Raw genomic sequence first — 55,257 nt, forward strand, 5'->3', positions numbered from 1 at the left:
GGCCCTTGTGGTAGCCGGCGTCCTCGGCATGGATCACATGGTCGGCCGCATGGGCATGACCGTGGTCCTCACGATGATCGGCGACTTCCGTGGTGGGCTCGGTTTCGGGCATGGCGGATCCTTTCGCAGGGGGCGGAGAGGGAAGGGTGAGGGGGAGGGGGAGAGCGCTCGGGCTCAGAAGATGGACCAGCCGGTGCGCTCTGCCAGTTCCGCGAGCGCTGAGGCGCCCGCGAGGGAGTTGCCGTGGGCATCGAGGCGCGGACTCCACACGCAGATGGAGCAGATGCCGGGCACGACGGTGAGGATGCCGCCGCCCACGCCGCTCTTGCTCGGCAGCCCGACGCGGTAGGCGAACTCGCCGGCCGCGTCGTACATCCCGCACGTGAGCATGACGGCGCCGATCCGCTTGGCGGCCGAGGCGGAGACCACCCGCCCGGAGGGGCCCACCCCGTTGTTCGCCAGGAAGAGGCCCGCGCGGGCGACGTCGGCGCAGGACATCTCGATCGAGCACTGGCGGACATAGTGGCGGACGACCTCCGCGGGGGGATTGCGCAGATTGCCGAGGTCGGCGAGGAAGTGGGCGAGGGCGAAGTTGCGCTCGCTCCTGGCCAGCTCGGATTCGAAGGCCTCCACGTTGACGGCGCTGCGCCCGGTGGGGGAGGAGAGCAGTCCGAGCACCTCCTCGCTGGCGTTGCCGAAGGCATCGAGGAGGTGGTCGGTCACCACGAGCGCGCCCGCGTTGATGAACGGGTTGCGCGGGATGCCCCGCTCGGCCTCGAGCTGGACGAGGGAGTTGAACGCGGTGCCCGAGGGCTCGCGGAGGACCCTGGACCACAGGTCGGGGCCGTCCTCGCGGCCGAGGGCCAGCGCCAGGGAGAATACCTTCGAGATGCTCTGGATCAGGAACGGGTCCCCGGCGTCTCCTGCCGTGAAGACTTCCCCCGAGACCATGGCCACGGCGATCCCGAAGCTTGTGAAGTCGGCTGACGCGAGGTGCGGGATGTGGCCGGGGACGGAGCCCGCCATCCGTGCGGGGCGGAACTCGCGGACGAGGTCGTCGAGGAGCCCTCCGAGGGCGTCGCCCTCGAGCCCGACGCCGCGCTCGGCGCGCAGCAGGGCCGTGCCCCGCATCAGCGTCCGCTCCTGGCGCCGTCGAGGTCCCCGCGCTGCCACAGGCCGAGGTGGAGCTGCACGATGGTCGCGTGGGCAGGGCGCCCGAGGTCCAGCCCCGTGAGGCGCTCGGCCTTGCCGACGCGGTAGTACACGGTGTTCCGGTGGATCTGCATGGCGTGGGCGCACGCGGAGACGTCCATCGAGGCCCTGAAGTAGTTCTCGAGCGTCTCGGCGAGCTCAGGCTCGGTCAGCAGCAGCTCCGTCAGCGCGCGGTGCCTGAACCCGGAGGTGCCGAACCGGGCGATGGCCTCGTGGAGGAGGACATCGGCCTCGACGTCCTCGATCGTCGCGACCTGCGCGTCACCGTTGCGCACGAGGCAGTCCATCACGGCCGCTGCCTCCGCCTGCGAGCCGTGCAGCGCCGTCACGCCCGGCACGATCCTGCCGATGGCGACGAACGCCACGGCCCCCAGGTGCCTGCGCGCATCCGCGACGATCAGGCCCGCGAGCGAGCGCAGGGCCGCGGCGGCGGTGCGGGAGGCGAGGCTGGGTACCACCACGGCGGTGTGCCCCTCGTACTGCCCCACGATCGAGGATCCCTTGAACGCCGCGGCATGCAGCGCGACGAGGTCGGCGAGCTGCCCGTGGACGAGCTCGGCGTCCTCCGTGACGGCGTCCGCGCGGGAGACGCCGACCAGGAGCAGGCACGACGGCGCGTCGACCGCCACCCCGAGGGTCCTGGCGCACGCGGCGGCCTCTGCCGGTCCGGAGAGCAGGCGGCCGATCCGGTCCTCGTGCATGGTGACCGACTGCTGGTTCCGGTACCGGATCAGCTCCGACGCCGCACGCCGGGCCGCGCCCTTGAGGGCGTAGACCACATCGTCGCCGAAGCCGGAGCCGGTCTCCTGGAGCCAGATGTAGCCCATGATCCGGTCCCCGGCGAAGATGGCGATCGCCGCCCGCTCGCGCAGCTGCTGGTCGGGGCGCGCGGGCACGCGCACGACGCCGCGGGTGCGGTGCATCTCCCGGTACGCGCCGAGGTCCTTGAGCATGAGCTCGTACTCTCGGGGCCCCCGCCGCGTGAGGATGGAGGCCTTGCGGAGCTCGTCGATGTTGTTGGACAGCGTCGAGTACGCGAGGACCCGGTTGGCGGCATCCTCGATCACGACGTGGCTCGACGTGACCTTCGCCGTGGTCTGGGCGAGAGCGAAGAGGTCCTCCTCGAGCAGCGCCATCGCCGCAGGCTGCGGCTCGGCGTCGTCGAGGCGGGACGTGGCGACCGAGAGGAGCTGGTCCCACGGCGCGTCCGGGGCGATGAGCAGCAGGCCGACGCCGCCGGCCCTGCACAGCTCCTCGATCTCCGGGGCCTGCGCCCCCGAAGCCTTGACCGCGAGCGCCGTGGGCCCCGCGTCGACGAGGCGCCCCACGGCGGGCAGGGCGGCCCGGCCCCGGGCCCCGACGAGGCACACCAGGGCCCCGCCCACCTCGGGCTGCGCATCGGTGTCCTCCGCGTCCAGCATGAGGATGCGCCCGACGGCGGGATCGGTCCCCGCTGCTTCGAGCCTGAGTCGTGCCCATCCCGCTGGGAGTTCCGCGAGGATGTCGTTGATCGTTGCGCCCACTGCCTCTTCCTTGAAGCGTGCCCGGCCCCCGGCAGGGGCTTGATGACCCGCACCATGCTAGGCGCCCCGCCGGGGCCCCTTTGTGGATGGGGGCACAGGATTGCGTGCCGCATCTTGTGCGCGGCACCAAGGCCCGTGTCCGCGTCCGGCTGCGCGGGCGGTTCACAGCCAGCCGCCGACTCGGTAGTGTCGCGCCTGTGGACGAGAACTACGAAGTCATCGTGGTCGGCGGAGGGTTCGCGGGCGTCGCAGCCGCCCGGACGCTCGGGCGCAAGGGCGTCCGGGTCCTCCTGATCGACAAGAATCCCTACCACCAGTTCCAGCCGCTCCTGTACCAGGTGGCCACGGTGCAGCTGGGCGTCTCGGAGGTGGCGCGCTCCCTGCGCGACATCTTCCGCGGCCAGCCCAACGTGCGCGTGCTGGTCGCGGAGGTCACCTCCGTGGATCCGGCCGCCAAGCGGGTCACCACCTCGGACGGCAAGGTGTACGAGGGCCGGTTCCTCGTGCTCGCCTCCGGCGCCGAGGCGAACTTCTTCGACACCCCTGGGGCCGAGGAGCGCACCTTCCCGCTCTACTCGGTGGACGACGCCGTGAGCCTCGGCGGGGCCCTCTCGAACGCCCTGGAGGCGGCAGACCGGGCGGATGACGGCACGGAGCTGAACTTCGTGGTGATCGGCGGCGGACCCACCGGGGTCGAGACAGCGGGGGCGATGGCCGAGACGGTCAAGTACGTCCTCGGCGACTACTTCTCCCCGCGGCTCGCCAGCCGATGCCGGGTGCACCTGGTGGACATGATCCCGAATGTGCTCAACGCCTTCTCGGACCAGTCCAAGCAGTACGCGGCCCGCCGCCTGGAGGGGATGGGCGTCGAGCTCCACCTCGGGGTCCCGGTCAGCGAGATCGCGCCGGACAAGGTGGTCTTCAAGGACGGCAGCGAGATCCCGGCCACCCTCGTGGTGTGGGCCGGTGGGCTCAAGGCCGGTCCCGTGGTCGCGGGCTCGGGGCTGGCCCAGGGCCGCGGAGGCCGGATCGACGTCAACCCGGATCTGACGGCCCCCGGTGCGGAGGGCGTCTACGTCCTCGGCGATGCGGCGAACATGACCGATGACAAGGGCAACAAGCTCCCCCAGCTCGGCTCCTGCGCGCTGCAGGCCGGCGGGTGGGCGGCGAAGAACATCCTTGCCGACATCGAGGGCCGCCCCCGCGAGCCCTTCCACTACTCCGACAAGGGCTACATGGCGATGGTGGGGCGCGGATCGGCCGTGGCCGAGGTGGGGCCGGGCCCGAACCGCAAGCTGCTCTCGGGGCCGCTGGCCTTCCTCGCGTGGCTCGGCGTGCACGTGGTGCTGCTGTCCGGGAGCATGCAGAAGATCCGCGCGCTGGCCACCTGGCCCAGCGACTACATCAGCCACCGCCGCTCGTTCGTGGTCCTCAGCCGGCCGGACAGGGCGCACAGCTGAGTCGCCGCGCGTCGCCGGAGCACGACGTCGGCGGGCCGCCTCGGGCGAGGCGGCCCGCCGACGTCGTGCGTCGGGCCGGTGCCGCGCACGGTCGGGCCGGTGCCGCGGATCAGCCCCAGAGCACCGTCGTCGCGCCGCTGTGCCAGTCCCACAGGATGCTGCCGCCCTGGAAGTCCTGCCGCTTGCCCGTGCTGACGGTGTACTCGTTGGTGAGCGGGTAGCCGAGGCCGCCCCACGCCCAGTTGACCCTCTCGTAGGCGGCCTTGATGCCGCCCTTGACATAGTGCGTCCCGGACCCGGAGGACCACCAGTAGACGGCGTTCTGGAACCACTGGTAGCAGCCGCCGCGCGGCGCGGTGCACTGCTCGTCCTGCAGGGGCAGCCCGAGGTCCCAGCCGTCGGCGGTCCACGCCGAGCCGATGGCGCCGCGGACCATGTGGGCGCCGGTGGATGGGCTCCACCAGATGCTGCCGCCGGCGAAGGGCTCCCAGCAGGTGGTGCTGCCGGGGTAGCACTGCTCGTCGCCCGCGGGGTAGCCCAGCGGCCCCCACGCCCAGTTCAAGGCCGCGTACCTCGCGCCGATGCCGCCGTGCGGCCACGTGGCCGGGTCGCCGGCGGGATCCTTCCAGAGGATGCCGCCCTCGAAGCGCTGGTAGCAGCCGCCGCCCGGGGCCGAGCACTCGATGTCCCAGAGCGGGTAGCCCAGCGGCCCCCACGCCCAGTCCTCCAGCTCGTACCGGAAGCGGAAGCCATCGTTGCGCACCGTGTGGGCGCCGGTGGTGGAGGACCACCAGATGAGCCCCTCGGTGAACCACTGGTAGCAGCCGCCCCGGGGGCCGGTGCACACCTCGTTGCCGAGGGGCGTCCCGAGCGCGGAGGCCCCGCCGTCCGCGACGTACTTGGCCCCGATCGCGCCGCGCACCACGTACTCGGGCGCCGGCGGTGTCGTGTCCGTCGGCGCGGCGGTCGCGGTGTCGGTGGCCGTTGCAGTCGCGGTGGGGCTCGCAGTGGCCGTATCGGTCGCGGTGGCGAGGGCCGACGGCGTGGGGCTGGGCGTCGTCGTCGCACTCGCCGGGCCGCTCACCCCGCCCCACAGGAGTGCGCCCAGGGCGCAGGCAGACAGGATTCTGAGGGCGCTGCGGTGCCCCCTGACCGTGGTGACGCGCACGTCAGTTCCTCCCCGAGAAGGCCACCCCCGAAGTGGCACAGCCGAAGCGTATCCGGCCTGTTCCCTACGCGGAAGTCGCGGCGGAGCCGAGGTGGCGGCGCGAGGGGAGGCGCTAGCGCGGCGAGCCCGGCGCCGAGCCCTCGGTGGACTCGGCAAGGATCGCGTCGATCTGCCCCGAGGCCTGCTTCATGCCCTCTTCCATGCCCATCTCGGCCATCCGCTCGAGCTGTTCGAGGCTGCGGAAGCGGGAGACCGTGGTCATGCGCGTCCCGCCGTCCACGGCGTCGAGCGTGACGACGAAGCGCGTCGTGTCCTCCGGGTCCATCGGGGAGCCGTCCTCGTTGGCGAAGCCGTCCTCGATCTCGAGCCGGCGTGGCTCGTCGATGGCGACGAACCGCCACCAGCCGTGGGCCCTCTCGCCCCCCGGACCCGTCATGAAGTAGTGGCAGAGTCCCCCCGGCGTGAAGTCGTGCGTGGCGAACGTGGCCGGCCACGTGGGCGGCCCCCACCAGCGCTCGAGCTGGCGCGGGTCCTCCCAAACCTGCCACACGCGTGCCGGGGCGGCGGCGAACTCGGTCACGAGCGTGAGGGTGAGGCTGTCGGTGTCCTTGGTGCTGGAGACGAACGTCATGGGTGCGCGCTCCTTCGTGCGTTCCGCTGTGGTCAGTCGCCCTGGTCGGGCGCAGTGGGCTCGGACAGGATGTCTCCGATCCGGGCGATGCGGTCGCGCCACAGCTCCTCGTAGGCATCGAGGAGGCGCGCCGCCCTGCGGATCGCCGCGGGATTCGAGTGCACGATCTGCTCCCTCCCGCGGCGTTCCTTCGTGACGAGCAAGGCCCGCTCGAGCACCGCGACGTGCTTCTGCACGGCCGCGAAGCTCATGGTGTAGTTCCCGGCGAGCGCGGAGACCGACTGCTCGCCCACCATCGCCAGGCGCAGGATGTCCCTGCGCGTCGCGTCGGCGAGGGCGCCGAAGATCCGATCGATCTCGTCGTCAGTGAGTTCCCGTGCCTGCTGATCTACAACCATTTGGTTGTACGTTAGCCCCCGGGCGGCCTGAGGGCAAGGGGTCGCAGACGAGCGGGCTGCCTGCGGCGGGCGGCGACGTCACGCCGTCGTGCGCCGCCGCCGCGCCTCAGGCCCCGAGCAGGTGGTTCGGCAGGCGGCCGCCGGGGGCCTTGCCGCGGATCTCCAGCAGCTCGCGGGCGTGCTCCCACAGGCGCCGGTCCTCGTCCGAGACCGGCTCCCAGCGGGGCACGGGCACCGCGGTCCCGGTCTCGTCCCGGGCCACCATGACGGTGAGGCAGTACGTGGTGAGGTTCAGCTCGTGGCCGCGGGGCGAGCCCGAGCGGACGTGGACCGCGATGTGCATGCCCTTGGTCCCCGTGTAGACGAGCCGGGCCTCGACCTCGACCACGTCCCCGATGAGCAGCGGCCGGTAGAACCGCACCCCGCCGGAGAACACCGCCACGGCGTCCCGCCCGCAGTAGCGGGAGGCACACACGTACGCGGCCTCGTCGATCCACTTCATGACGGTGCCGCCGTGGACCTTCCCGCCCCAGTTCACATCCGTCGGGGCGGCGAGGAACCGCAGGACCACGCGCTCGGCCGTGCCGGCGTCCGTGTACTCCTGGCGCTTCATCGACGCGACGATCTCGTCCCGCACCGCGATGCGGGCCTTCGCGTGCGCCTCCGCCTCGCGCTCGCCCTCGGTCCGGGGGACCCAGGCCGGCACCTCGACCGGGCGCCCGTCCTCGCCGACGGCCACGAAGATGACGAGGCAGTCGCTGCGCATCGTGGGCGTGCCGCCCTTGGGGTCGCCCGAGGACACCACGGTGCGGATGTGCATCGAGCTGCGCCCGGTGTACACGATCGTGGCCGTGACCTCGACCATGTCCCCGACGTTGACCGGGTCGGCGAAGTGGATGTTGCCCACGTACGCCGTCACGCAGTACGTCTTCGCCCAGCCCACGGCCGCCGCGTACGCGGCCTTGTCGACCCACTCGAGGACCGTCCCGGCGTCGACCGAGCCCGAATGGCCCTTGTCCGTCGGGGCCGCGAGGAAGCGGAGGGTCACCTCATTGGACTGCTGGGCGCCCGCAACGGCCGGCGACCCGGCCGCGAAAGGCGGGCCGCCGGCGTCGTGCGCCACGCCCTAGGCCCAGAGCCGCTGGGTCGCGAGCCGGGCACCCTCGGAGAGCGCCTCGAGCTTCGCCCAGGCGATCTGCGGGTGGACGCGGCCGCCGAGCCCGCAGTCGGTCGAGGCGATGACGCGCTCCCGGCCCACGATCGACGCGAAGTTCTCGATGCGGTCCGCGACGAGCTCCGGGTGCTCCACCACGTTGGTCGCGTGCGAGACGACGCCCGGGGCGATGGTCTTCTCCTCGGGCAGGTCCAGCTCGCGCCAGACCTTCCACTCGTGCTCGTGGCGGACGTTGCCGGCCTCGAAGGAGTAGGAGCCGGCGTTGATCGAGAGCATCGTCTGGGCGATGTCCTTGAACGGGATGTCCGTGGTGTGCGGGCCGTGCCAGGAGCCCCAGCACAGGTGGAAGCGGATCTGCTCCTGCGGCAGCCCGCGGATGGCGTGGTTGAGGGCCTCGACGCGGACCTGCGTGAACTTCAGGTAGTCCTCGAGGCTGGGCTCCGGGTTGATCATGTCCCAGTTCTCGGCGATGGACGGATCGTCGATCTGGACCGTGAGGCCGGCGTCGATGATCGCCTTGTACTCCTCGCGCATGGCGTCGGCGCACGCGAAGACCAGCTCCTCCTCGTCCTGGTAGTACTCGTTGAGCAGGCGGCTCGCCGAGCCGGGAGAGAGGGCGGGGAGGAAGCCGGTCTCGTAGCCGTTGGCGGCGAGGGCGGCCTTGAGGTTCACGACGTCGCGCTGCACGGCCTCCTGCCCGATGTACGTGATGGGCCCGGTGACGGTGGGCTGGGCCACGGGCTTGCGGCCGGTGAGGATGAACGAGTTGGGGTCGTTGTAGGCCTCGTTGAACCGGACTCGGTCGCGCCGGTCCCGCATGGTGGTGAGGCGGATGTGGCCCGGCTCGGAGCGGATCTCCTCGGTCATCTGCCAGCGGTCCACGCCGCCTTGGGAGAGGCCGCCGAGGCGGGCGAAGGAGTAGTTCCACCATGCGCCGTAGTCCACCGAGTTGGACATGGTGTGGCCGTACTCGCCGTCGTTGGGGAGGGTGACGCCGGCCTCGCGCTGCTTCGCGACGATGTCCTTGACCGAGCCGGCGAGGAGGTCCTCGAACGCCGCCGTATCGCCCGGGTTCTCGGCCTGCGCGGCGTTCGCCGCGAGCAGCTCGGGCGTGCGGGGGAGCGATCCGGCGTGCGAGACCTGGATGAAGTCGGTGTTGTGCATGGGGCCAGTCTTGCCGATCCGGGCGGCCGTCCGCGAGTGTGTGCGCGTGTGTGAACCCGCCGGTAGGTTCCGCGCCTCAGTCGCGGTCGGTGTCGCCGAACCCGGTGTGCACGGCGCCGGCGGCGTCGGGGATGCCGGCCGCGCCGGAGGTGCCCAGACCGGCAGTGTGGGGACGGCGCTTCGGCTTCGCGGGCTCCGTCGGGGCGGGGCGCTCGACGCGCGGCTCCCCGGGCGGGGTGTCGGCGTACCGGCGGAGGTCGTGCAGCTGGAGGGACTCCTGGTTGTGGCCGTAGTTCTCGCTCTGGCTGTAGCCGTCGTCGAGCGGTGCGTCGTGGTCGTATGCCGCAAGGCCGGGGGGCGGCGGCACGCGATCGTCCTGTTCCATCCCCGAACCGTAGGCATACGACGCCGCTGCGCGCCAGAGCCGTCCGCCATGCGTCGCGCCGTGGCCGGCCGCAGCCCCTCAGCTGACGAGGATCTGGGTGGCGCTCTCCTTGAGCTTGCCGTTCGCCCACCGCATCTGCCGAAGGGTCTCCGGGTGGCAGCGCTGGGCGAGGGCGAGCAGCTCGCGGTGCTTGATCCCCTGCGCGGCCTGGGCGAGGAGCTCCCAGTCCACCGACACCCCGGCGGACTTGATGTAGACCTCGCGGAGGTCGCGCAGCATGAGGAGGCTGGGCGAGCTCGTCCGCCCGGCGAGCTCGCTGCCCTTCTCCACCGCCCGCTCGAGGGGTCCGAGCGGGCCCCCGGCGTCGGGGTCGAGGTCCTGGCCGTAGCCGTGGGCGATCTCGGCGATCAGGGCCACGTGCTCCTGGGACCACCGGGCGAGGTCCCGGCCCAGGTGGAAGACCTCGTGGTCCACCTTGTGCCGGTCCGAGACCTTGAGCAGCTCGCGGGCGAGCTCCGCCTCCGAGCGGTGGAGCTCCTTCAGCGCCAGTCCGATCTTCACAGCGCCACCTCCGGTGCCCGGTCCGAGAGTTCCTCGTCCACATCGCTCGGTCCCCGCGTCGGGGCACCGGCGGGACGGACAGGGGCCGAGGCGGTCGTCGTCGGCGCGGGGGCCGGTTCCTGCCCGGCCGCCGTGCGCTCGATCCGCGCGGCGGCCGTCTTGAAGATGGGCTGCTTGGAGCAGGCGTCCCAGTCGGTGATGGTCAGCTCGTTCGCGGCCCGGCCCGCACCGTCCGGCGCGTGGCCGCCCTCGGTGTCCCAGTAGCCATAGTGGAACGGTAGGAAGACCACGCCGCGGCGGATGCCCGTGATGCGGGCCGCGGCCCGAACCGAGCCCCTCGGGCTGCTGACGGTCACGAGGTCGCCCTCGCCGATGCCGAAGGCGGAGGCGTCCGCCTCGGACAGCTCGACCCAGACGTCCGGGGCGGCGGCCTGGAGCTCGGGTGCCCTGCCGGTCTTGGTCCTGGTGTGGAAGTGGTAGAGCGTGCGGCCGGTGATGAGGATGAACGGGAAGTCCTCGCTCGGAATCTCGTGCGGGGGGACGTACTCGGCGGCCCTGAGGATGGCCTTCCCCGTCGGGTTGAGCGCCCTGTACTCGGTCGCCTCCACCGGGGCACCCGTGACGAGGTCGCGTCCGTAGCTCTCGCAGTAGTCCGGGGTGCTGAAGAACTTCCCGTCCTCGTACAGGCGCTCCGTCCCGTCGGGGTGCTCCTCCGTGCACGGCCACTGGATGCCCGAGCGGCCGCGGAGCAGCTCGTACGTCATCCCGCTGTAGTCGCAGGGACGGCCCCGGCTGCACTCCTTCCAGGCCTCGAACGCCGACTCGGCGTCGTGCCACTTCACCAGCGGGGCGCCGTCCTTGTCCTTCAGGCCGAGCCGGTGCGCGTAGTCAATGAAGATGTCCAGATCGGGCCTGGCCTCACCCGGCGGGTCCACGGCCTTCTCGGACAGGTGGACCGTGCGGTCCACGTTGGTGAATGTCCCCGTCTTCTCGCCCCACGTTGCGGCGGGGAGGACGACGTCGGCGAGCTGGGCCGTCTCGGACAGGAAGATGTCCTGGACCACGAGGAACAGCCGCTCCTGCGACAGGATCGAGCGGACCCGGGGCAGCTCGGGCAGGGAGACCGCAGGGTTCGTCCCGCTGACCCACAGCATCCGGATCGAGCCGTCCTCGGCGTATCGCATCATCTGCATCACGTGGGTGGGCGGCGAGTAGTGCGGGATCTCCATCGGGTCCACGTTCCAGACCTTCGCGAGGTCCTTCACGTGCTCGTCGTTGGACCAGTTGCGGAAGGCGGGCAGATCGCCGTCGCCCCCGCATTCGCGGGTGTTCTGGGCCGTCGGCTGGCCGTTCATCTGCAGGATCCCGCAGCCAGGCCGCCCGAGCATCCCACGGATGATGTTGATGTTGTTCACCTGGACCGAGGCGGCGGTGGCCTGGTTCGACTGGTAGAAGCCCTGCAGGACGGTGGAGAGGAGCCGCTCCGCGCGGCCCAGGATCGCGGCGGCCTCCCGGATCTGCTCGGCGGGCACGTCGCAGATCTGCGCGGCGGCCTCCGGCGTGCAGTCCTGGACCTGCTTCACGAGCTCGTCGAAGCCGACCGTGTGGGCCTCGATGTAGTCGTGGTCCACCCAGTCGTTGGCGATGATCTCGTGCAGCAGCCCGTTCATGAGGGCCACGTTGGTGCCGGGCAGCGGCGCGAGGTGAACCGTCGCGTGGCGGGCCACCTCCGTGGGGCGCGGGTCGACGCAGATGACCTGGGGCGGGTTCGGGCCGGCGAGCCGGTCCAGCATCCGCATCCACAGCACGCTCTGCGTCTCGGCGACGTTGTGCCCGTAGAGCGCGATCACGTCCGCGTGGTCGACGTCGGTGTACGAGCCGGGCTGGCCGTCGCTCGCGAAGGACTCCTTGAGCGCCGCTGCGGCGGTGGCGGTGCAGAGGCGGGTGTTGCCGTCTACGTGGTTCGTCCCGATCCCGCCGTGGGCGAGGACGCCGAGCGTGTAGTACTCCTCGGCGAAGAGCTGCCCGGTCGTGTAGAAGCCCACCGCGCTCGGGCCCTGCTCGGCGAGGAGCTGCTGGGTCCGCTCTACGATCCTGCCCATCGCGGTGTCCCAGTCAGTCTCGACGAGGCGGCCGCCCTCGCGGACCAGGGGCCTGGTCAGGCGGTCGGGGGAGGAGTTGGCCTGCCAGCCGTAGAGGTCCTTGACCCCGAGGCGGCCGTGGTTCACCCGGTCGCCCTGCCGGCCGCGCACGCCCACGATCCGCTCGTCCTTCACCGCGATGTCCATCGCGTCGCCGTTGGAATGCAGGAGGGATGCGGTCTGGACCCATCGGTCCACGTCGTCGGAGCTGAGGCCTCCGTCGAGGTGCGTGTCGACCCGTGCGGGCCACGGCTCGCCCGGTCCGTAGGGCGTCCGGGTTCCCCAGGGCTCGGCGATACGGTCCACACGCGTCATGGCTTCCTCCGGGATCGGTGGCGGTTCGGATGCCTTCGGCATACCCGCTCCGGCCCGGAGCAATCGTCAGACGAACGCGGAGGCCCCCGTCACGGCCCGGCCCACGATGAGCGAGTTGATCTCGTAGGTGCCCTCGTACGTGTAGAGGACCTCGGCGTCGCCGAACAGCTTCGCCATCTCGTAGTCCGTCGTGATGCCGTTGCCGCCCAGGAGCGAGCGCCCCATGGCCACCGACGAGCGGGCGAGCCGGGTGGTGGTCGCCTTCGCCATCGCGGACTGCGCCATCTCGAGGCGCCCGGCCTCCTGGATGCGGGCGAGCTCGACCATGAGGGACAGGGAGGCCTGGGCGTTGCCGAGGATCTCGGAGAGCTGCTGCTGGACGAGCTGGAAGCCGGCGAGCGGCCTGCCGAACTGCATCCGCTCGAGCGCGTACGCCCGGGCGATGTCGAACGCGGCGAGCTGGATCCCCGCGGCCTGCCAGCCCACCCAGGCGCGGGAGTCCCGCAGGAGGTCGTTGGCGCGGTCGAACGCCGTGGCGCCCGGCAGCAGGTTCGCCTCCGGCACCCGGACCCCGTCCAGCACCAGGTCCGCGTTCTGCATGATGCGCAGCCCGATCTTGTTCGCGATCTTCGTGGCGGTGAAGCCGGGCCGGTCGGTCTCGACGAGGAACGCCTTGACCGCGCCGTCGGCCGTGTCGCGCGCCCAGACGAGGACGAAGTCGGCGATGGTGCCGGCCCCGATCCACCGCTTCGCCCCGTGCAGGAGCCAGCCGTCGCCGTCGCGCGTCGCGGTCGTGGCGAGGCCGCCGGCGATGTCCGAGCCGTGCTCCGGCTCGGTGAGCGCGAAGGCGCCGAGGGAGGTGAACGACTCGAGGCCCGGCAGCCAGCGCCGCTTCTGCTCCTCGGAGCCGAGGTCGTGGACCATGCCCACCACGAGCTCGTTGTGGATCCCCACGAGCGCGGACAGGGAGACGTCGGCGCGCGCGGCCTCCATGTACGCGAGCCCTTGGAACAGGCGCGAGGAGCCGTCCGTCTGCAGCTGGCCGAGGCCCAGGGACGCGAGCTTCGGGAGGAGTTCGAACGGGAACTCCTCGCGGTTCCAGAAGGGGGCCGTCAGGGGCCGGACCTCACGCTGGAGGACCTCCCGCAGCTCGGCGAACCGCTCCCGCTCCGCTGGGGAGAGCAGGTCCGTCACATGCATGAGGTCCGCGTCCGGGAAGGGGACCTCGGGCGCGGGGGCCGGGCGGAGCGTTGCTGGTGCGTGGAGCATGGGGACCTCTTCATCGCGGCGCTGTTCAAACCCTAGGAAGTCCAACTATATTTCACCGTGACGGAGATCACTAGGACGGAAAGGCGAGGCGATGACTGTCACCGACGACTTCAGGGCTGCGCGCGACAGGCTGCTCGAGCTCCGCGAGGACTACGCCCGGGCCCACGCGGACTTCGCCTGGCCCCGCTTCACGGAGTTCAATTTCGCCCTCGACTGGTTCGACGCCCTGGGCTCCGATCCGGTGCGCGGGAGCCAGCCCGCCCTCGTGATCGTCGAACAGGACGGCAGCTCGACCCGGCGCACGTTCGCCGAGCTCTCGGCCCGGTCGTCCCAGGTGGCCGCCTGGCTCCGCGGCCAGGGGGTGTGCCGCGGCGACCGCATGATCATCATGCTCGGCAACCAGGTGGAGCTCTGGGAGCTGATGCTCGCCGGGATCAAGCTCGGCGTCGTGATGATCCCCACCACCACGCTCATGGGCCGCCGGGACCTCGAGGACCGCGTGGAGCGGGGCGGGGCCCACTGGGTTGCCGTCGGCGGGGCCAACGCGCGCAAGTTCGACGACGTCCCCGGCGCCTACCGCCTGATCGTCATCGGGGACACTGGCGCGGCTGCGGCCCCCGAGCGCGACGCCCTCGACTATGCGGACTCGGCCGGGGCCGGCGCCGACTTCACCCCCGACGTGCCGACCGCGGCCGACGAGACGCTCCTGCTGTACTTCACCTCCGGCACCACCTCCCGGGCCAAGCTCGTGGAGCACACCCACGTCTCCTATCCCGTGGGGCACCTCTCGACGATGTACTGGATCGGCCTCGAGCCAGGCGACGTCCACCTCAACGTCGCCTCGCCCGGCTGGGCCAAGCACGCATGGTCCAACGTCTTCGCGCCGTGGATCGCCGAGGCGACCGTGTTCATCTACAACTACGACCGCTTCGACGCCTCCGCCCTCATGGAGCAGATGGGCCGCGAGGGCGTCACGAGCTTCTGCGCCCCGCCCACCGTGTGGCGCATGCTCATCCAGTCCGACCTGGCCCAGCTGCAGACCCCTCCGCGGAAGGCGGTCTCGGCCGGCGAGCCGCTCAACGCCGAGGTCATCGGCCAGGTGCGCAAGGCCTGGGGCGTGACCATCCGCGACGGCTTCGGCCAGACCGAGACCACCGTCCAGGTCGCCAACACCCCCGGCCAGCCCGTCACCGTCGGCGCGATGGGACGCCCGCTGCCGGGCTACGACGTCGTCCTCGTGGACCCCGCCACCGGCGAGGAGACCGACGACGGCGAGCTCTGCCTCCGCCTCGATCCCCGCCCCGTGGGGCTCATGAAGGGCTACTACGGCGATCCCGAGAAGACCGCCGACGCCTTCCGCGGCGGCTACTACCACACGGGCGACATGGCCGCGCGGGACGCGGACGGCGTGATCACCTACGTGGGCCGGGGCGACGACGTGTTCAAGTCCTCCGACTACCGGCTCTCCCCGTTCGAGCTCGAGAGCGTGCTCATCGAGCATCCGGCCGTCGCCGAGGCCGCCGTGGTGCCGTCCCCCGACGAGGTGCGGCTCTCGGTGCCGAAGGCGTTCGTGGTGCTCGCCGGCGGCTATGAGCCCGGGCCCGAAATCGCCGAGGAGATCCTGCGCTACTGCCGCACGCAGCTGGCCCCGTTCAAGCGGATCCGCCGGATCGAGTTCAGTGAGCTGCCCAAGACCATCTCGGGCAAGATCCGTCGGGTCGAGCTGCGCCACACCGAGCAGGTGCGGCACTCCGGGGCCGAGGCGACGGGGGCCGGCGGGTACGGCATCGAGTACGCCGAGGCCGACTTCCCGTCTCTGAGAGACTAGCCAGCAGATCCAGGCTGTGACAGGAGGACCATGGGCGCCCCGCTTCCCCGCGACCCGATCGCCGACGCCCGGCGCAACTGGGAACGGAACGGATGGGCGGACGTCGCGGCGCCCATGGCCGCCATCACCGCGATCATGCGGACCCAGCAGATCCTCATCGGCCGCATCCAGGACGTGCTCAAACCCCTCGGACTCACGTTCGCGCGGTACGAGATGCTCGCGCTGCTCAGCTTCGCCCGCACCGGTGCGCTGCCCATGAGCAAGGCCAGTGCGCTCCTGCAGGTGCACCCCACCTCCGTGACCAACGCGGTAGACCGGCTCGAGGGCGCGGGGTACGTCACGCGCGCCCCGCACCCCACCGACGGACGCACCACACTCATCGAGCTCACCGACAGCGGCCGGGCGCTCGCGGAGAAGGCCACGGTGGCGCTCAACGCCGAGGTGTTCGGCCGGTCCGGGTTCACGGGCGAGGACGTGGAGGCGCTCCTGCGCATCCTCGGCGACTTCCGCCGCGAGGCCGGCGACTTCACTGAGTGAACCCCGGCGGCCGCCGTCCCTTCTGGAGGTCAGCTCCTGGAGGTCAGCTTCTGGAGGTCAGCTTCAGGCGGTGCGGGGGTACGGATCCTCGGGCGGGGCGGGGTACGCTGCGCCTGCACCGCCGGCCTCGGCCCGGGCCTTCCCCGGGTAGCCCTCGGGCGCTGCGATGAGGTACACGATCATGACGACGAGCCCGAAGCCGGTCAGTCCCAGGAGCAGGGTCAGCAGGAACCACATCTTGTCCGGCAGCTGGTAGGAGTTCACCAGGGCTCCGACCCAGGCCACGAACTGGGCGATGATGCCGCCGAGCGCAATGAGCCCGCCCACGCAGATGAACACCACCGTGGACCAGAAGGTCCCGCCGGGCGTCGGCACGAAGTCGTAGCCGCTGCCGCTGCGCGCATTCACGTACGTCCCGCCGTAGGCGAGCATGATGGCCGTGGCCACCCCGCCGACCACGAGGCCGATCCCCATGCCGATGATGCCCCAGATCCACGTCCTGGTGATGATTCCCTTGGTCACGTCCGGCTCCTCCTGCGCAGTACAGGCGGCCCGCCCCAGTCCGCCCGCAGCCCTTGCGTCCACGGTCCTCCCGGGGCGGCGGGGCGGACAGGGCATTTGGTCACCGCGGCCAGCGGGGAGGGGTCAGGCCTCGGACTGCTCGCGGATCGTGGTGATGATGCCCGAGAAGTCGGTGCCTGCGCCGCCGTGCTCCACGAAGGAGTCGTAGATCCGGGACGCGAGCTGGCCCATCTCCGCCGCCACGCCGGTGTGCTCGAGCGCGTTGACGGCCAGACGGAGGTCCTTGGCCATGAGTGCCCCGGCGAATCCGGGCTGGTAGCCGCGGTTGGCGGGGCTCGTCGGCACGGGCCCCGGGACGGGGCAGTTGGTGGTCAGCGCCCAGCACTGCCCGGAGGCGTGAGCGGCGACGTCGAAGAGGGCCTCGTGCGTGAGCCCGAGCTTCTCGCCGAGCACGAACGCCTCGCTCACCGCGATCATGGACACGCCCAGGATCATGTTGTTGCACACCTTCGCCGCCTGGCCCAGGCCGTGCGCTCCGCAGTGGACCACCCGCTTGCCCATCGTCTCGAGGATCGGCCGGACCACCGCGACGTCGTCGTCCTCGCCCCCGACCATGAACGTCAGCGTGGCCGCCTCGGCGCCGACCACCCCGCCGGAGACCGGGGCGTCCACCGAGCGGTGTCCGGCGGCGACCGCCGCCTCGGCGGCCTCCTGCGCCTCGGTGACGTTGATCGTGGAGCAGTCGAGGAAGAGCGTGTTCGGCGCGGCCACGGCCAGGAGGCCGGGCTGGCCCTCGCTGCCGCGGTAGGCATCGAGCACGTGGCGCCCGCTCGGGAGCATGGTCAGGACGATCGCCGCCCCGGCCACGGCCTCGGCGGCCGTCTCCGCGAGGGGGATGCCATGGGACCGTGCGGCGTCCGCGGCCGCGGGGACGGGGTCGTAGCCCACCACCGTGTAGCCGGCCTTGAGGAGGTTCACCGCCATGGGGGCGCCCATATGGCCGAGGCCGAGGAAGGCGATGGTTCCGGATGCGGACGGCTCACTCATGGTCTGTCTCCTTCGGTCTCGTGCTGGCGGGTCACAGGGCCGCCACCCGTGCGGCGAGGCCCAGCTCGTCCTCCTCGAGCGGGGCGAAGCACGCCTCGACGTCCTCCTGCCCCACCTCGGCGAGGGTCGGCGGGCTCCAGCGGGGGCTGCGGTCCTTGTCGATGACCTGGGCCCGAATCCCCTCGCGGAAGTCGTGCCCGGCGAGCAGGCGGAGGCCGATGCGGTACTCCGTGTCGAGCGCCGCCTCGAGCGCTCCGGGGACGGGGCCGCGCGCCCGGGCGCGGCGAAGCGCGGCGAGCGTGACCTTCACCGCCAGCGGCGACTTCGCCTCGATCGTCGCCGCCGTCTCCCACGCCGCCGCGACGGGGCTCGCCTTCAGCCGGCGCACGATCTCCTCGGCGTCCTCCGACGCGTACGCCTCGTCGATCCAGCCCCGCTGTTCCGCGAGTTCCGAGAGGGGAGGCTCGACGGCGAGGCGCGCCACGGCGTCGTCCGCCGGCTCCGTCTCGAGCGCCTTGGCGAGCTCGCACAGCCGGGCGGACGGGACGAAGAAGTCCGCGAGGCCGAGGTGCAGCGCGTCCGCGCCGTCGAGGTGCGCGCCGGTCAGCGCAGCGTGCGTGCCGGACTCGCCGGGTGCGTTGGCGAGCAGGAGCGTGCCGCCCACGTCCGGGACGAACCCGATCGTGGTCTCCGGCATGCCCATCCGCGTCCGTTCCGTCACGACCCGGTGCGAGCCGTGCACCGAGACCCCCACCCCGCCGCCGAGCACGAGCCCGTCCATGAACGCCACGTAGGGCTTCGGGTAGCGGCTGATGAGGGAGTTGAGCCGGTATTCGGTGGCCCAGAAGTCCTCGGTGGCGTGGCCGCCGCCCTGCATGTCCCGGTAGATCGCCACGATGTCCCCGCCCGCGCACAGGCCCCGCTCGCCGGCGCCGCGCACGAGGACGGTCTCGACGGCGTCGTCCGCCGCCCACTCGGTGAGCCGGGCGAGCATGGCCTCCGCCATGCCGGCGGTGAGCGCGTTGACCGTCCGGGGCCGGTTGAGCACGACGACGGCGAGCCGCCCCCGCCGCTCGAAGAGGACCTCGTCGGCGGCGGAGGCCGCCCCGCTGGGTGCGGTCATTCAGCTGCCCGCCGGCATGACGAAGCTCGCGCCCTGGCGCACCCCGGAGGGCCAGCGGGAGGTGACGGTCTTGGTCTTGGTGAAGAAGCGGAACGCGTCCGGGCCGTGCTGGTTGAGGTCCCCGAAGCCCGAGGCCTTCCAGCCGCCGAACGTGTAGTAGGCGATCGGCACGGGGATCGGCACGTTGACGCCGACCATGCCCACCTCGACGCGGCTGGCGAAGTCGCGGGCGGCGTCGCCGTCGCGGGTGAAGATCGCGACGCCGTTGCCGAACTCGTGCTCGCTGCACAGGCGCAGGGCCTCGTCGTAGTCCGCGGCCCGGACCACGCTGAGCACGGGGCCGAAGATCTCCTCGCGGTAGATCGACATCTCCTGGGTGACCCGGTCGAAGAGGGTGGGCCCGACCCAGAAGCCGCCCTCGTAGCCGTCCACCGTGTGGCCGCGGCCGTCCACGAGCAGCTCGGCGCCCTCCTCGGCGCCCTTGGCGATGTAGCCCTCGATCCGCTCCTTGGCCGACGCCGCGACCACCGGCCCGAAGTCCACGTCCTTGTCCATGCTCGCGCCGACGCGCAGGCCCTTGATGCGCTCCTGGAGCTTGGCCACGAGCGCGTCTGCGGTCTCCTCGCCCACCGGGACGGCCACGGAGATGGCCATGCAGCGCTCGCCGGCGGAGCCGTAGCCGGCCCCGATGAGGGCGTCAGCCGCCATGTCCAGGTCAGCGTCGGGGAGGATGACCATGTGGTTCTTGGCGCCGCCGAAGCACTGGGCGCGCTTGCCGTGGGCTGCGGCGCCGGCGTAGATCGCCTGGGCGATCGGCGTGCTCCCGACGAACCCGATGGCCTTGACCCGCGGGTCCTCGATGAGGGCGTCCACGGCCTCCTTGTCGCCGTTGACCACATTGAACACGCCGTCCGGCAGGCCCGCCTCGGTGAGGAGCTCGGCGAGGCGGAGCGGGACCGAGGGGTCGCGCTCGCTCGGCTTGCAGATGAACGCGTTGCCCGCGGCAAGGGCCGGGCCCGCCTGCCACAGCGGGATCATGGCCGGGAAGTTGAACGGGCTGATGCCGGCGACCACGCCGAGCGGCTTGCGCAGCGAGTGAACGTCGATGCCCGTGCCCACGCTGTCGGAGAACTCGCCCTTGAGCAGGTGCGGGGCCGCGCCGGCGGAGAACTCGACGACCTCGAGGCCGCGCTGGACGTCGCCCTTCGAGTCGGCGAACGTCTTGCCGTGCTCGGAGGAGAGGAGCTCGGCGAGCTCGTCCATGTGCTCGTTGGCGAGGTCCACGAACTTGAGCAGGATCCGTCCGCGGCGCTGCGGGTTCATCGCGGCCCACTCGGCCTGGCCCTTCTCGGCGTTGGCGATGGCCTCGCGGACCTCGTCGCGGCTGGCGAGCGGGAGCCGGGCCTGGACCTCGCCGGTGCAGGGGTTGTAGACATCGCCGAAGCGGCCGGAGGTCCCGTCGACGCGCGCGCCGCCGATGTAGTGGTACAGGTCGTGGACCATGGAAAGCTCCTTCGCTCGTGTGTGATCCAGGTCATCTGGGACAGAAGATACTCGGACTTCCAAGTAATTGCCAGAGGCTTTCGGTCCCGCTGGGGCGCGGCGGGGTGACGCCGGCGGAAGGAGGGGGAAGGGAGGGAGCGGGGGAAGGGAAGGAGGGGGCAGGCTCAGGCGATCTTGTCGAACAGCCCGGCGAGCTCGGCCGTCAGGGCGCGGGCGAGCTCGGGGTCCGTCCCGATCGCCGTGCCGTCCACGTGGTTCACCGGGGTGAGCAGGCGCACCGAGGAGATGAGCCACACCGCGTCCGCGTCGAACAGGTCCTCCGGCTCGAGTGGGCCGTACCCCAGCTCCCAGCCGGCGTCCTTGGCCGCCGCGAACAGCGCGCCCTGCGACGTGCCGGGGAGGATGCCGGAGTCGAGCTGGGGGGTGACGAGCCTCTTGAGGGTGAGGCGGCCGGCGTCGTCCTTCTCGGCGTGCGCGATGAGCACGGTGGAGGTGGGGCCCTCGAGGACCTTGCCGTCGGCGGAGGTGAAGATGACGTCGTCCGCCCCGTGAGCGTGCGCGTAGCGCAGCGCGGCCATGTTCACCGCGTAGGAGAGCGTCTTCGCGCCGAGGAGGAGCCACGGGGCGCGCTCGGCGAGGTCCGAGTCGTAGCCGCGGTCCAGGAGCAGGACGTCGATGCCCTCCTCGCGCTGCCGCTTCGCCGCGGGCGCCGGCGCGGACGCGGCGACCCAGCAGGTCGCCTCGTGCGCGCCCTCGACCCCGCGGGTCGCCACGAGCTTCACGACCACCTCGGTGAGGGGGCCCACCACGCGCTGGTACTCGTCCAGCGCGGTCACGATGGCCCGCTCCCACGCCTCGTGGTCGGGCACCTCGAGCTCCAGCAGCGCCGCGCTCTTGGTCATCCGGGCCAGGTGGGCCGGGAGCTTGCGCACGTGCCCGTCCAGGACGAGGAGCGTCTCGAACACCCCGTCGCCGCGCGTGGCCCCGAGATCGGTGGCGAACAGCTGCGGCTTGGTGGCGTCCTCGATCCGGCCGTCGGGGAACGCGCGGTCGAGGAACGTCAGGACGGTGTGAGTCATGGGGACAGCTTAGGCTGTGCCCATGCTCCTGCAGTTGCCGCTGATCGGCCTCCTGCCCGATTGGCTCACCTTCGCGCTCGGCGTCGTCGACCTGGTCATCAGGGTCGCCGTGCTCGGCATCATCCCCGGCAACCGCAGGCCCACCACGGCGATGGCGTGGCTCCTGGCCATCTTCTTCATCCCCACCCTCGGGCTGCTGGTGTTCCTCCTGTTCGGCAACTTCCGCTTCTCCGGCCGCCGGCGCGACCAGCAGCAGGAGGTCAACGCGCGCGTCCGGGCGGCGCTCGCGGAGTCGCACGACGTCGACACCACCTTCCCGGGCCCCGAGTGGCTGCACTCCGCCGCCGCGCTCAACCGCGGGCTCGGCTCCCTGCCGATGGTCAACGGCAACAAGGTCCGGCTGATCCCCGGCTACGAGGACGCGATCGCCGAGATGACGGAGGCCGTGCGCAGGGCGAAGCGGTTCGTCAATGCCGAGTTCTACATCGTCAGCTGGGACGAGGTCACCGAGGACTTCTTCACGGCCCTCACCGAGGCCGCCGAGCGCGGCGTCGAGGTCCGCTTCCTGTTCGACCACATCGGCACCCTGCGTATCAAGGGCTACCGCACGTTCCTCAAGCGGCTCAAGGCGACCAAGGTCCAGTGGCGGCGGATGCTTCCCGTCATGCCCGTCCACGGCCAGTGGCGCCGCGTGGACCTGCGCAACCACCGCAAGATCCTCGTCGTGGACGGCGAGGTCGCCTTCACCGGCTCGCTGAACCTGATCGAACGCGCCTACCACCGGCGGGCCCAGCGCAAGTGGGTGGAGCTCATGGCCCGGCTCGAGGGCCCGGTGGTCACGACCCTCAACATCGTCTTCGCCACTGACTGGCTCTCGGAGACGGACGTGCTGCTCGAGGACCAGCTCGAGGCCGCGGGGCACGTCGGCGACGTGGCCGCCCAGGTGGTCCCCAGCGGCCCCGCCTTCGCCAACGAGAACAACCTGCGGCTCTTCAACACCCTCATCTACTCCGCCCAGCACCGGCTCTCGATCTGCAGCCCGTACTTCGTCCCGGATGACTCGCTCCTCTACGCCGTCACCACGGCGGCCCAGCGCGGCGTGGACGTCGAGCTGTTCGTCTCCGAGCAGGGCGACCAGTTCCTCGTCCACCATGCCCAGCAGTCCTACTACGAGCAGCTGCTCACCGCCGGCGTGAAGATCTACCGCTACCCCAAGCCGTACGTCCTGCACGCCAAGCACTTCACCGTGGACCACGAAGTGGCCGTCCTCGGCTCGTCCAACATGGACATGCGGTCCTTCTCGCTCAACATGGAGGTCTCGCTCATGCTCCCGGGCGGCGAGATCGTGGACCAGATGCGCCGGGTCGAGGACATGTACCGCGAGGTCAGCAAGCGCCTCGACCTGCAGGAATGGCGCAGCCGGCCGATGCTGCGCCGCTACGTGGACAACGTCGCCCGGCTCACCGCCACGCTCCAGTAGCCGGCGGCGGGGGGAGCCTGAAGGGCCCGCCTCAGTCCTGGGGGAACTCCGAGCCGAGTGTGCTGAGCACGGCGAACGCCTTGGCCCGGATCTCGTCGTGCTCGTCCGCGGGGTCCGAGTCGGCCACGACGGCGCCGCCCACTCCGAGCGTGAGGCGCGTGGCGCCGTCGTCCGCCGTCTCCATGACGAGGGTGCGGATCACCACCGAGAGGTCGGCGGCCCCGGTGCGGGAGAAGTAGCCGATCACGCCGGAGTAGACGCCGCGCGGGCCGGCTTCGAGCCGGTCCAGGATCGCCATGGTGCTGATCTTCGGCGCCCCCGTCATGGACCCGGGCGGGAACGCTGCCGCGACGGCCTCCGCGCGGGAGGCGCCCGGGCGCAGGCGCGCGTCGACGGTGCTCACGAGCTGGTGGACGGTCGCGTAGGTCTCGACGGCGAACAGCCGCGACACCCGCACGGACCCGGGGACCGCGTGGTGGCTCAGGTCGTTGCGCAGGAGGTCCACGATCATGAGGTTCTCGGCCCGGTCCTTCGGGTTCGCGGCGAGCTCGGCGCGCACCCGCTCGTCCGCCTCGGGGTCCTCCGGCGACGGGCCGGGGGAGCGGCGGCGGGTGCCCTTGATCGGCTCGGCTCGCAGCCCGCCGTCGGCCGCGAGCGACAGGAAGCGCTCGGGCGAGGTGCTCGCGACCGCGAGGCTGCCGAAGCGGGCGAACGCCGCGAACGGCGCGGGGCTGCGGCGGCGGAGCGCTCCGTAGGCCTCGAGAGGCACGACGCCGGGCCGGTCGCCCCGTGCGGGGACGGTCGCCTCGAGCGTGGTGGTGAGGCAGGCCTCGTACGTGTTCCCCTCGGCGATCTCCGCCTGGGCTGCGCGCACCTTGTCCTGGTACGCGGCGGCGGTGTCGCGTGCGGTGAAGGCGGGCGCCGAGGTCACCGCTTCGGGTGTCGCCGCGGCCGGCCCGCGTGAAGCATCGCACTCCCGGATGGCGGCGGCAGCGCGGTCGAGCCACGGCACGGCGTCCGCGGCGTCGAGGGCCAGCAGCCACGCCTGGCCGGTCACGTGGTCGAGGACCACGGCCCGGGCCGCGAAGACGAGCTGGGCATCGGGGAGCCCGGGGTCGACGTCGGATCCGCCGCACTCGCGCTTCAGCTCGTAGCCGAGGTACCCCAGCCACCCGAGGGCGAACCCGCACTCGAGCCCCGGCACCGCGGGTGCCTGCCCGTGGCCCCATTCGGCGTCGAGCCAGCGGAAGAACGGGGTGTCGGAGCGGGCTGAAACCGGCACATCGGTTGCCGGACCGTGCACCACGTCGGTGCGCCCCCGCCGGTGGGCCATGCGCCGCCCGAGCAGGCCGCCGTCGTCCGCCATGACGCTGAAACGGTTCCGCGGGGTGACCTCGCCGTCCCGGGGGGTGGCCTCGGCGTTCGGCGGGGTGGCCTCGGCGTCGGAGGAGTCGAGCCAGACCGCCGCCGTGGACGCACCGAAGAGCCCGCGGAAGAGCCGCTCCGGGTCCGGCGCCGCGCCGAGGCGACGCACGACGACGGCCGCGGACTCGCGTGCCGAGCGCTCGGGGGCGAGGAGCCCACGCAGCGAGGGGAGCCCGGCGAGGGCGGCCAGCACCCGGTCCGCGAGTCCCTCGGGCCGGTCGGTGCCCGCGGGGGAGGCGACGGTGACGGCGGCGGCCGCGGGCACGTCGTCGTGCGCGAGCCACGCCTCCTCCTGCGCGGCCCAGCGCCCCCAGTGCGGCGCGTAGAGGTCTCCGTCGCGGGCGAGGGCGCGGCGACGGCGCTCGTCGGCGGGCGCGTCCACCCACACCACCGCGTCCGCGAGGGCCCGCAGGGGTGCGGCGCCCGCGCCGACGCCCTCGAGGAGCACCACGTCGGCGGGCTCGCTCACGCGCTCGGGGCCGCCGGCGCCGCGCTCCCAGTCCCACGGGCGCCAGCGGGCCACCTCGCCCCGGCGCAGGGGACCGAGCACGTGGTCCGCGCACCGGGCGATGCCCTCGGCGAGGCCGTCCCACCCCGGGTAGACGTCCTCGAGGTGGATCAGGGTGACGGTGCGGTGCTCGCGCAGGGCGGCCGCGAGCTCGATGGCGAGGGACGTCTTCCCCGCCCCCGACCTCCCGTCGAGCAGGATCACGGACGGCGCGCGCGCCGGGACGGTGGGCGCCACGTGCTCAGGCGTCGACGGCCAGGCCGAGCGTGGCGAGCTCGCGGCGCACGTGGGCGATGATGCCGGGCACCGACGCGGCGATGAGGCGCCACGTCGTCTCGAAGTCGCTCTGGTCGCCGAACCACGGATCCTCGATCCCCTGATCGAGGTGGTCCAGGTGCGCGACGGCGGGGTCGAACTCGCGCAGCAGCCGCACCTTCTCGGCGGCCCCCAGCGGTGCCTGCTCGCGCAGGCGCCCGTAGTGGTCCACGTCGAGGGCGAGGATCAGCTCGCGCTCGCCGTACCAGGCGGGCTCGAACTGGCGTGCGACGTGGGTGCGGGCGCGCAGCCCGTGGGCCTCGAGGACGCGGGCGGCGCGCGGGTCGATCGGCCGCCCGACCTCGTAGCTGGTGGTGCCCGCCGAATCGACGAGGACGTGCTCGGCGAGGCCGGCCGCGCGCAGGGCGTCGGCGAGCATGAACTCGGCCATGGGGGAACGGCAGATGTTCCCGGTGCAGACCGTGATGATCCGGTAGGGGCTCGCCGTCGAGTTCATGCGACCAAGCATAAAGTCCGCGGCCGCGGCCTCCCGCATCGGGGGCACCCTGCCGCCGGTCCATGACGGGGCCCTTCGACGGGCTCCTCAGACAACGGCGAGGAGCACGCCCACGCCGACGAACAGCACCCCGAAGATGCGGTTGAGCCTGCGCTGCCCCCGCTCGCTGCGCGTGAACCGCTGGAAGCTCTTGGCCGCGAGCGCGAAGAAGAACCACATCACCAGGATGTCCACCGTCACGATCGTCGCGCCGATGATGAGGTACTGGCTCCACAGCGGGGACTCCGGGCGCACGAATCCGGGGATGAAGGCCAGGAAGAAGACGATGGCCTTGGGGTTGAGGAGGTTGACCCAGAGCCCGCGCTGGAACATGGACCAGGCGGGCTCGTTGGCGAGGGCCGCCGCCGTCTCGGCGGAGGTGTCCGGCCTGCTGAAGAACTGCCGCACGCCGAGGTAGGCCAGGTAGAGGGCGCCCAGGTAGCGGATTACGTTGAAGGCCAGCGGCGAGCCGGCCACGAGCACCCCGAGCCCGGCGGCGACCACGGCAAGGTGCACCACGAGGGCCGCCTGCTGCCCGAGCACGCCCCAGATGGCGCGGCGGAACCCGGAGGTGAGCGAGTTGCTCATGGTGTTGATGGCACCGGCGCCCGGGGTGAAGCTGATGAGCAGGCAGGCGCCCACGAGGGCGCCCCAGAGGGAAAGTGGCACCCCACCAGCGTAGGGCCGCGTCGGGCGCGGGCCCGCCAGTCCTAGGCTCGGCCGATCACCTCGCCGTTGGGGATGAGGAACCAGCCGTCTGCGGAGGATCCCCAGCGGTGCCAGCCCGCCGCGATCCGCTCGAGGCCCGCCTGTTCGGCGAAGCCGTACTCGAGGGCCTGCTCGGCGAATGCGGAGTGCAGCACGCGTTCGCTCCACACGCGCGCCTGCCAGGCCCGCTGCTGCGGCGTCGCGTACAGCCAGTTGCTGCTGCTGGGGGAGACGTCCGTGAAGCCAGCCTCCTGCATCCAGCCCACGAGCCGCCGCCCGGCATCCGGCTCGGCGCCGTTGCGCCGCGCGATGCGCTGGTAGAGGTCCATCCATTCATCGAGCTCGTCCAGCTCCGGGTACCAGCTCATCCCGTGGAAGTCCGCGTCCCGCACTGCGACCAGCCCGCCCGGCTTGGCCACGCGGCGCATCTCCCGCAGCGCCGCGACGGGGTCGGTGAGGTGCTGCAGGACCTGATGGGCATGGACCACATCGAACGTCTCGTCGTCGAGCTCGAGGTCGTACACATTGCCCGCCAGGAAGGACGCGTTGGCCACCCCGCGCTCCTCGGCGAGCGCCCGCGCCTGGGCCACGACGTCCTCGGAACGGTCCAGGCCGGTCACGTGGCCCGGGGCGACGAGCGTGGCGAAGTCGCACGTGATGCTCCCGGGCCCGCAGCCGACGTCGAGCACCGTCAGCCCGGGGGTGAGGTGCGGGAGGAGGAACGCGGCGGAATTCTCGGCCGTCCGCGCCGCGTGGGCCCGCACCACGCTCTCGTGGTGGCCGTGGGTGTAGACGTCGTCGGGGGTCTTGGCGGTGCTGTCCGGCGCTTCCATGACACCACGTTAGGGGATCGGGTCACACCAGCGTGTGAAGTTGGCTACCTATAGCACGGTTTCGCGCCGGTCGCTCCGCCTCGGCCCGTAAAGTTGAGGGCGAATCATATACGACCTGACGGGCAATGGTGCCCCTCATCCCGAGAGGAGCACAGATGTCCCTGACCCACAGCTCGAACAGCGCCCACGGAATCCGCCGGCACGGCCGCATGCGCCTCGGCGAGGACATCCTCCTCGCCCGCCACGGCGACAACATCGCGAGCCTGCGCCTGGACCGCCGCGCCAACCGCATGGTCGCGACCCTGCGCGACGGCAGCATCGACTGCGCCTCGAACTCGGTCCTCGCCTCTGCCCCCTCGCCGATGGCCCGCCTCGGCGCGCAGCTCCACGCGGTCCGCACCGACACCGCCTCGGTCAGCCGCTCCGATGCCCGCACCCTCGTCAGGTTCAGCCTCGTGTGGCTGCTCATCAGCGCGGTCCTCACGGTGGGCGTGATCTGGGCGGTGGCGGCCTCGGGCAACGCCGAGATGGTCAACAGCGCCCTCACGTACCCCGCCTACTGACGCACGACGCCGGCCGCCCGCCTCCGCGGGCCGGCCCGCCTGGCGAGACCCTCCTCCCGCGCGCGCCGCGCCCTCGCTACCCTGAGCCGGTGACCTCACCCGCCCCGGCTGCCTGGAACCCCCGTCTCGCGCTGCTCGTCGCCGCGACGTACTTCATGGAGTTCCTCGACGGCACGGCCCTGGCGACGGCCCTGCCGGCCATCGGCGCCGACTTCGGGGTGCCCCCGGCCGACGTCAATGTGGCCATGACCGCCTACCTCGTCGCCGTCGCGATGGGCATCCCGTTCAGCTCCTGGCTCGCCGAGCGCTTCGGGCCGCGGCGCGTCTTCACGTCGGCGATCCTGGTCTTCACCCTCGCCTCGCTCGCGTGCGCGCTGAGCCCCGGCCTCGCGGCGCTCACGGCCTTCCGGGCCGTGCAGGGCTTCGGCGGGGCGATGATGGTCCCGGTCGGCTCGCTCGTGGTGCTCCGCGGCACGCCCAAGGGCGAGCTCCTGAAAGCCACGGCGTTCCTCGTCTGGCCCGGCCTGCTCGCCCCAGTCCTCGCCCCGCTCGTGGGCGGGGCGCTCACCCAGTACCTCTCCTGGCACTGGATCTTCCTGGTCAACCTCCCTCTGGGCGCCGCCGCGCTCGTGGCCGCGCTGCGGCTCGTGCCCGCGAGCGGCGCCGATGCCGGCCGCCGGCTCGACTGGCCGGGGCTCGGGCTCACGACCCTCGGGGTCGCGGCCGTGGTGGTGGGCCTCGAGCTCCTCAGCGAGGGCCGCCCCGCCGGCTGGGCGGCGGCCACCCTCGCGCTGGGACTCGCCGGCCTGGCCGCCGCCGTGGCCTGGATGGGCCGCGCGCCCCGCCCGCTCTTCGACTTCTCGGTGCTGCGCGTGCGCACGTTCCGTTCGACCCAGACGGGAGGCTTCGTCTACCGGCTCACCATCCAGGCCGTGCCGTTCCTGCTGCCGCTGCTCTTCCAGGACGGGTTCGGCTGGGACCCGGTGCATTCGGGGCTGCTGGTGGCGGCCGTGTTCGTCGGCAACATCGGCGTCAAGCCGGCGACGACGCCGCTCATCCGCCGCTTCGGGTTCAAACCGGTGCTCGTGGCCGCCGCGGCGGCGTCCGCGGCGACGTTCGCCGGGTGCGCGCTGCTCGCCCCCGAGACCCCGGAGGCGCTGATCGCGCTCCTGCTCGTGGCCTCGGGGGCGTTCCGCTCCATCGGCTTCTCCGCCTACATGAACGTCCAGTACGCCGACGTCTCGGCGGAGCAGCTGCCGAGCGCCAACGCGATCGCCAACACCCTCGTCCAGCTGGCCGCGGCCCTCGGCGTCGCCGTCGGCGCGCTCCTCATCCGGGCAGGGGTGGCGTGGCTGCCCGAGGCGGCCGGGCACGCGGCGGCCCTGCCCTACCGGTTCGCCTTCGCCGCGATCGCGGTGCTCATGCTCGCCTCGGTCGCGGACAGCGCGCTGCTGCCGCGGCACGCGGGGACCGAGGTCAGCGGGCGCCGGTGATCCCGGCGTGCTCGGCCGTGAGCACGCAGCGCTGGCGCCCGAGGCCCTCGACCTCGACCTCGACCGTGTCGCCGGGGGCGAGGTAGGGGAAGCGGCCGGAGAGGGCCACCCCGGCCGGGGTCCCGGTGAGGATCACATCGCCGGCCTCGAGCAGCATGTACTGGCTCACGTGGTGGACGAGCTCGGCCGGGGAGAAGACGAGGTCCGCGGTCCGGGAGTCCTGGCGCGGCTCGCCGTTGACCCAGCTGCGCACGCGAAGGTCCGCCGGATCGGTCTCGTCGGCCGGGACGAGCCAGGGGCCGAGCGGGGTGGAGCCGGGGGAGGACTTGCCCTTGGTCCACTGCCCGGCCGCGCCCATCTGCCAGTCGCGCTCGGAGAGGTCGTTGGCACAGGCGTAGCCGGCGATGCACTCCGCGGCGGCCGCCACGGTGGGCAGCAGGTGGGCGTCGCGGCCCACCACGATGGCAAGCTCCGCCTCCCAGTCGTACTTCCCGGCCGCGGCCGGGTAGGGGGCCGGGTCGAAGGGGCCCGCGACGGTGCTTGTGGGCTTGAGGAAGACGACCGGGACGGTCGGGACGTCGGCGCCGGCCTCGGCCGCGTGGTCGGCATAGTTCAGGCCGATCGCGATCACGGACCGCGGGCGCGCCACCGGCGCACCGATCCTCAGGCCGACCGGGTCGAGGGCCGGGAGTTCCCCGGCGGCGAGGGCCGCGCGGACCCGGGCTGCGCCGTCGTGCGCGAGGAAGGCTCCGTCGATGTCCCGGGTGAGCGGGAGCAGGCTGTAGGCCCGCTCGGTGCCGTCGGTGCCGTCGGTGCCGTCGGTGCCGTCGGTGCCGTCGAGGCCGGCCGCGAGGACGGCGGGCTGCTCCGCGCCGGCGTCGCCGAGTCTCAGGAACTTCATTCGTCCTCCATCATGTGGAAACTTCATTCCGATGGAAGAAAGCCTAGCGCCCTCCGCCCGGACCGGTCAGGTGATGAACTTGAGTCGACCTCACTCAACTTCATTTGACATCCAGCTCGGGCTGCGTAGAGTTGAGTGCAGACCGCTCAACTTGGTCCAGACCAGAAACCAGCAGGAGGAACCTATGTCCCGTGCAGTCGGCATCGACCTGGGCACCACCAACTCCGTCGTCTCCGTCCTGGAGGGCGGCGAGCCGACCGTCATCGCGAATGCCGAGGGCGGCCGCACCACGCCGTCGGTCGTCGCCTTCTCCAAGACCGGCGAGGTGCTGGTCGGCGAGATCGCGAAGCGCCAGGCGGTGAACAACATCGAGCGCACCATCGCGTCCGTCAAGCGCCACATGGGCACCGACTGGACGGTCAACATCGATGACAAGAAGTACACGCCGCAGGAGATCTCCGCGCGCATCCTCATGAAGCTCAAGAACGACGCCGAGTCGTACCTGGGCGAGAAGGTCACCGATGCCGTGATCACGGTCCCGGCGTACTTCAACGACGCCGAGCGCCAGGCCACCAAGGAGGCCGGCGAGATCGCGGGCATGAACGTCCTGCGCATCATCAACGAGCCCACCGCGGCCGCGCTCGCCTACGGCCTCGACAAGGGCAAGGAGGACGAGCTCATCCTCGTCTTCGACCTCGGCGGCGGCACCTTCGACGTCTCCCTCCTCGAGGTCGGCAAGGACGAGGACGGCTTCTCGACCATCCAGGTCCGCGCGACCGCCGGCGACAACCGCCTCGGCGGCGACGACTGGGACCAGCGCGTCGTCGAGTACCTCCTCGGCCAGCTCAAGGTCAAGGGCATCGACCTGTCCAAGGACAAGATCGCCCTCCAGCGCCTCCGCGAGGCCGCCGAGCAGGCCAAGAAGGAGCTCTCGTCCTCGACGAGCACCAACATCTCCCTCCAGTACCTCTCCGTCACCCCCGACGGCCCGGTGCACCTCGACGAGTCCCTCTCGCGCGCCAAGTTCCAGGACCTCACCAAGGACCTGCTCGAGCGCACCAAGAAGCCGTTCCACGACGTCATCTCCGAGGCCGGCATCAAGGTCGCGGACATCGACCACGTGGTCCTCGTCGGCGGCTCGACCCGCATGCCGGCCGTGTCCGAGCTCGTCAAGGAGCTCACCGGCGGCAAGGAGCCGAACAAGGGCGTGAACCCGGACGAGGTCGTGGCCGTCGGCGCCGCGCTCCAGGCCGGTGTCCTCAAGGGCGAGCGCAAGGACGTCCTCCTCATCGACGTCACCCCGCTCTCCCTCGGCATCGAGACCAAGGGCGGCGTGATGACCAAGCTCATCGAGCGCAACACGGCCATCCCGACCAAGCGCTCCGAGACCTTCACGACCGCTGACGACAACCAGCCCTCGGTGTCGATCCAGGTGTTCCAGGGCGAGCGCGAGTTCACCCGCGACAACAAGCCGCTCGGCACCTTCGAGCTGACCGGCATCGCGCCGGCCCCGCGCGGCATCCCGCAGATCGAGGTCACCTTCGACATCGACGCCAACGGCATCGTGCACGTCTCCGCGAAGGACAAGGGCACCGGCAAGGAGCAGTCGATGACGATCACGGGCGGCACCGCGCTGTCCAAGGACGACATCGACCGCATGGTCGCCGAGGCCGAGGCCCACGCCGCCGAGGACAAGCAGCGCCGCGAGGCCGCAGACCGCCGCAACTCCGCCGAGCAGCTCGCCTACTCTGTGGACAAGCTCATCGCCGACAACAAGGACAAGCTGCCCGAGGAGGTCCGCGCCGAGGTGCAGGCCGACGTCGACGCCCTCAAGAAGGCGCTCGAGGGCACGGACAACGACGACGAGGTGAAGGCCGCGTTCGAGAAGCTCCAGCAGTCCCAGACCAAGCTCGGCGAGGCGATCTACGCCCAGTCGCAGGCGGGTGCCGCCGCGGGCGACGGCGCGCAGGCCGGGACGCACGACGCGGGTGCCCACGCCGGCGCGTCGGCGAACGCCGACGAGGACATCGTCGACGCCGAGATCGTTGACGAGGACGAGAAGAAGTAACCATGGCCCCTCACCACGGAAACGAGAACGAGCACGGGTCCGAGCGCCCCGAGCCGGTGATCTGGGACAACCGCAAGGTGGACCCGGTCACCGGCCAGGCCCGGCACCCGGAGGGCGCGGAGGCCTCCGAGGCCGCCCCGCACGACGGCCACGAGGAGATGCAGCCCGTGGACGAGGCCCACGACTCGGGGGACGCGCTGGCGCAGGCCGAGCAGATCCTCAATGAGGCCGAGGCCGGCGAGCAGGAGGGGCAGGCGGCCGTGGTGGCCGAGCTGCGCAACGACCTGCTGCGCCTCCAGGCGGAGTACGTGAACTACCGCCGCCGGGTCGACCGCGACCGCGCGGTCGCGGGGGAGGTCGCCACGTTGGGCGTGCTGAGCTCGCTGCTGCCGGTCCTGGACGACATCGACGCGGCCCGGGCCCACGGCGACCTGGAGGGCGGCCCGTTCGCCTCGATCGCCGGCAAGCTCGAGTCGATCGTCGCCGGCCAGGGGCTGGAGCGGATCGACCAGGCGGGCGTCGAGTTCGACCCGAACATCCACGAGGCCCTCATCCAGCAGCCGGGGGAGGGCATCGAGGTGGACACGGTCCAGCAGGTGCTCCGCACGGGCTACCGGACCTCGGCGCGCGTGCTGCGCGCGGCCCAGGTGATCGTGGCGACGCCGCAGGGCTGACCCACCCCTCCCGTTTCGGGTACGCATCTCGTCGCCCTCTGGGCGTTTCGGGTACGCGGGCGCCCTCGCCCGCGTACCCGAAACGGCATATCCGTGACGAGATCTGTACCCGAAACCGTGCACACTTGAAGCAGCAGTTGATCTAAGGAGCGTTCGTGGCCAGTCAGGACTGGGTGGAGAAGGACTTCTACGCCATTCTGGGCGTGTCCAAGGACGCCTCCGAGGCCGACATCAAGAAGGCCTACCGCAAGCTCGCCCGCAAGTACCATCCGGACCAGAACCCGGGTGACGCCGAGGCCGAGAAGAAATTCAAGGACATCACGGAGGCCAACTCCGTCCTGTCCGACCCCGAGCAGCGCCAGCAGTACGACGCGATCCGCGCCATGGGCGGCGCGCGCTTCTCCGCGGGCGGCCCCGGCGGCGGGGCCGGCGCGGCCGGCTTCGAGGACCTCTTCGGCGGGCTGTTCGGCGGCGGCCCCGGCCGCCACTCGCGCGGGTTCAACACCGGCAACCTCCCGCCCGAGTTCGCCGACCTCTTCGGCGGCGGCGGATTCGGCGGCGCGGGCTTCCAGCCCCCGCCCCAGCGCGGTGCGGACCGCCAGGCCAGCACCACGATCTCCTTCGCCGGGTCCATTCGCGGCACCACGGTGGGCCTGCGCGAGCGCGACGGCGAGGTCATCGAGGTCCGCATCCCCGCGGGCATCCGGGACGGGCAGAAGGTCCGCGTCCGCGGCAAGGGCGGCCCCGGATCGGCCGGGCCGGGCGACCTCATGGTCACCGTCCACGTCCGACCGCACGACTTCTTCACGCGCGAGGGCGACAACCTCCGCATCCACGTGCCCGTGACCTTCGACGAGGCCGCCCTCGGCGCCCAGATCGAGGTCCCCACCGCGGACGGCCCGAGCGTGAAGATGAAGGTCCCGGCCGGGACGAGCTCCGGCCGGACGCTACGGGTGAAGGGCCGCGGCGTGAAGACCTCCAAGGGCTCGGGCGACCTCCTCGTCACCGTCGACGTCGTCGTCCCCAAGAACCTCTCGAAGGAGGCCGAGCAGGCCATCCGCACCTTCGCGGAGGCCGTCTCCAAGAACGGCCAGTCGGACCCGCGCGCACACCTTGCGGAGAAAGCGAGGCTCTAGGCCATGGCCATCGACCCGTACGCTCCGATCTTCGTGATCTCGGTGGCGGCAGAGCTGGCCGAGATGCACCCCCAGACGCTGCGCCAGTACGACCGTCTGGGGATCGTCTCGCCGTCCCGCCAGGGCGGCCGCCAGCGCCGCTACTCCCAGCGCGACGTCGAGATGCTGCGGGAGGTGCAGCGGCTCTCGAAGGACGGCGTGTCCCTCGAGGGGATCCGCCGCATCCTCGAGCTCGAGAACCAGGTCGCGGCCTTGCGTGCGCGCGTGACCGAGCTCCAGGCCGAGCTCGCCAACACGCAGCGCGCCAGCGAGGCCCGGCGCGTGTTCGCCGCCGGAATCGCCGGGGACGTCGTGAGCCTCGCGCGCGGGCAGCGGCCCGAACCGCGGTCCCAGGCCCTCGTGGTCTGGCGCCCGCAGCGCTGACGGCCGGCACGGGACCCCCAAGGTTCGCCCAACGTTCACCGGGCGGCGGCCGGGGTGCCCCGCGCGCGGTGCCGGCGGCGTCGTACGTTCGATGCGTGAGTGACCGCACGAGCGAGGAGCCCCGCATGAGCACCGCCCAGCATCCCGTCGTCCTCCCGGCCGAGGCCCTCACGGCCGGCGACGAAGCCGTCGTGGACGCCAACATCGACATCGTCAACGCCATGTACGAGGAACTGCTCGACGAGCGCGAGATCGCCCCGAACGCGCTGCGCAGCTACTACGTGGACTTCTACCTCGCGCAGATGCTCGACGGCGGCTTCGCACAGTACGCCCTCGCGGCGCACGAGCGGGCGCAGGTCGACCGCCTCGTCCGCGAGGGCCTGCGCGAGATGGGCGCGGCCGGGCACCTGGCCCTCTTCGATGAGCTCGCTGCCGCGGTCGCGGCCCTGACCGTGGAGGACACCGAGGCGTACCTCGAGGGGGACGCGGACGGCTCCGTCGCCGTGGCCCGGGCCGAGGCCCTCGACGACAGGTTCGAGGCACTCCTCGAGCAGGAGGACCTCCTGGCGCTCAACGCTGCCTGGCTCAGGGGCCAGGAGGGCCTGCTCGCCCTCGACGAGGACGGCATCGAGGACGAGATCGCGCGCCGCGTGGGGCTCATCGACGACCTCGAGGAGCGCCGGGCTGCAGAGGACCGGAGCGGGCTGGGCGACATGCCCGACCACGAGCTCGTGATCCGCGAGCTGTGCGACGCCGCCGGCCACGAGCTCGTGGCCGTCACGGCCGCCGACGCGGCCTACGTGCACCGCGGTGCCGAGGCCTTCGCGTGGCGCTTCACTACCGACCTGGGGGAGTACGTGATGGTGGAGGAGGGCGACGAGGCCGCGATGGTCGACGCCGAGGACGGGACGGTCCTCGCCACCGTCGAGTTCGTGGAGCTGGACGAGGACGACTGGACGGCCGATGATGATGCCGATGGGCATGGTGCGGTCGAGGCCTCCCGGCGGGGCGGCCCCGAGGACGGACGCGCAGCGCAGACGGCCCCCTGAGCCGCCGGCCGGCGCCGGCCGTGCGCCCTGACGTGGGCCGGGAGGCGGCATGGACTGGCTCTACAGCCTCGACATCCTCGACGGGGCCTTCGTGGGCGGCGTGGTCGCCGCCGGCGTCGCGGTCCTCGTGGTGCTCATCGCGGCCCGGTCGGACCGCTGGCGGGCCCAGCGGCTCCTGCTCGCCGCGGCGGCCGGGACCCTCGTGGGGCTCACGTTCTATATCGTGTGGGATGCCGCGGACTTCCTCGGCCTCTACCTCCCGGAGGACGTCGGCCGCCTTCTCATGGCGACCTGCGCGGCGGGCGGAGTCGCCCTGGCCTGCCTGTGGGACCGGCCGGCCTGGCGCAGGGCACTGGCTGCGGCGGGCGTCCTCGTCGTCGCCGTCTCCGGCGGGACTGCCATCAACGCCTACTTCGGCTACGACCGGACGCTGGGAGCCCTCGTCGGGGTGTCGACCGGGGCGCCGATCGACCTCGGCGCGCTGGCCAAGGACGTCGGGCCCGCCAGGGGCGCCTCGGCGGGAAAGCTCCTGTCAGGATGGACCCCGCCCGCCGGAATGCCCGCCGTGGGACGCCGGGGTACCGTGCAGATCCCCTCGAACGGCTTCCCCGCGCGCCGCGCCGGCGTCTACCTCCCGCCCGCGGCCCTGACCGCCCACCCGGTCCGGCTGCCGCTCGTCATCCTGATGATGGGCGACCCGGGCACCCCGGACCCCGGCGCCGTCGCCAACGTGCTCGACGCCTTCGCCGCCACCCACCGGGGCCTGGCGCCGATCGTGGTCGTCGCGGACCAGATCGGCACCAAGGGCGATCCGGCCTGTGCCGACTCGACAACCTACGGCCCGGCGGAGAGCTACATCCTGGACGACGTCATCCCCTGGGCCAGGCGCACCTTCAACGTCCTCGGGGACGCGGCCCACACCGCGATCGGCGGGTACTCGAACGGCGGGGCGTGCGCCTTCAAGCTCGCTGCCGAACGGCCCGCGCTGTTCGGGGCCATGTTCTCTGCGTCGGGGGAGGAGTACCCCGGCGCCGAGTCGCCGCAGGCCGTCATCACCGACGTCTTCCACGGCGACGTGAAGGCCTTCGACGCCGCCAAGCCCGCCGCCATCCTCGCCCGGCACCGCGGCGCGTACTCGCACATCACGGCGGTCTTCACGGTCGGCTCGGGCGATCCCACGTTCACGCCCGGGGTCCGGCGGGCCGAGCAGGCGGCCAAGGCGGCCGGCATGGCCGCGTCCTTCCGCACCGTCCCCGGCGCGGGCCACGTCCACGGAGCGATCGGAGGCGGGTTCCGCGAAGCCTTCGAGGTCCTCTTCCCGGTCCTCGGCCTGGGCGGACAGAAGTAGGCCACCCGCACAGCGCCGCCCGTCAGGGGAGCGCGTGCGGGTGGCCGCGCAGGCCGTCAGCCGTTGTACTGCGGACAGGCCTCGTTGGAGCAGCCCTTGTCCCGGGGGACCCACTTGTCCCCGTCCTGCTGCCACACGATGTGCCGGTGCTGCCCGCAGAGCTCGCACGACGGCGCGACGAAACTGTGCTTCTCCTCTTCCGTGTAGGTGCGGAAGTCTGACATGGTTCCTCCTCCACCTCGGGCTCCCCACACTACCCGCGGCCGGGAGGCTCTTCCAGAGGTGCCGCTGTCCGGGCGCAGCGCCGCAGAATGATCGGGGGCGCGCCGTACGTGAACCGCGGCGGCGTGGAGGACGTGTGTAGGGGCAAGGAGGTCCCCATGCCCATGGACGAGGAAGCGGTCGCGGCGCTGTACCGCGAGCACGGCGCCGCCCTGCGCCGCTTCGCCCGTGGCGCCGTGGACCGCGAGAAGGCGGAGGACATCGTGCAGGAGGCGATCATCAGGGTCTGGCGGCACGCCCCGCCCGGGACCCAGGGCCTGCGCCCCTACCTCTACCGCACCGTGCGGAACCTCATCGTCGACCAGCACCGCCTCGCCTCGCGCCGTCCGCGCACGGTGGCGTCGGTGGACGAGGCCGGCGACCGCTTCGCCGTGGCCGTGGACGCCGAGCGCATCGACGAGCTCCTGGACCGCGTGGTCATGGAGGAGGCGCTCGCCCGGCTCACCCCGGAGCACCGCCAGGCGCTCGTCGCGGTCCACTACCGGAGGCTCACGGTCGCCGAGGCGGCCGTGGAGCTCGGCGTGCCGGCGGGCACGGTGAAGTCCCGCTGCTTCTACGCGCTCCGGGCCCTCCGCGCCGCGCTCGACGAGATGGGGGTGGACCGATGACCACAGGAGAGTTCCGGCAGGGCCACGAGCAGCGGATGGACCTCGGCGCCTACGTGCTCGGCGCCCTCAGCGGGCAGGAGCGGCAGGCCGTCGAGGACCACCTCGCCCAGTGCGCCCAGTGCCGCGCCGAGCTCGCCGGGCTCGAGACGCTGCCGGCGCTCCTGGACGCGGTGCCGTCGGAGCGCGCCGCGCAGATCGCGGACGACGCCGGCCGCGCACCCGAGCCGGGCACCGCACCGCGCGAGCTGCTCGCCCGGGTGACCCGGCGCCGTCGTGCGCGTGCGGCGGCGTGGACCGCTTCCCTCGCGGCCGCGGCGGCGGGGTTCTTCGCCGCCGGGATCGCACTCGGCCCCACGCTGGGCGCCCGCCCGGGGCAGGCGGCGCCGCCGTCGCCGAGCGCTTCGGCCACGGCTGGGGCGACCACCGTGACGCTCGCTTCGGGCGACGGCGCGCGCATCGACCTCGCGCTCGTGGCCAGGGCCTGGGGGACCGAGCTCGACCTCACCTGCCGGGGCATGCCGAACGGCGGGGCCTACACGGTCTGGGTCGTCTCGGCCGGGGGCACGGCGCAGCAGGCCGGCGCGTGGAGCTCGACCGGGTACTCGGGCCGGGCCGTCCTGACCGGCGCCACCTCCTTCGAGCTCCCGGCCATCCGCGCGGTGGAGATCCGGGACGCCGCCCAGCAGACCGTGGCGAGGACGTCGCTGGGCTGACCGGCTGGGCGGCCCGACGTGAGGGGGCTCAGACCCTCACGGCGGTGAGGTCGAAGATGACGCGGCCGGCCTTGAGGGCCTTGTTCTCGAAGCTCGTCAGGGTCCGCCCCTCGAACCTCGGGGCCCACCCGCCCACGGTGTCCGCCTCCCCGGTGGGCTCGCAGTCCACCCCGGAGGCCCAGGCCGCGGTGAGCGGGCTCGCAGGGCCGGCCAGCTCGCCGTCGTGCGCGTTGCGGAAGTCCGGCGAGGCGGCCACGACGTCCCGCATCTGCTGCGCGTACCCGGACCAGTCCGTGGCGAGCCGCCAGAGGCCGCCGGGGGCGAGGACGCGGGCGGCGAGCGCGGCGAAGGTGTCCTTCACCATGCGCCGCTTGTGGTGGCGCGTCTTGTGCCAGGGGTCCGGGAAGAAGACCCAGAGCTCGTCCACCGAGCCGGCAGGCAGCATCGAGCCGAGCACTTCGGGGGCGTTGGCCTGGACCACGCGCACGTTCGTGAGGCCGCGCTGGCCAATCCGCAGGAGCGTGTTCGCCAGGCCCGGCCGGTAGACCTCCACGGCGAGGAAGTTCCGCTCCGGAGAGGCCTCCGCCGCGGCGACGACCGCCTCTCCGAGGCCCGAGCCGATCTCCACGACGAGGGGCGCCACCCGCCCGAACTCCGCGGCGGCGTCGAAGACGTAGTCGGGGTGCACGGAGGTGTCCGCGACGTGCCGCGGGACGTCCACCACGTAGGCGTCCGCGTGCTCGTCCCACGCGGCCTGCCGGCGCCCCTGGAGCCGCGTGCCGCGCCGCACGAAGCTGAGGGGCTGGCGGCGGTACGTGCCGAAGGAGGCCTGGCTGCCCGGGGTGACGGGGTTGCCGGGGGTGGTCGCGGGGGATTCGGGGTGCTCGCTCATTGCCCTCCAAGGGTACCGGGGCACGCACGACGGCGCCCCGCCGGCTTGCGCTGGCGGGGCGCCGTCCGTGGCAGCCGGGTCAGTGGCGCAGGTCCTTGCCCTTCGTCTCGGGCAGGCCGAGGACGGTCAGGATCGAGACGAGGACCATGAGCACGGTGTAGACGTTGAACATCCACGACTGGTGGAACACGTCGGAGAACAGCTGCTGGAGGTAGGGCGCCGTCCCGCCGAACAGCGCGACGCAGATCGAGTACGGCACGCCGACGCCGACCGTGCGGATGTGCGCGGGGAACATCTCCGCGTACGCCGCCGGGACGATCGCCGCGGAGCACGCGATGAAGACGAGCATGACGGACATCGAGACGAACAGCTGCCACGCGGCGTCGTGCAGGAGCCAGGTCATCGGGAAGTGCAGGACCGCGACCCCGGCGCCGCCGATGATCAGGACCTTCTTGCGGCCGATCCGGTCGCTGACCCTGCCCCACAGCGGCAGGGCGATGAGGAAGACGACGTTGGCGCCCACGCCCGCCCAGAGCGCCTGGGTGGGGTTGATGTGCAGGCTCGAGATGGCGAAGGCCGGGGCCACCACGCCCCACACGTAGTAGATGATGGTCAGCCCGACGGTCATGCCGATGACCTGCAGGGCCTGCTTCCGGTGCTCGACGATGGAGCGCCACAGCGGGTGCTTCGGCTTCTTCGCCCCGTCCGTGAGGCCCTCGAACGCCTCCGTCTCGGGCATCCGGGCCCGCATGATGAGCCCGTACAGGCCGAGCACGGCGCCGAGGAAGAACGGAATGCGCCAGCCGAAGGAGTCCATCTGGGCCTTGCTGAGCACGCTCGTGAGGACCACCCCGAGGAAGGTGCCGAACAGGACGCCCATGGTGCCGGAGACGTAGATGAGCGAGGACCAGAGCCCGCGCTTCTCCCGCGGCGCCACCTCAGAGAGGTAGGTCTGGGACGAGGGCAGCTCGCCGCCGTGGGCGAGGCCCTGGATGAGCCGGGCCACGAGGAGCACGAGGGACGCGAGGACGCCCACCGAGCTGAACGTGGGGGCCAGGGCGATGAGCAGGCTGCCGAAGGCCGCGAGGGCCACGGCGAGCGTCATCGAGGTCCGGCGGCCGATCCGGTCCCCGATCCAGCCGAACACCAGCCCGCCGAAGGGCCGGGCGAGGAAGCCGACAGCGAAGACCGCGAGGGTCGCCAGGATCGCGGAGGTGGGGTCTGCGCCGTTGAACAGCTGCTTCGAGAAGAACGGCGCGAAGGTCGCGTAGACGTTCCAGTCGAACCATTCGACGGCGTTGCCGACCCCCGTGCTCACGAGGGTCTGCCGGGTCGAGGGTGCCTTGCGGACGCGTCCGGCGACGGCGGCGTTGGTGGACATGGGTGGGCCTCCGGGTGGGGGTGGTCAGCGGCCAGCGAGCTGGGCGGTCTTGGAGAAGGCGAGGTGCGCGTAGAGGGCGGCGCCGTCGGCGAGGACGGCGTCGTCGAAGGTCGCGTACGGGGAGTGGTTGAACGCGGCGGTGCCCGGGTCCACGCCGGCGGGGACGGCGCTGAGCCCGATGAAGCTGCCGGGGATCTCGGCCAGGACCCGCGAGAAGTCCTCGGACCCGCTCAGCGGCTGCGCGAGGCGGGCGTGCCGGCCGGCCGCGCCGCCGAAGAGCTCGGCCACGGCGGCCTCCGCGAACTCGGTTTCCGCGGTGTCCGTGATGGTGAGCGGGTACTCGGCCTCGTAGCGGACCTCGACGTCGAGGCCGTGGGCGTGGGCGATTCCGGTCAGCAGGCGGGGGATGGCCGTCTGCATGCGCTCGCGGTGGGCGTCCGAGAAGGTGCGGATCGTGGCGTCGAACTCGGCGGTGTCCGGGATGATGTTGCGCTTGGTCCCGGCCGCGAGCCGCCCGACCGTGACGACCGTCGGATCGAACATGTCGAACTGGCGGGTGACCATCGTCTGGAGCGCGAGGACCATCTCCGCGGCCACCGTCACGGGGTCCTTGGCCGAGTGCGGGGCCGATCCGTGGCCGCCCGCACCCAGGACCCGGACGAACAGGCCGTCCGAGGCGCTCATCATGACGCCCGGACGGGTGACGAACGTCCCGTGCGGGGCCATCGAGGAGAAGACGTGCATCCCGAACGCCGCGTCGGGGCGGCGCCCGGCGGCGTCGAGCACCCCCTCGCGGAGCATCACCCCGGCCCCGTCGAAGCCCTCCTCGCCGGGCTGGAACATGAAGACGACGTCCCCGGCGAGCCGGTGGCGGGCATCGGCGAGCAGCGTCGCCGCGCCGAGCAGCATCGAGGTGTGCAGGTCGTGGCCGCACGCGTGCATCGCGCCGTCGATCCTCGAGGTGAAGGCAGCGCCCGTGCGCTCCTGGACCGGAAGGGCGTCCATGTCCGCCCGCAGCAGCACGGTGGGCACCGCCTGGGCGGACTCGTGCGCCCCGCCGCGCAGGACGGCGGTGACCGACGTCGTGTCCGTGCCGGTCGAGACCTCCAGGCCGAGGCCGTCGAGCACGGAGAGGACCTTCTCCTGCGTGCGCGGGAGGTCGAGCCCGATCTCGGGCTCCTCGTGGAGGGCGTGCCGCCACTCCGTCAGCGTGTCCTGGAGGCTGCGGGCATCAGCGATGAGGTCCATGGTTCCTTTCCTGTGACGTGCGCCACGTGGCGGTCGATGCTGACCAGTGTGTCGCTCCGGGCGCCTCAGAGGGCTAGATTCGGCAGCATCATGCAGAACTCTCCCCGAGACAGTCAGAAATATGCAGGGCCCCGGGCAACGGACCAGCTCTCGGAGGCCGACCTCGAGCTCATCAACGCCCTGCAGATCGCGCCCCGGGTCACGTGGCAGGACGCCGGCCGGATCCTGGGGGTGCGCCCGGCCACGCTGGCGGCGCGGTGGGAGCGCATCGAGTCCCAGGGCCTGGCGTGGATCACCTGCTACGGAGTCGGCGACCCCACGGAGATGACCCTCGCCTTCGTCGACGTCGACTGTGCCCCGGGCAGCACCCCCGCCGTCGCCGAAGCCCTCAATGCCATCCCGGAGGTCCAGACGGTGGAGCTGCCGGCCGGCCACCACGACTGCGTCCTCACCGTCTTCACCGCGACGCTGGCCGACTACGCCCAGCGCGTCGCCCCGGCGATCCTCGCCATTCCCGGCGTGGAGCGGGTGCAGACCTCGCTCGGGAGCAGGCTGCACCAGGCCGGCCACTCGTGGCGGATCGCCGCGCTCGGCCCGAAGAAGTCGGCGGCGTTCGCAGAGCTCGCCGCGCGCGGGGCGGCCGAGGGGCCGCTCTCCCCGGCGGCCCGCGACCTCCTGCCCCTCCTCGCGCGGGACGGCCGGGCGACGGCGGCCCAGATGGCCAAGGAGCTCGGGCGCACCCCGTCCACCGTGCAGCGCCAGCTCGCCCGCGTCCTCGGCTCGGGCCTCATCGCGTTCCGGTGCGACGTCGCGCAGAACGCCGTCGGCTTCCCGGTGACGTGCACGTGGTACGCGCGGGTTCCGCCCGGGCAGCACGCCGCCGCCGCGGCGGCCGTCCGGTCGCTGCGCTCGGTGCGCCTCGCGGCCTCGATCACGGGCCAGGCCAACTTCCTCGTGACGATGTGGCTCCGCTCCGTCGCCGACGTCATGACGGCGGAACTCGCCCTGCAGGAGAAGGTTCCCGGGATTGAACTCCTCGAGAGCCTCGTGCTCCTCCGTGTGACCAAGAGGATGGGCGTCCTGCTCGGTGCCGACGGGCGCGCCGAGGGGCGCGTGGCCATGCCGCGGGAGGCCATGCCCGCGGGGCTCGACTGAGCGGAGCCGCCGACAGTGTAGACTGGAAGATCGGTGCGCCCGTCGCACCTGCGTCGATGAACGCGTTGACAGGCCCCGCGCCCGGACGCGAGCGCCCCGGATGGGGCGCCGCCCGGACCCGCGGCGAGGCCAGGCTCCCTTTCCTCGGCGACCCCCTCGTGCCGGCTTGGCGCGTGGGGCCGATCCGACGCTGGAGTGTTCTTCACAGCTATGGCTGACACCACCTTCGTTTCCCTCGGCGTGCCCACCGCCCTGACCCGCGTCCTCGCGGAGCAGGGTATCGAGACGCCGTTCCCCATCCAGACCAAGACCCTCCCCGACACGCTCGCGGGCCGGGACGTCCTCGGCCGCGGCCGCACCGGCTCGGGCAAGACCATCGCCTTCGCGCTGCCGCTCGTGGCCCGCCTCGCGGACACCGCGGGCGGCGCCCGCCGCACCCCGGGCCGCCCGCGCGGGCTCGTCCTCGCACCCACGAGGGAGCTCGCGACCCAGATCAACGCGACCGTCGAGCCCCTGGCCCAGGCCGCCGGGCTGAACACGACCGTGATCTACGGCGGCGTCTCCCAGGCGCGCCAGGAGCGCGCGCTCAAGGCCGGCGTCGACATCGTCATCGCCTGCCCCGGCCGTCTCGAGGACCTCGGCCGCCAGGGCCTCGTCTCCCTCGCGGACGTGGACGTGACCGTCCTCGACGAGGCGGACCACATGGCGGACCTCGGCTTCCTGCCGGTGGTCAAGCGCCTGCTCGACCAGACCCCCCAGGGCGGCCAGCGCCTCCTCTTCTCGGCGACCCTGGACAACGGCGTGGACAAGCTCGTCAAGCGCTACCTCCAGAACCCGCTCACGCACTCCGTGGACGCGCCCCAGGCCGCGGTGAGCACGATGGAGCACCACGTCCTGCTCACGGCCGACGCCGCGAGCAAGAAGAACCTCATCGAGGTCCTCGCCTCGGGCAAGGGCCGCCGCGTGCTGTTCATGCGCACCAAGCACCACGCCAAGCGGCTCGCGCAGCAGCTGACGAAGTCCGGGATCCCTGCCGTGGACCTCCACGGCAACCTGTCCCAGAACGCCCGCGACCGCAACCTCGCGGACTTCTCCTCGGGCGAGGTCAGCGTGCTGGTCGCGACGGACGTCGCCGCGCGCGGCGTCCACGTGGACGACGTCGAGCTCGTGGTCCACGTGGACCCGCCCGCCGAGCACAAGGCCTACCTGCACCGCTCGGGCCGCACGGCCCGCGCAGGCTCCGAGGGCACCGTGGTGACCATCGTCCTGCCCGAGCAGAAGCAGGACGTCCGCAAGCTCCTCAAGGACGCGGGCGTCAAGGTCGAGGTGACCCCGGTGACGTCCTCCTCCCCGGAGGTGCTCGCGCTCGTCGGCGAGCGCGCCGAGTACGTCGACCCGGCCGAGCGCGCCGCCGCCGTGGCCGCGAAGATGCCGCAGCAGGGCGGCGGCCGGTCCACCGGCTCGAACGCGCAGCGCAAGCGCTCGCGCCGCGGCTCGGGCCAGGGCTCGGCCGCGCCGTCCGCCGCGCACGACGACGTCGCCCGCCGCGGCGGCCGCGGAACCGGCGGCGCCGGTCACCGCAATGACGTTCCGGCCGCCCAGGGCCAGAGCGGTGGGGGCCAGTCCGGCGGGAGCCAGTCCGGGCGCGGCCAGCGCTCGCGCGGCCCGGCCGAGGGCACGGGGCGGGGCCGCAGCCAGCAGGGCCGCAGCCAGCAGCCCCGCGGGCAGAAGCGCGCCGAGCAGCCGAACGGGGGCAGCGCCCCCGTGTGGAGCTCGACCACGGGCGGCACGTCCGGCGGAAGCTACGGCGGCGGCGCCGGCGCGTCCGGCCAGCGCGGCGGAGCCCAGGGCAGCCAGGGCCGGGGACGGCGCGGCCCGCGCCGCGCCAGCGCCCCCGCCTCCAACAGCCGCTGAACCGCACGCCGCGGGGCGCACCGGGCGCCCCGCGGCACGGGGCCGTTGGGCACTGATCCCCGCGGCGGCCGCGTGCGTACACTGGCTGCATGAGCAGCCACGAGACCTCTGCCCCGTCCGAGGGCGTCCGCAGCCTCTCCCCGGAGGACGCGTGGGAGCGGGCACGCACCATGGTGGTCGGGCGGATCGCGTTCAGCTCCGACGAGCGCCTCGAGCTGTTCCCGATCAACTACCTCGTGGACCGCGGGACCGTGCTGTTCCGGACCGCGCCGGGCACCAAGCTCGCGGCATCGCTGGGCCGCCTCCAGGTCGTCTTCGAGGTGGACGGCTATGAACCGGAGCTCAACGAGGCGTGGTCCGTGGTGGTCCACGGGGCCCTCGAGCCGGTGCTCGACACCGCGGAGATCGTCGAGGCCGTCTCCCTGCCCCTCTTCCCTTGGCAGTCGGGCGAGAAGGCCTTCTTCGTCCGGATCGTGCCGTCCCAGATCACCGGCCGCCAGTTCCCGGTCGCGGACCCCTCGCACTGGGTCTCCCAGTTCACCGGCGTGCGCCGGGCCCAGTCCGAGTAGCCCCGGCCGCCAAGCGGGAGGACCACACGAATCGTGGCCCCGCTCGGCACCGCGCCACGCGAGACGGAACCGCGGATGCGTGGCAGCTACAGGCCCGCGGCCCCGCGGGGCAGACTGGTGTCCATGAAGACCATCCTGAATCTCATCTGGTTCATCTTCGGCGGCTTCGCCCTCGCCCTGGGCTACTTCCTCGCGGGCGTGGCCTGCTGTGCGCTGATCGTCACGATCCCCTGGGGGATCGCCTCCTTCCGCATCGCCTCCTACGCGCTGTGGCCGTTCGGGCGCACGGTCGTGGACACCGGGCGCGGAGGCGCCGCATCGGCGCTCGGCAACATCGTCTGGCTCCTCGTCGCGGGGATCTGGATCGCGATCGGGCACGTGGCCACCGCCCTGGCGATGGCGGCCACCATCGTCGGGATCCCGCTGGCGATCGCGAACCTCAAGCTCATCCCGGTCTCGCTCATGCCGCTGGGCAAGGAGATCGTCCCGAGCAGGCGGCTCCTCGCGAGCTACACGCGCTGAGTGGGGGCGTCCGGGCGGGGTATTCTCGTCTGGATCCTGGGGGGAGCGCACTATAAGTTGTATCCGACAAGGAGGCACCCATGCCCGAACTCGACAGTTCCCTCGCCGGCGAGTGGCGTATCGACCCCGCCCACACCCGCCTGGGGTTCTCGACCCGCCATGCGATGGTCACCAAGGTGCGCGGCGCGTTCAACGACGTCGACGGCGTCATCAACGTCGATGTCGATGAGCCGACCAACTCCTCCGTGAGCGTCACCATCAAGGTGGCGAGCATCGACACGCGCAACGCCCAGCGGGACGAGCACCTGCGGACCAACGACTTCTTCGATGCCCCGCACTACCCGGAGATCACCTTCGTCTCCAAGCGCATCGACCAGGTCGAGGAGAACAGCTTCATCGTCAACGGCGACCTCACGATCCGCGGGGTCACGAAGGAGATCGCCGTCCCCATCGAGTTCATCGGCATCGAGACCGACCCCTTCGGGAACATGCGGGCTGGCTTCGAGGGCTCGCGCCGGATCGACCGCAAGGACTTCGGCGTCAACTGGAACGCGGCGCTCGACTCCGGCGGCGTCCTCGTCTCCGACCGGATCCTGCTCGAGTTCGAGATCTCCGCGATCAAGTCCGCGGCGGACGCCGGCGGAGCCGAGCAGGCTCAGGCCCAGCAGGCCTGACCGACCCCGGGGCGGCTGGCGTGGGCGAGGACGGGGAGCCGGCCGAGGCCGCCGGCGCGTCCACGGACGCAGCCCCCGCCCACCCCTTCGTCGCCGTGGCGTTCGTCGACCCCACCGGGATCGGCCAGCGCTTCGGCAAGCGGCACTGGCCGCTGCATGTGACGCTCCTCCGGTTCGACACGGCCCCGGCGGCCGCCCACGCGGCGGTCGCCGGGGCCGTTGCCGCATCCGGTGCGGCCCTCCCGCTGCGCGTGCGGATCGGCGCCGACGCCGACTTCGGCTACCGCGGCCGGGTCCGGGTCTCCCTCGTGGAGCCGGACGCCGGCCTCCAGGCGCTCCACGACCGTCTCCGCGAGGCCGTCGCCGCCGTGGGCGGCCGGATCCACAGCCCCCAGCACACCGGGCAGGGGTTCAGGCCGCACGTGTCAGTTCAGGGCGAGCGCCGCGTCCACGCGGGCCAGGTCGTCACGCTCGCCAGCGTGGCACTGGTCGACATGGCCCCGGACGGCGACACTGACTGGCGTGTGCCGCTCGCGGCGTGGCCGTGACCGGGCCCTGACCCGGTGTCGCCCCGGTGTCGCCCAGGCTCAGCGGCCGAGGCTCAGCGTCCCAGCCACGAACCGGCGTCGAGCTCCGCGCGCAGGTTGTGCCGGGCCCGGCCGGCCCACAGGCTGCGAGCGGAGTCCGTATGGAAGAGGGGGTCGAGCCCGAGGAGCTGTTCGAGGACCGCGGCCCGGCCGGCGCGGAACGCCTCGTCCGGCACGTGGGCGAACTCGGCGCGGACCTGCGCGGCGTACCGCCGGTATCCGTGGCGGTCCCGGCCCAGCACGGCGAGGTCTGCGTCGCACAGGAGCTGCCCCGCGGCGTCGGACGCTGCGGGCGCATGCCCCGCGGTGAGCCGCACGAGCCTCCCCACTTCGCCCACCTCCGCGGGCGGGAGCCCGGCGTCGGCGAGTCTGGCCTCGGCCAGCTGCGCCGACTCCTCCTCGTCCCGGCCCGGTTCGGCGCTGCCCGCCGCCGGGGCGCGGTACACCGCGTCGTGGAACCACGCGGCGAGGACGACGGCGCGCGGCGGGGTGCCGCCGTCGTGAATCGTCCCGAGGGCCCCGAGGACAGCGAAGAGGTGGGCGCGCGTGTGGTAGCGCCGGTGCGGCTCCGCCCAGCGCGTCAAGAGCTCCCGCCCGAGCCCCTCCCGGCCCGGGAGGAGCGCCTCCCAGCGCTGGGCCAGCGGAAGCTCGAGGGCCTTGGACCGCTCGCGTGCGGGCACCCGCAGGCCGGACGCGATGAGGGCCCGGGCGAGGTCCCTCCCGGTCACCTCCCGGGCCCCGCGTGCCACGAGGTCCGCGTGGCGGCGCTCCGGGACGTCGTAGTGGTCCTCGTCGAAGGCTCGCTCCGGGATCCCCGCCGCCGCGGCGAAGACGTGCAGCTCGGCGAGGGAGGCATCGGAGACCAGGTGCGCGAAGACTGTCCCGTGGGCCGGCCACATGGGGGAGTCGATGAGGATCGCCATGGGCACCAGCATCCACCCCGCGGTGCCCCCGTGTCGCGGCGGACGGGGGCGCCGTCGACTTGTTCCCAAGACTTGAGTCGCTTACACTCAGGTTAAATGCGTTGACCTTCGTGAAGAAGGCGCGGTTGGATGGATGCGGAACCTGTGGGAAGGGAGCTTGCTGTGGACGTCAAATTCACCACCAAGAGCCAGGAGGCGCTCTCTGCGGCGGCGATGAACGCCTCGACCGCCGGCAACCCCCAGGTGGAGCCCGTCCACCTCCTCAAGGCGCTCATGGACCAGCGCGAGGGCGTCGCCGTCGCGCTCCTGAGGGCCACGGGCGCGGACCCGGACGCCGTCAGCGTTGCCGCGAGCATGGCCATCAAGGCGCTCCCCGCCAGCTCCGGCAGCACCGTGGCCCAGGCCCAGCTGAGCCGGCAGGGCCTGCAGGTCATCCAGGCCGCCCAGCAGCAGGCCGAGCAGATGGGGGACACCTACGTCTCGACCGAGCACCTCCTCATCGGCCTGGCGGCCGACGGCGGCGCTGCGGGCAAGGCGCTGCGGGACAACGGCGCCCAGCTCGAGTCCCTCAAGGCAGCCCTCCCCGGGGTGCGCGGCGACCGGAAGGTGGACTCCCCGGACCCCGAGAACACGTTCCAGGCCCTCGAGAAGTACGGGACCGACCTCACCGCCGTGGCCCGCTCCGGCAAGCTCGACCCCGTGATCGGCCGCGACTCCGAGATCCGCCGGGTCATCCAGGTCCTCTCGCGCCGCACCAAGAACAATCCGGTCCTGATCGGGGAGCCCGGCGTCGGCAAGACCGCCGTCGTCGAGGGCCTCGCCCAGCGGATCGTGGCCGGGGACGTCCCGGAGAGCCTGCGCGGCAAGACCCTCATCTCCCTCGACCTCGGCTCCATGGTCGCGGGCGCGAAGTACCGCGGCGAGTTCGAGGAGCGGCTCAAGGCCGTCCTCGAGGAGATCAAGGCCTCCGAGGGCCAGATCGTCACCTTCATCGACGAGATCCACACCGTGGTCGGCGCCGGCGCCACCGGCGACTCCTCGATGGACGCCGGCAACATGCTCAAGCCCATGCTCGCCCGCGGCGAGCTGCGGCTCATCGGTGCCACGACGCTCGACGAGTACCGCGAGAACATCGAGAAGGATGCCGCCCTCGAGCGCCGGTTCCAGCAGGTGTTCGTGGGCGAGCCGAGCGTGGACGACACCATCGCCATCCTGCGCGGCCTCAAGGAGCGCTACGAGGCCCACCACAAGGTGGCCATCGCCGACTCCGCCCTCGTGGCCGCCGCCACGCTGTCCAACCGCTACATCTCCGGCCGGCAGCTTCCGGACAAGGCGATCGACCTGGTCGACGAGTCTGCGTCCCGCCTGCGCATGGAGATCGACTCGGCGCCGGAGGAGATCGACCAGCTGCGCCGCGCCGTCGACCGCCTCACCATGGAGGAGCTCGCCCTCGAGGGCGAGACGGACGCCGCGAGCGTCGAGCGCCTCGCCGCCCTGCGCGAGGACATGGCGGACAAGAAGGAGCAGCTCGCCGCGCTGAACGCACGCTGGGCGGCAGAGAAGGCCGGCCTGAACCGGGTGGGCGACCTCAAGGCGAAGCTCGACGAGCTGCGCGGACTCGCGGACAAGGCGCAGCGCGAGGGCGACCTCGCCGAGGCCTCCCGCATCCTGTACGGCGAGATCCCGACCTTCGAGCGCGAGCTCTCCGAGGCCTCCGCCGAGGAGGCCGCCGGGGACCGGCTCGGCAGCGCGAAGATGGTGGCGGAGGAGGTCACGGCGGACGACATCGCCGAGGTCATCTCCGCGTGGACCGGCATCCCCGCCGGGCGCATGCTCCAGGGCGAGAGCCAGAAGCTCCTGCGGATGGAGGAGGAGCTGGGCAAGCGGCTCATCGGCCAGAGCCGAGCCGTCCAGGCCGTCTCCGACGCCGTGCGCCGGGCGCGGGCCGGCATCAGCGACCCGAACCGTCCCACCGGCTCGTTCCTGTTCCTCGGCCCCACCGGCGTCGGCAAGACCGAGCTCGCCAAGGCCCTCGCGGACTTCCTGTTCGACGACGAGCGCGCCATGGTCCGGATCGACATGAGCGAGTACTCGGAGAAGCACGCGGTCGCCAGGCTCGTCGGCGCCCCTCCCGGATATGTCGGCTACGAGGAGGGCGGCCAGCTGACCGAAGCTGTGCGGCGGCGCCCGTACTCGGTCATCCTCCTCGACGAGGTCGAGAAGGCGCACCCCGAGGTGTTCGACATCCTCCTGCAGGTCCTCGACGACGGGCGCCTGACCGACGGGCAGGGGCGCACCGTGGACTTCCGCAACGTGATCCTGGTGCTCACCTCGAACCTCGGCAGCCAGTTCCTCGTGGACCCGGACCTCAGCGAGGGCTCCAAGCGCGAGGCCGTGATGGGCGTGGTCAACGCCTCGTTCAAGCCCGAGTTCCTCAACCGGCTCGACGACGTCATCATGTTCGACGCGCTCTCGGTCGACGAGCTGTCCAAGATCGTCGAGCTGCAGGTCGACTCGCTCCAGGCCCGGCTCACCGAGCGCCGCCTCACCCTCGAGGTCACCGACGGGGCCCGTGCCTGGCTCGCGATGACCGGCTACGACCCCGCGTACGGGGCGCGGCCGCTCCGCCGCCTCGTCCAGCGCGAGATCGGGGACCGGCTCGCCCGCGAGATCCTGGCCGGCGAGATTTCCGACGGCGACACCGTCCTCGTGGACGTGGCCGACGTCGAGGTCGACCTCAAGGACCTCACCGGGGCCACGAGCGGGCTGAGCGTCAAGCGCAAGGAACCCGCGGTGCAGTAGGGCCTCAGGGCCGGGCGGCCGGCGATCAGGGGAGGAAGGACGTCGTCAGCGTGTTGCCGTTCGTGCTGACGATGTAGCAGTCCATCCGGCGGTCGCCGGACTTCCAGCCGTCCTCGCTCGGGTAGGCGGAGCGCTGCTTGAGGGCGCTGATGTCCTGGGGCAGCTTCACCTCGGAGGCCTTGCACAGCTGCCCGGCGCGCTGCTCGAGGGCGTCCCGGCCCGGGTAGGCCTCGCTGTCGGCGGCCTTCTCGACCCCGACCAGCTGCGCGGAGTGGGCCTGCGTGCACGGGACTCTCTCGCCGGAGGCGGCCGTGGCGTCGAAGTCTGCGAAGCAGTCGCCCTTGGCGTAGGCGGTGGCCTCGACGGAGGCGGGCCTGCCGATCCCCGAGAGGGCGGCGATGCCCCAGATGATGAGGCCCACGGCCGCGGCGGCCGCGAGAACGATCCAGGCCGCCGGGCGCCTCCGCCTCCGGCGCGCCTGCCGCCTCCTCGCGCTCGGCTCCTCGGGCAGCGGCTCCTCGGGAAGCGGCTCTTCCGGGACCGGCTCCGCAGCCATTTCAGCCGGAACGGACGGCATCGCCGCGGTCATCGGGGAGCGCGCGGGACGTGGGGGAGGGGGCGGGAAATCCTCGCGGCGCGGGGCATCAGGGACGTTGGACGTGCTCATGCACTGGGCTCGCTTCCTTGTAGCTCACACGGCCAGTGGCCAGCGCCGAGCGAATACGCGGAACGGCGCAATTACCTGTAGTCTAGACCTACGACAAATTGATCAGACACTCCGGGGCCTCGCGAACGTGCCTTCGCGACAACCTCCGGGACGACGCAAAAGAGGGGGTCACGCCATGGGGCGCGGCCGTCAAAAGGCTAAGGCAACCAAGCAGGCCCGGGACATCAAGTACTACAGCCCGAGCACTGACTACGCAGCTCTCGAGCGGGAACTCGGCTCGCAGGGCGGCCACTCGTCTCACCGTTACGCGGACAACCCCGAGCCGGACTACTCGGACTACGAGGACAAGTACGCGGATCAGTTTGCCGACGAGGATGAGGACGAGGACTCTCGCCGGATCGGTTGAGGCCCTGAACCCCTTCGAGCATCCGGCCGTCGCCGGAGCGCATGCCGCCGCACTGCGGTCCATCGCCCGCGAGGTGACCGAGAACGCCGCACCCCAGCCGCCCGACGTCGCCCGTGAGGGGATCCTCGGGATGCTGCGCGGCGGCAGCGTGCTCGTGCTCACCGGGGCCGGGGTCTCCACGGCGTCGGGCATCCCGGACTACCGGGGCCCGCAGGGGTCCTGGCGCAAGCACCGTCCGATGACCTACCAGGAGTTCCGCCACGATCCCGCCGCGCGGCACCGCTACTGGGCGCGCAGCTACATCGGCTGGCGGCACCTGAACCGGGCGGAGCCCAACCGGGCCCACCGGCTCCTCGCGCGGCTGGAAGCGACCGGCCACGTGGCCGGCGTCGTCACGCAGAACGTGGACGGGCTGCATGCGGCGGCCGGCACTCAGCAGCTCGTGGCGCTCCACGGCGACCTGGACCGGGTCGTGTGCCTCAACTGCGGCAACCTCGAGGGCCGCACCAACCTCGACGAGCGGCTCGCCCAGGCCAATCCCGGCTACGCCGAGGCCGTCGCCCACGATCCCGCCACGGTCAATCCGGACGGCGACGTGGAGCTCGACTCCCGCTGGGTGGCGCGCTTCGTCATGGTCCCCTGCCTCGTCTGCGGCTCGGACATGCTCAAGCCGGACGTCGTGTACTTCGGCGAGGGCGTGCCGGCCGAACGCAAGGAACGGGCGACGGCGATGCTCGCCGCTGCGCGGGGCCTCCTCGTGCTGGGCTCGTCGCTGGCGGTCATGAGCGGGTTCCGGTTCGTGCTCGACGCGGCCCGCGACCACAAGCCGGTGGGAATCGTCAACCAGGGGCCCTCACGCGGGGACTCCCGGGCTGCCTGGCGCTGGCGCGCCGAGATCGGCGAGGCCCTCGGGGAGCTCAGCGGCGCCCTCTGACGCCCCCACCCACTTCCGTTTCGGGTACGCATCTCGTCGGCACAACGGCGTTTCGGGTACGAGCCTTCGTACCCGAAACGCCGGAAACGCGACGAGATGCGTACCCGAAACGCAGGGGTGGGGAGGGGTCAGGAGTAGGCGTTGACGAGGCGGACCGCGCCGCCGTCCACGCCCTTGGCGCCCTGAACGTAGTCGGGGTCGCCGGCAGGGGCAACGGTCGCGTCGTCCTGGGAGACCCGGCCCATGACCCACGAGGGCAGCCCGCGCTCGGCGAGGCGCGCCAGGGCGGCGTCGGCGGCCTCGGGCGCGACGATGGCGACCATGCCCACGCCGAGGTTGAGCGTCCGCTCGAGGTCGGCCTGCGGCACGCCGCCGAGCTCGGCGACCAGCTTGAAGATGGCCGGCAGCTCCCAGGTGGATCGGTCCACGGTCGCGAGGAGGCCCTTGGGCAGCACCCGGGCGAGGTTGGCTGCCAGGCCGCCGCCGGTCACGTGGGAGAACCCGCGCAGCGCGAGCTCCTCCCCGCCGGCCGCCCCGTTCAGCTCCCGCACGAGGTCGAGGCAGTCCGCGGCGTACACGCGGGTCGGCTCGAGCAGCTCCTCGCCGAGGGTCCGCCCAAGCTCGGAGACCTGCCGGTCGAGCGCCCAGCCGGCGTGGTTGATGACGCGGCGCACGAGGGAGTAGCCGTTCGAGTGGATGCCCGAGGAGGCCATGCCGATCACGACGTCGCCCTCGCGCACCCGCTCGGGGCCGAGCAGGGCGTCCGCCTCGACGACGCCGGTGGCCGCGCCCGCGACGTCGTACTCGTTCTCGCCGAGGAGGCCCGGGTGCTCGGCCGTCTCGCCGCCCACGAGGGCGGTTCCCGCCACGGAGCAGGCCGCCGCGATGCCGCGCACGATGTCCGCGATGCGCTCCGGGACGACCTTGCCGCACGCGATGTAGTCCGTCATGTACAGCGGCTCGGCGCCGACCACCACGATGTCGTCCACGACCATGCCGACGAGGTCGAAGCCGATCGTGTCGTGCACGTCCATGGCCTGCGCGATCGCGACCTTGGTCCCGACCCCGTCCGTGGAGGTCGCCAGCAGCGGCCGGCGGTAGGTGAGCAGGCGCGAGACGTCGAACAGGCCCGCGAAGCCGCCGACACCGCCGAGCACCGAATCGGTGTGGGTGGCCTTGACGGCGTCCTTCATGAGCTCGACGGCGCGGTCCCCGGCCTCGACGTCGACACCAGCGCCAGCGTAGGTAATCACCGTGTTGGCGGTGCCGGAGGCACCCTGTGCGGGCTGGGACTGGTCAGGGGTGCTGGCGCTCATGCGGTTTCATTCCTGTCGGCCGGGGTCAGCAGGGACTCGAGTTCGGATCCGGGGCCCGGGTCGCAGCCGGCGGCGCCGGGGCGTTCTGCGGGATCGGCGGTGGCGCCGTCCGCCGTGGCCGCCGCGGTGTCGCGCTCGAGGAGGTTTTTGCCGAGCCGGTCGGCGCTCGGCAGCTCGATCGGGTACCTCCCGGTGAAGCAGGCTGTGCACAGGCGCTCGCGTGGCTGGTGCGTGGCGGCGATCATGCCGTCCTCCGAGATGTACCCGAGCGAGTCCGCGCCGATGGCCTGGGAGATCTCCTCGATGGTGGCCCCGTTGGCGATGAGCTCGGCGCGCGAGGCGAAGTCGATCCCGTAGAAGCACGGCCACTTCACCGGCGGGGAGGAGATCTTGACGTGGACCTCCTTGGCCCCGGCCTCACGAAGCATGCGCACGATGGCCCGCTGCGTGTTGCCGCGCACGATCGAGTCGTCCACCACGACCACGCGCTTGCCGCGGATCACGGACTCGAGCGCGTTGAGCTTGAGCCGGATGCCGAGCTGGCGCAGCGTCTGGGACGGCTGGATGAAGGTGCGGCCCACGTAGGAGTTCTTGACGAACCCGTGCGCGAACGGGATGCCCGACTCTTCGGCGTACCCGACCGCGGCCGGGGTGCCCGACTCGGGGACCGGGATCACGAGGTCCGCCTCGTGGGTGTTCTCCCGCGCGAGCTGGCGGCCCATCTCGACGCGGGACTCGTACACCGAGCGGCCGGCGATCGAGGCGTCCGGGCGCGCGAGGTAGACGTATTCGAAGACGCAGCCGGCGGGCGTGGCCGCGCCGAAGCGCTGGGAGCGGACGCCCTTCTCGTCGATGGCGATGAACTCGCCGGGCTCGATCTCGCGGATGAAGCTCGCACCGACCGTGGCGAGGGCGGACTGCTCCGAGGCGACCACCCAGCCGCGCTCGAGCCGGCCCAGGCACAGCGGGCGGATCCCGTGGGTGTCGCGCGCGGCGTAGAGCGTGCCCTCGTCCATGAACACGAAGCAGAAGCCGCCGCGGATCTTCGGCAGCAGCTCGATCGCGGTCTGCTCGAGGGTCTGGCCCTTCTGGCCCTGCAGGAGCGCTGTGACGAGGGCCGTGTCCGAGGTGTTGCCCTGCTTCATCTCGCCCGTGAGCTCGCCGCCGGTGAGCTCCTCGATCATGTCCCGGAGGTCGGCGGTGT

General features: G+C 72.2%; 52 protein-coding genes (1 of these 52 only partly in view). 23 read left to right on the top strand and 29 right to left on the bottom strand.

All coding sequences use genetic code 11. From position 1 onward, the window contains the following. Positions 1-174: 174 nt before the first annotated feature. Entirely contained in the window at positions 175-1,131 is a 957-nt protein-coding gene (locus ACVWWH_RS00005; protein WP_066500322.1) for a glutaminase, read from the bottom strand. Further along, complete coding sequence (locus ACVWWH_RS00010) at positions 1,131-2,735, bottom strand: PucR family transcriptional regulator (protein WP_066500318.1); 1,605 nt, start codon at positions 2,733-2,735, stop codon at positions 1,131-1,133. Before ACVWWH_RS00010 ends, ACVWWH_RS00005 begins: the two co-directional genes overlap by 1 nt. Before the next feature lie 197 nt (positions 2,736-2,932). Here ACVWWH_RS00010 and ACVWWH_RS00015 point away from each other — a divergent pair, with 197 nt between their 5' ends. Continuing rightward, complete coding sequence (locus ACVWWH_RS00015; protein ID WP_066502753.1) at positions 2,933-4,195, top strand: NAD(P)/FAD-dependent oxidoreductase; 1,263 nt, start codon at positions 2,933-2,935, stop codon at positions 4,193-4,195. A gap of 109 nt (positions 4,196-4,304) precedes the next feature. On the opposite strand, the gene ACVWWH_RS00020 is transcribed toward ACVWWH_RS00015, so the two are convergent. The 9 genes from ACVWWH_RS00020 to ACVWWH_RS00060 form a co-directional block, all read right to left on the bottom strand. Then, positions 4,305-5,363 (bottom strand): LGFP repeat-containing protein, encoded by a 1,059-nt coding sequence (locus ACVWWH_RS00020; protein WP_066500317.1) that lies wholly within the window; start codon positions 5,361-5,363, stop codon positions 4,305-4,307. Positions 5,364-5,475: 112 nt separating this feature from the next. Next, the gene (locus ACVWWH_RS00025; RefSeq protein ID WP_066500313.1) at positions 5,476-5,994 is read right to left on the bottom strand and encodes an SRPBCC family protein; all 519 of its coding nucleotides are present in this window, start codon (positions 5,992-5,994) and stop codon (positions 5,476-5,478) included. Positions 5,995-6,026: 32 nt separating this feature from the next. After that, positions 6,027-6,392, bottom strand: a complete 366-nt coding sequence (locus ACVWWH_RS00030; RefSeq protein WP_066500312.1) for an ArsR/SmtB family transcription factor — start codon at positions 6,390-6,392, stop codon at positions 6,027-6,029. Positions 6,393-6,498: 106 nt separating this feature from the next. Continuing rightward, a complete protein-coding gene (locus tag ACVWWH_RS00035) occupies positions 6,499-7,440 on the bottom strand; it encodes an acyl-CoA thioesterase (protein WP_066502750.1) in 942 nt (313 codons plus the stop codon). A gap of 78 nt (positions 7,441-7,518) precedes the next feature. Then, complete coding sequence (locus tag ACVWWH_RS00040; protein WP_066500306.1) at positions 7,519-8,730, bottom strand: cobalamin-independent methionine synthase II family protein; 1,212 nt, start codon at positions 8,728-8,730, stop codon at positions 7,519-7,521. Between the two features lie 76 nt (positions 8,731-8,806). Then, on the bottom strand, positions 8,807-9,115 hold the full coding sequence (locus ACVWWH_RS00045) for a hypothetical protein (RefSeq protein ID WP_141305636.1): 309 nt from the start codon (positions 9,113-9,115) through the stop codon (positions 8,807-8,809). Positions 9,116-9,193: 78 nt separating this feature from the next. After that, entirely contained in the window at positions 9,194-9,676 is a 483-nt protein-coding gene (locus ACVWWH_RS00050; protein WP_066500301.1) for a hypothetical protein, read from the bottom strand. Continuing rightward, positions 9,673-12,132 carry a molybdopterin oxidoreductase family protein gene (locus ACVWWH_RS00055; RefSeq protein WP_066500297.1) on the bottom strand — a complete coding sequence of 820 codons (2,460 nt, stop codon included), beginning with the start codon at positions 12,130-12,132 and terminating at the stop codon, positions 9,673-9,675. The genes ACVWWH_RS00050 and ACVWWH_RS00055 overlap by 4 nt, the downstream gene beginning before the upstream one ends. A gap of 66 nt (positions 12,133-12,198) precedes the next feature. Beyond that, positions 12,199-13,401 (bottom strand): acyl-CoA dehydrogenase family protein, encoded by a 1,203-nt coding sequence (locus ACVWWH_RS00060; protein ID WP_066500294.1) that lies wholly within the window; start codon positions 13,399-13,401, stop codon positions 12,199-12,201. 91 nt (positions 13,402-13,492) lie between these two features. On the opposite strand from ACVWWH_RS00060, the gene ACVWWH_RS00065 reads away from it, so the two are divergent. Next, positions 13,493-15,229 (top strand): AMP-binding protein, encoded by a 1,737-nt coding sequence (locus tag ACVWWH_RS00065; protein WP_457315184.1) that lies wholly within the window; start codon positions 13,493-13,495, stop codon positions 15,227-15,229. A gap of 30 nt (positions 15,230-15,259) precedes the next feature. Continuing rightward, positions 15,260-15,766, top strand: a complete 507-nt coding sequence (locus ACVWWH_RS00070) for a MarR family winged helix-turn-helix transcriptional regulator (protein WP_457315185.1) — start codon at positions 15,260-15,262, stop codon at positions 15,764-15,766. A 63-nt stretch (positions 15,767-15,829) separates the two neighbouring features. Here ACVWWH_RS00070 and ACVWWH_RS00075 read toward each other — a convergent pair whose 3' ends face one another. The 5 genes from ACVWWH_RS00075 to ACVWWH_RS00095 form a co-directional block, all read right to left on the bottom strand. Continuing rightward, positions 15,830-16,288, bottom strand: a complete 459-nt coding sequence (locus tag ACVWWH_RS00075) for a hypothetical protein (RefSeq protein WP_457315186.1) — start codon at positions 16,286-16,288, stop codon at positions 15,830-15,832. A 123-nt stretch (positions 16,289-16,411) separates the two neighbouring features. Continuing rightward, positions 16,412-17,335, bottom strand: a complete 924-nt coding sequence (gene mmsB, locus ACVWWH_RS00080) for a 3-hydroxyisobutyrate dehydrogenase (protein ID WP_066500286.1) — start codon at positions 17,333-17,335, stop codon at positions 16,412-16,414. Between the two features lie 31 nt (positions 17,336-17,366). Next, entirely contained in the window at positions 17,367-18,458 is a 1,092-nt protein-coding gene (locus ACVWWH_RS00085) for an enoyl-CoA hydratase/isomerase family protein (protein ID WP_457315187.1), read from the bottom strand. Continuing rightward, positions 18,459-19,961, bottom strand: a complete 1,503-nt coding sequence (locus tag ACVWWH_RS00090; RefSeq protein ID WP_457315188.1) for a CoA-acylating methylmalonate-semialdehyde dehydrogenase — start codon at positions 19,959-19,961, stop codon at positions 18,459-18,461. A 164-nt stretch (positions 19,962-20,125) separates the two neighbouring features. After that, a complete protein-coding gene (locus tag ACVWWH_RS00095) occupies positions 20,126-21,040 on the bottom strand; it encodes an aminodeoxychorismate lyase (protein WP_447419888.1) in 915 nt (304 codons plus the stop codon). A gap of 22 nt (positions 21,041-21,062) precedes the next feature. Between ACVWWH_RS00095 and cls the strand changes: the two genes are divergently transcribed. Further along, positions 21,063-22,520 carry a cardiolipin synthase gene (gene cls / locus ACVWWH_RS00100; protein WP_066500278.1) on the top strand — a complete coding sequence of 486 codons (1,458 nt, stop codon included), beginning with the start codon at positions 21,063-21,065 and terminating at the stop codon, positions 22,518-22,520. Between the two features lie 31 nt (positions 22,521-22,551). On the opposite strand, the gene ACVWWH_RS00105 is transcribed toward cls, so the two are convergent. The 4 genes from ACVWWH_RS00105 to ACVWWH_RS00120 form a co-directional block, all read right to left on the bottom strand. After that, complete coding sequence (locus tag ACVWWH_RS00105; protein WP_457315189.1) at positions 22,552-24,690, bottom strand: chorismate-binding protein; 2,139 nt, start codon at positions 24,688-24,690, stop codon at positions 22,552-22,554. Positions 24,691-24,694: 4 nt separating this feature from the next. Then, positions 24,695-25,225 (bottom strand): low molecular weight protein-tyrosine-phosphatase, encoded by a 531-nt coding sequence (locus tag ACVWWH_RS00110; protein ID WP_457315190.1) that lies wholly within the window; start codon positions 25,223-25,225, stop codon positions 24,695-24,697. A gap of 87 nt (positions 25,226-25,312) precedes the next feature. Continuing rightward, positions 25,313-25,933, bottom strand: coding sequence for a LysE family transporter (locus ACVWWH_RS00115; RefSeq protein ID WP_457315191.1), 621 nt, complete (start codon positions 25,931-25,933; stop codon positions 25,313-25,315). Positions 25,934-25,974: 41 nt separating this feature from the next. After that, positions 25,975-26,805, bottom strand: coding sequence for a methyltransferase domain-containing protein (locus ACVWWH_RS00120; RefSeq protein ID WP_457315192.1), 831 nt, complete (start codon positions 26,803-26,805; stop codon positions 25,975-25,977). Positions 26,806-26,960: 155 nt separating this feature from the next. Here ACVWWH_RS00120 and ACVWWH_RS00125 point away from each other — a divergent pair, with 155 nt between their 5' ends. Both ACVWWH_RS00125 and ACVWWH_RS00130 read left to right on the top strand, forming a co-directional pair. Next, complete coding sequence (locus tag ACVWWH_RS00125; protein ID WP_457315193.1) at positions 26,961-27,368, top strand: hypothetical protein; 408 nt, start codon at positions 26,961-26,963, stop codon at positions 27,366-27,368. Between the two features lie 89 nt (positions 27,369-27,457). Next, positions 27,458-28,861 carry an MFS transporter gene (locus ACVWWH_RS00130; protein ID WP_457315194.1) on the top strand — a complete coding sequence of 468 codons (1,404 nt, stop codon included), beginning with the start codon at positions 27,458-27,460 and terminating at the stop codon, positions 28,859-28,861. On the opposite strand, the gene ACVWWH_RS00135 is transcribed toward ACVWWH_RS00130, so the two are convergent. Next, complete coding sequence (locus ACVWWH_RS00135) at positions 28,845-29,762, bottom strand: fumarylacetoacetate hydrolase family protein (protein WP_457315195.1); 918 nt, start codon at positions 29,760-29,762, stop codon at positions 28,845-28,847. The two genes, ACVWWH_RS00130 and ACVWWH_RS00135, sit on opposite strands and share 17 nt — an antisense overlap. Before the next feature lie 184 nt (positions 29,763-29,946). Here ACVWWH_RS00135 and dnaK point away from each other — a divergent pair, with 184 nt between their 5' ends. The 6 genes from dnaK to ACVWWH_RS00165 all read left to right on the top strand — a co-directional run bounded on the left by dnaK (position 29,947) and on the right by ACVWWH_RS00165 (position 36,460). Then, a complete protein-coding gene (dnaK, locus tag ACVWWH_RS00140) occupies positions 29,947-31,830 on the top strand; it encodes a molecular chaperone DnaK (RefSeq protein ID WP_066500265.1) in 1,884 nt (627 codons plus the stop codon). A gap of 2 nt (positions 31,831-31,832) precedes the next feature. Then, positions 31,833-32,504 carry a nucleotide exchange factor GrpE gene (locus ACVWWH_RS00145; protein ID WP_457315196.1) on the top strand — a complete coding sequence of 224 codons (672 nt, stop codon included), beginning with the start codon at positions 31,833-31,835 and terminating at the stop codon, positions 32,502-32,504. 155 nt (positions 32,505-32,659) lie between these two features. Continuing rightward, on the top strand, positions 32,660-33,640 hold the full coding sequence (locus ACVWWH_RS00150) for a DnaJ C-terminal domain-containing protein (protein WP_066500261.1): 981 nt from the start codon (positions 32,660-32,662) through the stop codon (positions 33,638-33,640). A 3-nt stretch (positions 33,641-33,643) separates the two neighbouring features. After that, positions 33,644-34,063: a heat shock protein transcriptional repressor HspR gene (locus tag ACVWWH_RS00155; protein ID WP_066500258.1), complete on the top strand. Its 420-nt coding sequence runs from the start codon at positions 33,644-33,646 to the stop codon at positions 34,061-34,063. Between the two features lie 125 nt (positions 34,064-34,188). Continuing rightward, positions 34,189-35,112 carry a DMP19 family protein gene (locus ACVWWH_RS00160; protein ID WP_457315197.1) on the top strand — a complete coding sequence of 308 codons (924 nt, stop codon included), beginning with the start codon at positions 34,189-34,191 and terminating at the stop codon, positions 35,110-35,112. Between the two features lie 49 nt (positions 35,113-35,161). After that, the gene (locus tag ACVWWH_RS00165) at positions 35,162-36,460 is read left to right on the top strand and encodes an alpha/beta hydrolase (RefSeq protein ID WP_066500251.1); all 1,299 of its coding nucleotides are present in this window, start codon (positions 35,162-35,164) and stop codon (positions 36,458-36,460) included. A 56-nt stretch (positions 36,461-36,516) separates the two neighbouring features. Here the strand turns inward: ACVWWH_RS00165 and ACVWWH_RS00170 are convergent, their stop codons facing one another. Continuing rightward, positions 36,517-36,684, bottom strand: a complete 168-nt coding sequence (locus tag ACVWWH_RS00170) for a hypothetical protein (RefSeq protein ID WP_169803083.1) — start codon at positions 36,682-36,684, stop codon at positions 36,517-36,519. 156 nt (positions 36,685-36,840) lie between these two features. Here ACVWWH_RS00170 and ACVWWH_RS00175 point away from each other — a divergent pair, with 156 nt between their 5' ends. Both ACVWWH_RS00175 and ACVWWH_RS00180 read left to right on the top strand, forming a co-directional pair. Beyond that, positions 36,841-37,350 (top strand): sigma-70 family RNA polymerase sigma factor, encoded by a 510-nt coding sequence (locus tag ACVWWH_RS00175; protein WP_066500249.1) that lies wholly within the window; start codon positions 36,841-36,843, stop codon positions 37,348-37,350. Then, positions 37,347-38,063, top strand: coding sequence for an anti-sigma factor family protein (locus ACVWWH_RS00180; RefSeq protein WP_457315198.1), 717 nt, complete (start codon positions 37,347-37,349; stop codon positions 38,061-38,063). The genes ACVWWH_RS00175 and ACVWWH_RS00180 overlap by 4 nt, the downstream gene beginning before the upstream one ends. Positions 38,064-38,091: 28 nt before the next feature. Here the strand turns inward: ACVWWH_RS00180 and trmB are convergent, their stop codons facing one another. The 3 genes from trmB to ACVWWH_RS00195 form a co-directional block, all read right to left on the bottom strand. Further along, a complete protein-coding gene (gene trmB, locus ACVWWH_RS00185) occupies positions 38,092-38,955 on the bottom strand; it encodes a tRNA (guanosine(46)-N7)-methyltransferase TrmB (protein WP_457315199.1) in 864 nt (287 codons plus the stop codon). 79 nt (positions 38,956-39,034) lie between these two features. Beyond that, a complete protein-coding gene (locus ACVWWH_RS00190) occupies positions 39,035-40,336 on the bottom strand; it encodes an MFS transporter (protein WP_457315200.1) in 1,302 nt (433 codons plus the stop codon). Positions 40,337-40,360: 24 nt separating this feature from the next. Beyond that, on the bottom strand, positions 40,361-41,584 hold the full coding sequence (locus ACVWWH_RS00195; protein ID WP_457315201.1) for a M20 metallopeptidase family protein: 1,224 nt from the start codon (positions 41,582-41,584) through the stop codon (positions 40,361-40,363). 90 nt (positions 41,585-41,674) lie between these two features. Here ACVWWH_RS00195 and ACVWWH_RS00200 point away from each other — a divergent pair, with 90 nt between their 5' ends. The 6 genes from ACVWWH_RS00200 (at position 41,675) to ACVWWH_RS00225 (ending at position 46,966) form a co-directional block, all read left to right on the top strand. Continuing rightward, positions 41,675-42,739 carry an Lrp/AsnC family transcriptional regulator gene (locus ACVWWH_RS00200; protein ID WP_457315202.1) on the top strand — a complete coding sequence of 355 codons (1,065 nt, stop codon included), beginning with the start codon at positions 41,675-41,677 and terminating at the stop codon, positions 42,737-42,739. A 210-nt stretch (positions 42,740-42,949) separates the two neighbouring features. Continuing rightward, positions 42,950-44,653 (top strand): DEAD/DEAH box helicase, encoded by a 1,704-nt coding sequence (locus tag ACVWWH_RS00205; RefSeq protein WP_457315203.1) that lies wholly within the window; start codon positions 42,950-42,952, stop codon positions 44,651-44,653. 89 nt (positions 44,654-44,742) lie between these two features. After that, the gene (locus tag ACVWWH_RS00210; RefSeq protein WP_066500239.1) at positions 44,743-45,222 is read left to right on the top strand and encodes a pyridoxamine 5'-phosphate oxidase family protein; all 480 of its coding nucleotides are present in this window, start codon (positions 44,743-44,745) and stop codon (positions 45,220-45,222) included. 123 nt (positions 45,223-45,345) lie between these two features. Continuing rightward, positions 45,346-45,744 carry a YccF domain-containing protein gene (locus ACVWWH_RS00215; protein WP_457315204.1) on the top strand — a complete coding sequence of 133 codons (399 nt, stop codon included), beginning with the start codon at positions 45,346-45,348 and terminating at the stop codon, positions 45,742-45,744. Between the two features lie 80 nt (positions 45,745-45,824). Beyond that, positions 45,825-46,418 carry a YceI family protein gene (locus ACVWWH_RS00220; RefSeq protein WP_447419869.1) on the top strand — a complete coding sequence of 198 codons (594 nt, stop codon included), beginning with the start codon at positions 45,825-45,827 and terminating at the stop codon, positions 46,416-46,418. A gap of 20 nt (positions 46,419-46,438) precedes the next feature. Next, complete coding sequence (locus ACVWWH_RS00225; protein ID WP_457315205.1) at positions 46,439-46,966, top strand: 2'-5' RNA ligase family protein; 528 nt, start codon at positions 46,439-46,441, stop codon at positions 46,964-46,966. A 53-nt stretch (positions 46,967-47,019) separates the two neighbouring features. On the opposite strand, the gene ACVWWH_RS00230 is transcribed toward ACVWWH_RS00225, so the two are convergent. Next, positions 47,020-47,928, bottom strand: a complete 909-nt coding sequence (locus ACVWWH_RS00230) for a DUF4031 domain-containing protein (RefSeq protein WP_457315206.1) — start codon at positions 47,926-47,928, stop codon at positions 47,020-47,022. A gap of 162 nt (positions 47,929-48,090) precedes the next feature. Here ACVWWH_RS00230 and clpB point away from each other — a divergent pair, with 162 nt between their 5' ends. Beyond that, positions 48,091-50,730, top strand: coding sequence for an ATP-dependent chaperone ClpB (clpB, locus tag ACVWWH_RS00235; RefSeq protein ID WP_066500229.1), 2,640 nt, complete (start codon positions 48,091-48,093; stop codon positions 50,728-50,730). A 25-nt stretch (positions 50,731-50,755) separates the two neighbouring features. On the opposite strand, the gene ACVWWH_RS00240 is transcribed toward clpB, so the two are convergent. Then, positions 50,756-51,286: a hypothetical protein gene (locus ACVWWH_RS00240; protein WP_457315207.1), complete on the bottom strand. Its 531-nt coding sequence runs from the start codon at positions 51,284-51,286 to the stop codon at positions 50,756-50,758. Between the two features lie 286 nt (positions 51,287-51,572). Here ACVWWH_RS00240 and ACVWWH_RS00245 point away from each other — a divergent pair, with 286 nt between their 5' ends. Further along, positions 51,573-51,803 carry a DUF3073 domain-containing protein gene (locus tag ACVWWH_RS00245; RefSeq protein ID WP_066500221.1) on the top strand — a complete coding sequence of 77 codons (231 nt, stop codon included), beginning with the start codon at positions 51,573-51,575 and terminating at the stop codon, positions 51,801-51,803. Further along, complete coding sequence (locus tag ACVWWH_RS00250) at positions 51,772-52,737, top strand: NAD-dependent protein deacetylase (RefSeq protein WP_457315208.1); 966 nt, start codon at positions 51,772-51,774, stop codon at positions 52,735-52,737. Before ACVWWH_RS00245 ends, ACVWWH_RS00250 begins: the two co-directional genes overlap by 32 nt. Positions 52,738-52,865: 128 nt before the next feature. Here ACVWWH_RS00250 and purM read toward each other — a convergent pair whose 3' ends face one another. Beyond that, complete coding sequence (purM, locus tag ACVWWH_RS00255; protein WP_141305655.1) at positions 52,866-54,053, bottom strand: phosphoribosylformylglycinamidine cyclo-ligase; 1,188 nt, start codon at positions 54,051-54,053, stop codon at positions 52,866-52,868. Continuing rightward, a protein-coding gene (gene purF, locus ACVWWH_RS00260) for an amidophosphoribosyltransferase (protein WP_066500220.1) crosses the window boundary here: on the bottom strand, positions 54,050-55,257 show its 3' portion. 385 nt of this gene lie beyond the right edge of the window; 1,208 of the gene's 1,593 nt are visible here — the last part of the coding sequence; its start codon lies beyond the right edge, outside the window; the stop codon is at positions 54,050-54,052. Before purF ends, purM begins: the two co-directional genes overlap by 4 nt.

The sequence above is a fragment of the Sinomonas sp. RB5 genome (genome assembly GCF_054063535.1).

What these genes read in the sequence shown, in the direction of transcription:
- ACVWWH_RS00005 (WP_066500322.1), bottom strand. Translation starts at nt 1,131, where the DNA reads ATGCGGGGCACGGCCCTGCTGCGCGCCGAGCGCGGCGTCGGGCTCGAG.
- ACVWWH_RS00025 (WP_066500313.1), bottom strand. Translation starts at nt 5,994, where the DNA reads ATGACGTTCGTCTCCAGCACCAAGGACACCGACAGCCTCACCCTCACG.
- ACVWWH_RS00030 (WP_066500312.1), bottom strand. Translation starts at nt 6,392, where the DNA reads ATGGTTGTAGATCAGCAGGCACGGGAACTCACTGACGACGAGATCGAT.
- ACVWWH_RS00040 (WP_066500306.1), bottom strand. Translation starts at nt 8,730, where the DNA reads ATGCACAACACCGACTTCATCCAGGTCTCGCACGCCGGATCGCTCCCC.
- ACVWWH_RS00045 (WP_141305636.1), bottom strand. Translation starts at nt 9,115, where the DNA reads ATGGAACAGGACGATCGCGTGCCGCCGCCCCCCGGCCTTGCGGCATAC.
- ACVWWH_RS00055 (WP_066500297.1), bottom strand. Translation starts at nt 12,132, where the DNA reads ATGACGCGTGTGGACCGTATCGCCGAGCCCTGGGGAACCCGGACGCCC.
- ACVWWH_RS00060 (WP_066500294.1), bottom strand. Translation starts at nt 13,401, where the DNA reads ATGCTCCACGCACCAGCAACGCTCCGCCCGGCCCCCGCGCCCGAGGTC.
- ACVWWH_RS00065 (WP_457315184.1), top strand. Translation starts at nt 13,493, where the DNA reads ATGACTGTCACCGACGACTTCAGGGCTGCGCGCGACAGGCTGCTCGAG.
- ACVWWH_RS00070 (WP_457315185.1), top strand. Translation starts at nt 15,260, where the DNA reads ATGGGCGCCCCGCTTCCCCGCGACCCGATCGCCGACGCCCGGCGCAAC.
- mmsB (WP_066500286.1), bottom strand. Translation starts at nt 17,335, where the DNA reads ATGAGTGAGCCGTCCGCATCCGGAACCATCGCCTTCCTCGGCCTCGGC.
- ACVWWH_RS00085 (WP_457315187.1), bottom strand. Translation starts at nt 18,458, where the DNA reads ATGACCGCACCCAGCGGGGCGGCCTCCGCCGCCGACGAGGTCCTCTTC.
- ACVWWH_RS00090 (WP_457315188.1), bottom strand. Translation starts at nt 19,961, where the DNA reads ATGGTCCACGACCTGTACCACTACATCGGCGGCGCGCGCGTCGACGGG.
- ACVWWH_RS00095 (WP_447419888.1), bottom strand. Translation starts at nt 21,040, where the DNA reads ATGACTCACACCGTCCTGACGTTCCTCGACCGCGCGTTCCCCGACGGC.
- cls (WP_066500278.1), top strand. Translation starts at nt 21,063, where the DNA reads ATGCTCCTGCAGTTGCCGCTGATCGGCCTCCTGCCCGATTGGCTCACC.
- ACVWWH_RS00110 (WP_457315190.1), bottom strand. Translation starts at nt 25,225, where the DNA reads ATGAACTCGACGGCGAGCCCCTACCGGATCATCACGGTCTGCACCGGG.
- ACVWWH_RS00120 (WP_457315192.1), bottom strand. Translation starts at nt 26,805, where the DNA reads ATGGAAGCGCCGGACAGCACCGCCAAGACCCCCGACGACGTCTACACC.
- ACVWWH_RS00125 (WP_457315193.1), top strand. Translation starts at nt 26,961, where the DNA reads ATGTCCCTGACCCACAGCTCGAACAGCGCCCACGGAATCCGCCGGCAC.
- ACVWWH_RS00135 (WP_457315195.1), bottom strand. Translation starts at nt 29,762, where the DNA reads ATGAAGTTCCTGAGACTCGGCGACGCCGGCGCGGAGCAGCCCGCCGTC.
- dnaK (WP_066500265.1), top strand. Translation starts at nt 29,947, where the DNA reads ATGTCCCGTGCAGTCGGCATCGACCTGGGCACCACCAACTCCGTCGTC.
- ACVWWH_RS00145 (WP_457315196.1), top strand. Translation starts at nt 31,833, where the DNA reads ATGGCCCCTCACCACGGAAACGAGAACGAGCACGGGTCCGAGCGCCCC.
- ACVWWH_RS00155 (WP_066500258.1), top strand. Translation starts at nt 33,644, where the DNA reads ATGGCCATCGACCCGTACGCTCCGATCTTCGTGATCTCGGTGGCGGCA.
- ACVWWH_RS00160 (WP_457315197.1), top strand. Translation starts at nt 34,189, where the DNA reads ATGAGCACCGCCCAGCATCCCGTCGTCCTCCCGGCCGAGGCCCTCACG.
- ACVWWH_RS00165 (WP_066500251.1), top strand. Translation starts at nt 35,162, where the DNA reads ATGGACTGGCTCTACAGCCTCGACATCCTCGACGGGGCCTTCGTGGGC.
- ACVWWH_RS00170 (WP_169803083.1), bottom strand. Translation starts at nt 36,684, where the DNA reads ATGTCAGACTTCCGCACCTACACGGAAGAGGAGAAGCACAGTTTCGTC.
- ACVWWH_RS00175 (WP_066500249.1), top strand. Translation starts at nt 36,841, where the DNA reads ATGCCCATGGACGAGGAAGCGGTCGCGGCGCTGTACCGCGAGCACGGC.
- ACVWWH_RS00180 (WP_457315198.1), top strand. Translation starts at nt 37,347, where the DNA reads ATGACCACAGGAGAGTTCCGGCAGGGCCACGAGCAGCGGATGGACCTC.
- trmB (WP_457315199.1), bottom strand. Translation starts at nt 38,955, where the DNA reads ATGAGCGAGCACCCCGAATCCCCCGCGACCACCCCCGGCAACCCCGTC.
- ACVWWH_RS00190 (WP_457315200.1), bottom strand. Translation starts at nt 40,336, where the DNA reads ATGTCCACCAACGCCGCCGTCGCCGGACGCGTCCGCAAGGCACCCTCG.
- ACVWWH_RS00195 (WP_457315201.1), bottom strand. Translation starts at nt 41,584, where the DNA reads ATGGACCTCATCGCTGATGCCCGCAGCCTCCAGGACACGCTGACGGAG.
- ACVWWH_RS00200 (WP_457315202.1), top strand. Translation starts at nt 41,675, where the DNA reads ATGCAGAACTCTCCCCGAGACAGTCAGAAATATGCAGGGCCCCGGGCA.
- ACVWWH_RS00205 (WP_457315203.1), top strand. Translation starts at nt 42,950, where the DNA reads ATGGCTGACACCACCTTCGTTTCCCTCGGCGTGCCCACCGCCCTGACC.
- ACVWWH_RS00210 (WP_066500239.1), top strand. Translation starts at nt 44,743, where the DNA reads ATGAGCAGCCACGAGACCTCTGCCCCGTCCGAGGGCGTCCGCAGCCTC.
- ACVWWH_RS00215 (WP_457315204.1), top strand. Translation starts at nt 45,346, where the DNA reads ATGAAGACCATCCTGAATCTCATCTGGTTCATCTTCGGCGGCTTCGCC.
- ACVWWH_RS00220 (WP_447419869.1), top strand. Translation starts at nt 45,825, where the DNA reads ATGCCCGAACTCGACAGTTCCCTCGCCGGCGAGTGGCGTATCGACCCC.
- ACVWWH_RS00230 (WP_457315206.1), bottom strand. Translation starts at nt 47,928, where the DNA reads ATGGCGATCCTCATCGACTCCCCCATGTGGCCGGCCCACGGGACAGTC.
- ACVWWH_RS00240 (WP_457315207.1), bottom strand. Translation starts at nt 51,286, where the DNA reads ATGGCTGCGGAGCCGGTCCCGGAAGAGCCGCTTCCCGAGGAGCCGCTG.
- ACVWWH_RS00245 (WP_066500221.1), top strand. Translation starts at nt 51,573, where the DNA reads ATGGGGCGCGGCCGTCAAAAGGCTAAGGCAACCAAGCAGGCCCGGGAC.
- ACVWWH_RS00250 (WP_457315208.1), top strand. Translation starts at nt 51,772, where the DNA reads ATGAGGACGAGGACTCTCGCCGGATCGGTTGAGGCCCTGAACCCCTTC.
- purM (WP_141305655.1), bottom strand. Translation starts at nt 54,053, where the DNA reads ATGAGCGCCAGCACCCCTGACCAGTCCCAGCCCGCACAGGGTGCCTCC.